We start from the raw sequence: 57671 nt of genomic DNA on the forward strand, positions 1-57671 counted from the left end.
AACAAAAAAGAACCAAAATTAGATTTATTTTAATTAGGTGTACAGAGCCTAATTGCTTTAACCATTTTTGATTTATTTAGTAAGGTTCGATTTAACCAAGACGCTATACAATAACTACGCTTCAACTAAACAATTTTCAGCAAGCCGAGCAAATAAAGTTTCAATCATAATCCACCCTTTTTTTTGCACTGCTAATAAAGAGGAGTCTGTAATATTCATTTTTCTTAGTAAATCTATGCCAATTTGTTCATGCTTGGGATCAAGCTCACAGTGAGTATTAAAATGTTTTTCTGCTTTATTACTATTTGAAAAAACAGGAACTAAATATTCGTAAAATATAGTAGCGCAGGACTCTATTACTAAATGAATCAGTACAGTGCGCCCACTATCACCGAGCGTTAACATTTTCATAATGAACCAGCTTGCTAATGCCTCAAAAATTGGGTCTTCAACTAGTACATAATCTTTGCGGCTATTTAAAAGCTGTAAATTATGACCAAATTCTTCTTCTAAATGATGCCAGGCGAGCTTGGAATAGTTTTGTTCTTCAGAAAAGACTACTCTTGCCAAAACTATTTTTTGAAATTCATTTGACCATATCTGGAAGTAATTAAGAAAAATTTCTTTTTGTACGTTGTTATTTAATTTGTTTTCCTTGACGATTTTGAACAGTTTATTCTGTCTAAAATTATCTTTATATATTTGATTATTTAAAAGTAATTGTTCTAATAAATTCATATAAATTTTAATAGTTGTTAATATTTACTTTACATAATATTAACAATCATTAGAATTTATGTCACCAAAATAATAGCAAGTTTTGATAATTATTTTTTATTATCCATTACCCATTTACTATTTAAATAATCATTATTATATTTATTCAAATATTCATCATATTTACCTTTAAAATCTATTATTGATTTTTGAGAAATGGCAATAACTCTAGTAGCAATATGGCTAGCAAAATCTCGATCATGAGTAACAAGGATTAAAGTGCCTGCATAGTTAACTAAAGCTTCCTTTAAAGTATTACGAGCTTCAATATCTAAGTGGTTGGTTGGTTCATCAAGTACCAGGACGTTACTTTTTTCCAGAATAATTTTAGCTAGTAATAATCTTGCTCCTTCACCACCGCTTAAACTTAAAATATTTTTATTTACTTCCTCCTGACGAAATAATACCTGCCCCAAAGTGCTTCGAATAGTTCGATCAGTCTCTGTTTCGGCCTGAGCCGTTAACCAATTAAGAATGCTGATATTCTCATTCAATAATTCATGATGATCTTGAGCAAAATAAGAAATTTGAGTTTCATACCCCCATTCATAACTGCCATTATCTGCTAATATTTTTTCAAGTAAAATTTTTAAAAGCGTTGATTTCCCAACACCGTTTGGGCCAATAATTATAATCTTCTCGCCTCTGGAAACCGTAAAATTTACCTTACTTAATACTATTTTATCAGTAAAGCTTTTGGAAATATCACTAACTTTTAATACTAATTTCCCTGACGGCCTGTTTTGCTGAAAATTAAAGACGGGGCTAATACGTGAAGATTTTTGTAAATCAGGTAGCTGTATTTTTTCAAGTTGTTTTTCTCTTGATGCACTTTGCCTTGCTCTCGTGCCGGCTCGGAACCTATCAATTCCTGCCTGCATTACAGCAATTTTTTTCTCTAAAAAAGCATGTTCATTAAGTTTTTGTTCGGCTACTAATTGTTTTTCTTTGACAAAATTATCGTAATTGCCTGTATAAGGTTTAATTTCACCGTAATCAATATCAAGAATATGAGTAGCAACATTATTAAGAAAAGTGAGATCGTGAGAAATAAAAACTAAAGTACCTTTAAATGAAGTTTTTAAATAATTCTCCAGCCAGTAAATAGAAACTATATCAAGATGATTGGTTGGCTCATCAAGTAATAATATATCAGGGTTATTAAATAACCCCTGAGCAAGTAACACACGCAGCTTGTAGCCGCCCGATAGTACCGAAAGCGGTTGAGAATGATGTTCTTCTTTTATACCGAGGCCGACTAACAATTCTGCAGCAAAAATTTCTGCCGTATAGCCATCATTATCGTAGATAATTTGTTCCAGTTCGCCGAGTCTGAAGCCTGTCTCTTCATCGCATTCTACTTTTTCAAGTAATTTATTTTTTTCCTGTAAAGCATTCCACAATTCTTCTTTGCCGGCAATTACGGTATCTATAATTAACGTATTTTCGTACCGAAATTGATCTTGTTTTAAACAGCCTATTTTAGAGTTTCTAGAAATATTAATTTCACCGAAAGCTGGTTCTTCCTCTCTTAATAAAACTTTAAAAAAAGTAGTTTTTCCTGCACCGTTAGCTCCGACAAGCCCGTATCTATTACCTTTTTTAATGTGAAGATTTACGTCGGTAAATAATATTTTTGCGCCATAGCTCATAGCTAGGTTATTTATAATGATCATGTGTATGTTTATATTGAGTTTGGTTAAAGATTTTAGGATGAGAGGGGCATACCTAGTTTAAGGAAGAATTATTGCATGGGTCAAATTTTCAATGTTATTCTCGCGCGGTATACCTCAACATCATTGCGAGGAGTTGCGATAGCAACGACGCGGCAATCTAGAAAATAAAATTTCATAGCATTTTTTGCTATTTTTTGTTTAGATTGCCATGTCGATTCTCCGAATCTCCTCGCAATGACAGCTAAAATTCGAGCCATGCGATAATACCGACTTGACTACTGAAGTAATTACTCCTTAATTTTATTACTACCCATTATATTATAACCGCAATCGACATAATGTATTTCACCGGTAACGCCTGAGGATAGATCGCTCAATAAATATACCGCTGCTCCTGCTACATCTTGCCCTGAAGTGTTGCGGCGTAACGGAGAAGTGGTTGCATGCGAGGTAAGCATGGAATTAAAATCGCCGATAACGCTACCTGAAAGCGTTTTAATCGGTCCAGCAGAGACTGCATTTACTCGGATGTTATTAACACCCATGTCGCTTGCTAAATATCTAACGCTAGATTCTAACGCAGCTTTTGCTACTCCCATAACGTTATAATTAGGAATAACTTTTTCAGCTCCGTAATAAGTTAACGTTATAATACTTCCGTCCTTATTCATTAAAGGCTCTGCATGTTTTGCTAACGTTGTTAAGGAGTAACAAGATATATTCATGGAATTCAAAAAATTTGCTAAACTTGTATCTATATAGCGCCCTTTTAACTCATTTCTATCGGAAAAAGCCATGCCGTGTACAAGGAAATCAAAGGTTCCCCATTTCTCTTTAATAGTTTCAAATAATTTGGTAACTGAATTTTCATCCGTAACGTCACACATTGCAACAAAATCACAATCTACTTCTTCTGCTAAAGGCATTATACGTTTTTCAAGGACTTCCGACTGATAAGTAAACCCAAGTCTAGCTCCATGCTTTTTAGCTAGCTGCGCAATGGCCCAGGATATTGACATATTATTTGCTATGCCGGTTATTAACCCTTTTTTTCCTGCTAATAATCCAGGTAAGTTAATTGACATTTATTACCTCTATTTAATAATTAAAAATCTTGCCCGAATGATAGCATGATGTATTATTTTGTAAATAAAATTATATATCGCTCGTCTTTTAAGAATTGTTGTTTCATTTTATCAGGGATTCACGTACTCACCTATTAAGTATAGGCTGCGTGCGTTCACCCTTCAAAATAAAATCCAATTCTTAAAATACTTCACGTATATTTCACTTCTACTTGACCTAAAATTAAATAATATGATCGGTTTAAAAACTATTACTTTACTACTCGGGATGCTTAGCGGGCTTGTATTCGCTCCAACTTTTTTTCTGCCTTTACTTTTTACTCTATCATATTTGTGCTATCAAGTAAAAATAGCCAAGAGCTGGCAGCAGGCAGCAATAGTTAGTTACATATTTGGCTTTGGGCATTTTTTAGTCGGCATGTATTGGATTAGCCTTGGGGTTAGTGTTTATATTGAAGAATTTTGGTGGGCTATTCCGTTTGCGTTGATAGGGTTGCCTCTTATCTTAGCGTGTTTTATTTCTGCTAGTTGTATAGGCAGTTTTTTTGCTCGAGATAATAAATATTATCAATTTATTTTTTGCTTACACTGGATATTATTTGAATGGATGCGGTCATGGATATTTACCGGTCTTCCCTGGAATCTTTTAGGCTATGCTTTTTCATTTTCAGATATATTAATTCAAGTTGTTAGTATAACAGGAATATACGGCCTTAGCTTTATCGTAGTTTATATTTCTACAAGTTTTTATCCTCTTCTTGCTAAACCCAAAAATGAAAAAGATTATAAACAGTTAAAAATATTATTGATCAACTCGGCTATTATGATAACAATAATTGCTGTTTACGGAAAAGTTAGATTAGATAATCATTCTACTCGTTTTTCCGCTATTCAAGTACGATTAATACAACCAAGTATTGCGCAAACTTCTAAATGGGATGCAAGCGAGTTTTGGAAAAATCTAATGCTACATATTAAATTATCCGAGGATTCGCCTGCTGACTTAATTATCTGGTCGGAAGCGGCATTAATAGTTCCTTTTAACCAACCGGAAATAAAATCAGAATTATCAAAAATGTTAAGATATTCGAAAGCAATTTTAATTACTGGTGGCGTAGATAGTAATGAGAAGCAGGGTGATGATTTTGAGCTTTATACTAGTATGTATGCAGTTGCAAAAAGCGGTAATAAATTATTTGAGTATCATAAATCTCATTTAGTGCCGTTTGGCGAATATATGCCTTTAAAAAATATATTGCCTTTCAAAAAATTAACACATGGATTTGTTGACTATACTGAAGGGAGGAGTGAATTAGTTTACCTTAAAAAGCTTAACCTTAAAATAAAACCGCTTATTTGTTATGAGTCAATTTTTCCTGATTTGGTTCGTACAAGCAATAAAATTGCTGATGTGATAATTAATATTACCAATGATGCCTGGTACGGCCAATCGAGTGGACCTTATCAGCATTTTCAGATTAGTCGCAGCAGAGCCGTAGAAAACGGTTTGCCCTTAATCAGGGTAGCAAATAATGGTATTTCTGCTGTAATAGATCCTTTGGGCCGCATAATAAAAAAATTAGATTTAAATGAAGTGGGTTATATAGATGCGCTCATTCCTCAAAAAATAAATGCTCCTACTATATACTCGCGGTATGGAAATATAGGCATTTTAATAATTATTATTTTTATATTATTAACTAATTATTTAATAAATCTTAAATTTCGAGGTTAAATTTCAATCAAAAAATTATTACTCTTTAAACAAGTTGCTTGATTCGAGAAAAAACTATCTTTATAATCACATCTAAAGTTGAAGAAAGTTTTTGATAATTAAATTAATTGTAAAGATGAGCGAATCAAAAAGATATATTGATAAAATAGCTAGTGAGCGTTTAAAGCAACGCCGCATAGCTTTAGGAATTAGTCAAAAAGATTTGGGTAAAGCTATTGATATAAGTGCCCAGCAAGTACAAAAATATGAAGAAGGATTAAGCATTATACCGGTAAGTAGGCTATATGTTTTTTCAAAAATTTTAAATGCTCCCTTAAGGTATTTTACAGAAAACTCAGAAAAGACAAAAGAAGAAACTGAATATTTATTTGAAGAATCAAAAAATAATTTAGTAAATGAGGTCGCTGAGGATAAGGAAGAATACACGGCTCATTTTAATTATAAAAAATTATCACGCTCTATGGAGAGAGAAGTAATAGCTCTTGTTAGAGCTTTTACCGAAATTCAAAGCCCAGATATTAGGAGAATAATAATCGAGCTTGTTAAATCTGTTACCACAGTTTCAAGTCTAGATAATTAAAATTCTGGTATTGTTAATTAAAGATAAATCTTGTTATTGTGAGCAGATACTGTTGCATATAGATAATCAGAAAATCAATAAGAGCTAAAAATTGGCATTGCTAACTAACGAGAGATTAGCTAAGAATTTACCGTCATTGCGAGGAAAATTACGAAGTAATGGACGAAGCAATCTAGTAAAAAAACGCTAAAATTAACACTTTTTTATTATTTTTATGGATTGCCGCAGCCACTTCGTGGCTTCGCAATGACGGTATCTCTCGTTAGTTAGCAATGCCTAAAAATTTCATAACGCCAGTATTTAAGTTAGCCTTTTTAAGGAACAGCAAACTTGATATCAACGGGTACAAGACGATTATAATGCTAAGCTAAATGGTAATATCGCCGAAACTATATCAGGTAATGTTTTTTAATAATAAATAGTTTTCAAAAATATTAAATAGGTTTGAGATTTGTAAAATATTTGTGTGTTGTTAAGCTTTGCAGCATAGATATTATTTATATCTCTTCATTGTAAAGAGCATTTATCGCGTGCATCAATTTTTTGTAAAACATTTAATGTCATCTAATTGCTTGACCACGGTATGACACTATACTTATAATAAATTATATATAGAGTAATCTATCCACGTAATAATATCCACTTACAATAGAGTTTTTAGCAGATGAACAATGTCTTTGCAAAAATAATATGATTTAAATTTAAGCATCACAAATATTTTTAATAACATAAATAAGCAATGAATATAAGTCCTGATTATTTAATTGAAAGAAGACAAAAGAAAAAACAACTGTTAATTTGGAAATTAATTGCGGTTGTATTAATTATAGTTTTGGTCAGTGTTATCGGTAAAAAATTCATTTTACAAGATAAATTGCCGATGAATCAGGAATATATAGCTTCAATATTAATAGAAGGGATAATTCTAGAAGATGCAAAGCGCGATAAAAAACTTAAAGAAATAATTGATGATAAACAAATTAAAGCGTTGATAGTTAATATTAATTCTCCCGGAGGAACAGTAGTAGGATCCGAGAAAATTTATAATATTTTGCGAAAAATATCTGAGAAAAAACCGGTAGCAATAGTCATGGGGACAATGGCAGCAAGCGGCGGTTATTTAATATCGCTTGGGGGAGATTATATAGTTAGCCATAACGGTACGATTACTGGCTCAATCGGAGTAATATTACAAACTGCTGAAGTGACGGATTTAGCTGAAAAATTAGGAATTAAATTTACAAACTTTAAGTCGGGAGAATTGAAAGCCGCTCCAAACCCTACGGAAAAAGTTACGGAAATAGTACGTCTGGCTATAATGGAAAATATTTACGATAATTATGACTATTTTATTGAGCTTGTAGCGTTACGCCGAAAAATTCCGATAGCTGAGGTAAAGAAAATAGCGGACGGTCGAATATATTCGGGGCGCCAAGCTTTAAAACTAAACCTAATAGACAGTATAGGCTCGGAAGATACTGCATTAAAATGGTTATATGAAATTAAAAAAATTAATTCGCGGTTAGTAGTAAAAGAGTTTAAACTAAAACCAAAGCATAATTTATTTGAAATAATCTTTGAGGAATTTGATAGTATTATTCCTAACTTTTTTAAAAGCAATTTTCACGGTGCCAAAGCAATTTTAAATATTGGCAACTTTAAATATTAGCAATTCTCAATGCAAATTATTTTTAATAATGACTAATAAATCTTCTTCTAACTCTTATTTAATTGATAAAATACATAATGAACTGAATTATTTTTCTAAAGAAGATATTGCAGATTCATTAACTTTAGTTTTAAATTATTTAGGGGAATCGCTAAAAGAACAAGAGCGAATTGAAATAAGAGGATTCGGTAATTTTTCTATTAGACAACGTAAGTTTCCAAAAAGCGATTATTTTTATAAAACTATTTATTACAGAATGCCTAAGAATTTATTTAAAGATTGATTAGGCTCGGTGAACAAAGTTGTAATTATTTATATTTTTAGGTATTTTTATACGAAAATTAATAAGATTTTTGCAGAAATAGTTATTTCTATTTTAAAAAATCTTATAATTGGAAGTATAAAAAGAACCAAAATAGATTAATTAAAATTTTGTTCACAGAACCTAGATATATCGTATTTAGATATCATTCTAGGAGGTCTACGAGTTGTTATGGCAGCGTCGAATTCTTAATATCATTCCCGCGTAAGGCATTGCTCGCGTGGAACGATTTCACTTCGTCATTGCGAGAAAGCATTTATGTCCGATGTGGCAATTTAGAGAAAAAATAGCAAAAAATGCCATGAAATTTATCATTTCTAGATTACCGCGCCGCGTACAGCGGTGAGCCATGACGGTTGAGGTCCTAGATCACCACGTTGCTACGCTCCTTGAAATGATAAGTATAAATATTTTTTCTGGATTCTTCACCTAGGTTCTGTGAACAAAATTTAAGTTATTTATATTTTAAGATATTTTTTAGCGAAAATTAATAAGATTTTTGTAGGAATAGTTATTCATATTTCAAAAAAATCTTATAATTTGCAGCAAAAAAGAACTAAAATAGATTAATTTAAATTTTGTTCACAGAACCTAATGTAGAAATAACATTTGAAATTTATTGTTTCCTGAATCAACTATGAAAACTATTTTACCTGATCGCTCTCTTAAAATCCAAGTTAGGCTTAATTATATAGTGAGCCAGGTTTTAGATATTGCTCAAGATAAAATTACCATGATTATCTTGTATGGCTCGTTTGCAAGAGGCGATTGGGTACGTGATCTACCTAATGGCTATCATAGCGATACTGATATTTTAATAATTCTCAAAAAAGGTAAATATAAAGGACACGCTACCTTAAGATTAGAAGATAAAATATATAAAAGGTTAGAGAAGACGGGAATAATAAAAGATCAGATTATCCCATATGATTCAGAGATATCTATAATTCTTGAATCAATAGATGAGGTAAATACTCAGCTTGAAAAAGGACGTTATTTTTATACCGATATTAAAAAAGAGGGCATTCTTTTATATGATAGCGAAGAATTTACACTTAGTGAAGCTAAAGATTTACCTTGGGGTGAAGTAAGAAAAATTGCAAAAGATGATTATGAAGAGTGGTTTAGTAGAGGTGAAGATTTTTTAATAGGAGCTAACGATTTTTTAAAAAGAAATAAAAATGCTTTAACTGCATTTATGTTGCATCAAGCCACTGAAAGTTTTTACAGTAGCATTTTACTAGTTTTTTCTCGCTACAAACCAAAACTACACGACATAAAAAAATTAGGGAGCAGAGCAGCAAATTATAATAGTGAGTTATTGCAAGTTTTTTCCATAGCAGCTCCTGAACAAAAAGAGTGTTTTAAATTACTCCGAGATGCTTATGTTAAAGCGAGATACGATAAAAGTTATAGAATTAGTGAAGAGCAACTACTTTATCTAATTAAGAGAGTAGAAAAATTAAAAGAAATCACTGAAAGAATTTGTCTAAAACGGATTAATGGGTAAGCATTGTTTGCGTGAATACTTCAATCGTCTGAGTTGAACGACTTTCGTTCACGCCGCAATATAGGACTCTTGCGGTCATTACCAGGAGGTATTGCTCGCGTGTATATTAAAGCTGTCATTGCGAGAAGGGACGTAGTCCCGACGTGGTAATCTTATTATTAGATTGCTTCGCTTGCAATGACAAAGTTGTAGTTTTTTTTTAATTGCTGCGCCGCGTACAGCAGTGAGCCATGACGCGTGGGGTACAGCATATTTCAAATAGCCTTGGTACAAGCGAATTTTTCAGGTCTCGCCTGTGCTCACGTACTTTAAGTACGCATAGCAGCTCGCCTTTAAATTCATCTTGTCTGAAATATACTGTATATCCATGCGGGCGACACCTCCACAGGAATGACATAGAGAATAGCCTGAACTAATAGAATATGCTTTAACTTATCTCACGCAACAATATCTTGCGAGGAAAGACGCAGTCTCGACGTGGTATAATCTCCACCCCCCAACGTCATTGCTAGCGAACTGCGTGGCTGTGGCAATCTAAAAATAATACTTTTCTGTCATTACTTCATTTAGTTCAGTATCTTTTTAATAGATGCAGCAAACTTATTATGGGTATTAAGAAACAATAGTGAAATGTATTGAATTAGGTGAGGTTTATAAGAAATATTTTTTTAAGATATAGTGAATACCGCTAATGCTAACCCATTTACGGTATGAAATATATTTTTAAAAAATTAAAAGATGAAATAGAAATTGCACCTAATTCAATACATTTTACTATATATAATAAAGGACTATTATATGAGTCTATGCGGGTAATGCCATATTCCTGAGCTTGCAGAACGCCGGTTCAGCATGACAAAAAAAGCTGGGTTCCCGTTTTCACGGGAATGACAGCAAAAAGCATAAGAATAACAGCGTGTAGATTGGAAAAAAATACTTACGACAAATTTAAAAATGTGTTGAAAATTTTAAATGAAAAGTTTGAGTGTCATCATATTTCTTTTTCTTAATCGGGAATCCCCAATCCATTCTTATCGGAGCAAAACGTGTTACCCAAATAAATCCAAAACCTACCGAAGCTCTTAGTGATTTATCATTATAAAAACCGTTAGGTGATTGAAATTTTTTCTTATTTAAACCTACGCCCCACAAGCTTCCCAAATCCATAAAGACTGCGCCGGTTAAATTAAATTCTTCTGGTAAAGGAGTAGGGAAATTAAGTTCCGTAGAAAATGTATAGTATTTTTCGCCACCTAATCCTTTATTAGTAACCTTTTCACGAGGCCCAACCCCACCGCTAGCGAACCCTCTTAATGTATAATCTCCTAGATTAAAACGATCCGAAATACGAACAGTTTTGCCGGCGACACCTAAAATACTACCGCCAGCTGCCGATAATTTTAAAGTAAGCTTATTATTTATGAAGGATTTAAAATATTTACCATCAAGCTCATGTTTTAAATATTTATTATTTCCACCAACACCGGCAAATTCTTGCGTACCGCTTATTAGGTAACCGTTTTTTGGAATAATTCTACTATCTGTTTGATCATAGGTAATAGTATGCCCTATTGCCGAGGTAATAAATGTGCCCATTTGTTCGGGTAAAAATCCTGAATTTGACGGGCTTAAATCATTTAAAGTATCCTGCTTAATCAAATAATCAATTTTATGACTTAAATCTTCCATAATCTCATAACCGAGCGAAGTTTGAGAACCGATAGAGTGTGTTTTATAACTCTGATCACCTTGTGACATAAGAGTAGAGCCGCGACCGCTATAATTTCTAAATATATTTTCGCTAAGCGATAGATCTCGGTCTAAAAAGTGTGGTTCCGTTATACCGGCATAATAGCTAGCGCTACTTTTACCCATCTGTATGCCGGCATTTAATAATTTACCAGTACCAACTAAGTTACGTTCCGAAAAGGATAAACGCCCAAATATCCCGCCGGAGGTATTATACCCTAAGTCAAAGCCGATAGAGGAAGTAGATTTTTCATCAACGTCAATATTAAGGTCATATTTATCCTTTTCTTTTGTCGGGGTGACGGTAATAGCTACTTTTTCAAAATAATCTAAATTTCGAAGGTTACGCTCGCTTTTTTCTATATAAGTACGATTAAATATATCTCCTTCTTCAACTTTAAACTCTCGTCTTATAACCTTATCTTCAGTTTTTAAATTGTTATTAATATTAATTTTATTTATAAAAACTCTATCTGCTTTATCGATAATAAATTTAATATTAATAGTGTGATCTGAATTTTTATTTTCTATATCCGGATAAACATTTACTGCAGGGTAGCCCATGCTAGCAAAATAACCGGCAATTTTTTCAGCCGCATTATCTAAAGCTTTCATATTAAAAACGTCACCTTGTTTGACGGTAATAAATTTATTAATCTCTGATATATTAACATTCGGTAATTTATTATCGATTGTAATATTACCAAGTTTATATTTATCACCTTCATCAAGAGAATAGGTAAGGGTAAAATATTCTTTAGTAGGGCTTAGTGTTGCTGTTGCCGATATTAATCTAAAATCAGCAAAACCGACTGATTGATAAAACTCTTTTAATAGTTCTTTATCGTATTCTATACGATCAGGATCATAGGTGTCGTTAGTTTCTAGAAAACGAAACCATCTAGATTCTTTAGTTAAAATAACGGTTTTAAGCTCACCGTCACGATAATGCTCATTGCCGCTAAAATAAATATATTTTATACCGGTTTTCGGTCCTTCGGCGATATCAAATATAACCTTAACTCTGTTATTTTCTAAATTCTCAATTTTAGGTGTTACGATAGTTGCAAAACGTCCGGAACGTTTATACATTTCTAATATTTTTTTTACGTCCAATTCAATTTTTGCCTGACTAAGAGACTCACCGGCCATGGTATAAATTTCTTTAGCTAACATTCCGGTTTTTAGTTTAGAATTACCGCTAAATACTACGCTACTAATAAAAGGAGTTTCCGTAACGGTAACCACGAGATTACCCTTGTCTAGCAATTTAATATTTATGCTTTTAAAAAGCGAAGTAGCATATAAATTTTTAATCGCTTCATCTTCTTTTGACCCATTATAAACATCACCGACTTTAAGCTTCAAATAGCTCTCGACGGTTGAGCGTTCTACTCGATGATTTCCTTCAATAGTTACTTTTTGGATAACACCGTTTGCCAGGGAAAAATGATAGTAAAAAACAGTGATTGCTAAAATTGCTAATTTAACGATTGATCGAATTGTCACCTAAAACCTTCTTTATTTTTAGCTAAAATTAATAAAATATTTTTTACTATAGTAAATTATATTAATAAGCGCAAGTTAGATCATACATTAACTTATAATTTGACTATCAAAAAATTTTGATTGTGAGCAGGGGATGTAAAGAGATCGTATTTATTAAAAGTATGTCATATCGTATCCCCTCTTACGGTATCTAGAAAATTTTTGGTATAAAAAGACTAGAAGCCGTGATTAAGTCACGGTATGACAATATCTTAACAAGTTACAACTCATCAACCTAACAATAACCTCTCCTTAAGAAAACAAGCCTTTTATGTCATTTGAGATAGAAACTATTATAAGAAAAATTATTATTCCTGCTCCTAACTGTAGCAAAATATTTTTGATGCGATTATTCGGTAATTTACCGGTAATTGCTTCATAAGTTATAAATATTAAATGTCCACCATCAAGCACTGGTATAGGTAAAAGATTAAGCAAACCTAAATTAATTGACAACATTGCCATAAACCATAAGAAAGCATCTGCTCCTTGTGCAAGCGACTTACCTGATTCCTTAGCAATCTTTACAGGCCCTCCTATCTCATTAAGAGACCGCTGCCCTAGGATCATTTGAGCAAACGCTTTCAATGTTAAAATTGAAAAGTCTATAGTATCACTAGTAGCTTCCACAATACTTGAAAAAATATTTATTTTAATATGAATAGGTTCACCTTTAGCCATAATTCCAAGATAAAATCTTTTTATTTTGCTTGATTGTTTGGATGAGGAAGATATTTCTTCAGGTGTTATGCTAATATTAAGTTCTTCTTCTTTTCGCTGGATTAATAAATTTGCAGGACGATTTTGATTAATTAGTATTTCATTTTGTACATCGCTAAAATCTTTAACGATTTTATTATTAATCTTGATGATTTTATCATTCTCCTGTAAGCCTGCTTTTTCTGCTGGTGACGAAGTTACTATTTCTGCGATTACTGCCGGGATTTCAATTTTTCCTATGCAAAAATAGAAACCGGTAAATATTATAATGGCAAGTAAATAGTTAATCATCGGTCCAGCAGCAACGATTAAAAAGCGTGCCAAACAAGATTTAGCAAAAAAAGCTACCTCGTTATTAATAGCTTTGGTTTTATCAAGTAATGATTGGTCATAACCGTAAATTTTAACATAGCCTCCGAGCGGCAAGAGGCAGATTTTCCATCTTACGCCCCGCTTGTCCGTAATGCCTATTAACTCTTTACCGAATCCTATGGAAAACTCTTCAACTTTTACCCCAAAGAATCTTGCAGCTAAATAATGTCCTAGTTCATGAATAAATACCAGGATACTAATTGTTAGGATAAAGCCGAATATAGATAACATAAATAAATTTTATAAGTTTACTAATAAGATGTTTTGTTATATCCTGTCATTTCCTGCGCCATATAACAACGCTGGCCTGATTCGAAATCCCTGTTTTCTTCATCTATTTTTATATATTATGAGCTCAAACAAAATTAATAAAAAAACGATTGCCCGCATTGCGGCGGTACAGGCTATTTATCAGTATACGTTACAACCGGAGCAAGATATAGAGCAAATAATAGAAAAGATGATAACTTTTTATCAAGATGAAAAAACCAGCGATAATTCTGAAACCAACTCGCATGAGCATTTAAAAATATCATTAAACATAAGCCATTTTAAGACGTTGGTAAAGCGAGTAATTGAAAATTTTGATAAAATAGAGCAGATTATTTCTACGCATCTAACAAATACTAAAGATATTACTCATATGCCTGTTTTACTTTTGGCTTTATTACGTGTGAGTATCTGTGAATTGTTATTTTTTATTGATATACCACCTAAAGTAGTAATTAATGAATTTACTGATATCGCAAATGATATGTTAAATGAGCATGAAATCGGCTTTGTTAATTCAATGTTAGACACCATAGCCAAAGAAACTAGACCTCTTACATCACTCTACTTCTAAAGGTAATTTGTACGTCGCGCCGGTACTCGAATCCTCACGTACTAAGTGTACGCTACGGTTCTGCGTTCCGTGTCTCCTTCAAATTCCTCTTTATAAGCGAATTCTGTAAGGGTCTAGTAAGAATTAAATAAAAAACATTATATGTCAGATAATTTAAAAGGTTATAGAAGTAAGTTCGTCAGAGTTAAAACTTCTAAAAAACGAACTATTTCATCAAATAAATGGTTAAAACGTCAGTTAAACGATCCTTATGTTGCTAAAGCGCGGTTAGACGGCTATAGATCGAGAGCAGCATATAAATTGCTTGAGATTCATGAAAAGTTTAAATTATTTAAGCCGGGAATGAAAATAGTTGATTTGGGTGCTGCTCCCGGGGGCTGGAGCCAAATAGTAGCAACCCTAACCAAATCTACTGATAATAAATCAAACAGTAAAATAGTTTCCGTAGATTTATTAGAAATTGAACCGATAGCCGGGGTAGATTTTTTTCAAAAAGATTTTTTTGATGAAGAGGCAGAAGGGATGATTACGGAAGCTTTGAGCGGTAAAGCAGATATAGTAATGAGCGATATGGCGTCAAATACCACGGGGCATAGGGCTACTGATCATACTCGCACAATGTTTTTATGTGAACAAGCTTTTGATTTTGCCGTAAAAATTCTAAAACCTCAAGGACATTTTATCGCTAAAATCTTTCGTGGTGGCACTGAAACCGAGCTTTTAAATAAGGTAAAACTTCATTTCTCTTTAGTAAAACATTTTAAGCCGTCCTCTAGCAGAGCAGAATCTACAGAAATTTATTTAGTCGCTTTAAATAAGCGGAATAAGTAACTTGATGTCGTGCAGTGACTTGATCCTCTACTATACGAACGTTGAAGATGTCCTTCCCGCGTAGGCGGGAATCCAGAAAATTAAACTAAAAATCTATATAACTTACAATTATATAGAAAAAAGCCTTACAAGATAAGGCTTTTTAGTCTGGATTCCCGCCTTCGCGGGAATGACATTAAACCTATAATCAAGCCTAGCTTGGATTTTAAGAGAAAGAGCTGGTAAAGCGGTTTTCATAAATGCTTTTATTTCAAATTTTTAAAATATTATTTTCTTGATCTTCACTTTAAGTTTCTGGCCTTCAATTTCTATATCGCTTACATAATCGGCGGTGAAATTGTGGCTAAATTCACCTAAAGTTTGCTCCTGGATAAAATCACCATATTGTTTTAATATTTCAGATAGATCTAAATCACCGGTAATTTCGAGCATAATCCGATCGCTTATTGAAAAATCGGCATCTTTCCGGGTTTGTTGAATAGAACGCACTAAATCTCTTGCGATGCCTTCCTGGATTAATGCAGGTGTTAACTCTAAATCAAGTACCAATAAACCGGTATTATCAGCAAAAGCTTTTGCGCCTTTTATAGTTTGATGCGGCTCTAAAATTACACTAAACTCATCAGAATTTAATATTTCATCGCTAATTTTTAACCCTTCTTTTGTTAGTTCCCACTCATTCTTTTTAGACGCTGTTATGATATCTTTCATTTTATGCGGCAAACGTTTTCCGAGTATGGGGAAATTAATTGATAGTTTTTTAGTTGCATAACTTTCTAGATTATCATGATAAATTACTGATTTAACGTTGATTTCGTCTTTGATTAAATCTTCAAAATCTTTAAGTTCATTGTTGTTTTTACTAATAATCGTTATACTTGCCAGCGGCTGGCGTACTCTAATATTTTCAAGGCTTCTAACAAACAAACTATTGCTACAGATATCCAGCACCTTATCCATCGTGCTTACTAATTCATGATTTATTTCAAATTCTGAAAGGATAGGGAAATTGCATAGATGTACGGAAGGAGTACCGCTTATGTCATTCCCGCGTAGGCGGGAATCCAAGAATACAGGTTTTTCTGGATCCCCGCTTTCGCGAGGATGACAAAGACCCAAATAAATAGCTTCAGAAATCATAGGCACAAGCGAAGACATCGCAATAGCCATAGTCTCTAAACATAAATATAGCGTATTATAAGCGTTTTGCTTATCTTCGTCTTTTTCGCTTTTCCAAAACCTGGCGCGGCTACGGCGGATATACCAATTATTTAAAACTTCAAAGAAATCAGATATAGCATGATAAGCGGTTTGCGTATCAAAATTATCTAAACTTTCTGCGATTTTTTGCACAGCTATTTTAAGTTTTGATAATATATAAATATCCAGAACGTTATTGGAATTAAAATTTAATTCACCTTTGATTTGATCGGCATTGGCGTACATCGTAAAGAAATGATAAGCATTCCAAATAGGCTTAATAAATAAACGAAGCGTATCAAATACCATTTTGCCGTCTTTATCAATTAATAATTCCTGCCCCTTAACGACGTTTGAAGAGAGCATCGTAACCCTTAAAGCGTCCGAGCCGTACTTGTCAAATAATTCTAATGGGTCAGCATAGTTGTTGAGGCGTTTCGATAATTTTTGACCGGTAGCGTCTAAAATCACGCCATGACATATACAATTTAAAAATGGTGGACGATCAAATAAAGCGGTAGATAGCACCATTAAAGTATAGAACCAGCCACGAGTTTGAGCTGAATACTCAACTATAAAATCGGCAGGAAAATGATTCTCAAACCATTCCTTGTTTTCAAATGGATAATGAGCTTGCCCATATGGCATTGAGCCACTTTCAAACCAACAATCAAATACGTCTTCTATTCTTCGCATCGTGGATTTGCCTGTTGGATCCGACGGATTGGATCTTGTTAGCTCATCGATAAACGGACGATGTAAATCGGTGACCTTAACCCCAAAATCTTTCTCGAGCTCTTCTATAGAGCCATAAACATCTATGCGTGGATATTTTGGGTCATCTGATTTCCAGACAGGTAATGGCGTGCCCCAAAATCTATTACGGCTTATTGACCAATCACGAGCATTTTCAAGCCATTTACCAAATAAATTATCTTTTACATTGGTAGGTATCCAGTTAATTTGTTGGTTTAGCTCAACCATTCGGTCTCTAAACTGCGTAACTTTAACATACCATGATGGCACAGCTTTATATATAAGAGGCGTATCCGTCCGCCAGCAATGCGGATAATTATGAATATATTGCTCGGTTTTAAACCAATTTCCCTGATTTTTTAGTTTAATAATTATTTTGTCGTTAGCATCAAATACTTGTAACCCTTCAAAATCCGGAATTTCTTTGGTAAATTTCCCGCTATTATCAACCGGACAAACAAGCTCTATTCCTTTAGATTCGCAAAGTATTTGATCATCTTCACCAAATCCTGGAGCCATATGGACAACTCCTGTGCCGTCACCCTCAACAACAAAATTACCTGCAAATATTCTAAAGCTATTTGGATGATTTGCAAAATAATCAAATAATGGCTTGTATGTTAAACCTTCAAGCTCAGCCCCTTTAATTATCTCAAAATTTTCTTCACCGCTTAGTCCGAGCTCTTTAGCATATTTACCTAAAGACGATTTAGCTATAATGTAACAAATATTTTCTTTAGGAACTAGCGCATATTCGATATCGCTACCTACTGCTAACGCTAAATTAGATGGCAGAGTCCATGGCGTTGTTGTCCAGGCAAGGATTCTATATTCTATGTCATCCCCGCGAAGGCGGGGATCCAGTACTTTATAATTAGGGTTAAGTTGAGATTGTTCTATTTTTTCTTGGATTCCCGCTTTCGCGGGAATGACACCGTTGCGATTGTCCGGCCCCTGCAACAAGACCGTCTTTCCGCCAGGATGACACAACACAAAACTAACGGTTACTGCCTTATCAGCTCTTTCTCGATATGAATTATCAAGCCTTGTCTCAAAATTAGATAACGGTGTTTCGCAGGCCCAGGAATAAGGCATGACTCGCATCGATTCGTATAATAAACCTTTATTATATAACTCCTTAAATGCCCACAAAACGGATTCCATAAAATTCTTATCCATCGTTTTATAAGAATTTTTAAAATCCACCCATCTTGCCTGACGTGTTACATATTCTTCCCAATCACTCGCATATTTCATTACTGACGCTTTACAATGACTATTAAATTTCTCTATACCAAAATCAGTAATAGCAAGACGCCCTGAAATACCCAGCTCCTTCTCGGATTGCATTTCAGCCGGTAATCCGTGACAATCCCAACCAAAGCGCCTTTCAACTTTCTTACCTTTCGTAGTCTGGTAACGAGCATATACGTCTTTGATGAAACCAGTGAGCAAATGTCCATAATGCGGCAAGCCGTTTGCAAAAGGCGGACCATCATAAAAGATAAATTCAGATTCGTCACTTCTATTATCAATAGATTTTTGAAATATGTTATTTTCCTGCCAGTAATTTAAAATTTCTTTTTCTATGGCTGCAAAATCAGCATTTGAACTAACTTCAGGGTAATATTTTTTTGTCATTTTTTAAGATATTTAGTTTTTATAAAAAAGTTATTTGGTAATATTGTCATACCGTGGCTTGACCACGGTATCCAGTACTTATTTTTCTGGGCTCCGTGGTCAAGCTACGGAGTGACACAAAATCATACAAACAACCTAATAATCGGTATATTTGAAGGTTCGGCTAATTTACACAAATTCTTAAAATGTGTAAAACCATTTATTATATTTGTTAAAGACTCATCTATAAATTTATCCGTCTCAATGTAATTCTCTGATTCATCCTGGATATAATATAGAATTGCGGGTAGGTAAACAGTAAATAATAATCCTCTTTTAGTATAGTAATTATAGTCAAGGGATTTATCGCCGGCATAACGCCAAATGAGATCACAGCTACGCATAGCCAGGGTTGTAGCAAATAATACATTATTAGGCATTGCAAAATAAGCAGCGTTTTTACTGTGAATAATCGGCGTACAATTTTTAATTCTAGTTTTTAAAGCTAATGATAGCTTATCCCTTATTTTTTTTGGAGCTTCAACTGTGGCTAACTGCATTAGCATTTTATCATCTTGCTGCTTTTCAAAAAAGTCTATCACTTCTTGTAAGCCATTAGGAAAAAGTAGCGTATTATAATCGCTAGCAAACCCACAATGCTCTTCAGCTCCCGCAAGTAGCTTATTATTCCATTCATTAAACGGTAATAATGTTAATAAAGATTGCATAAAGCTTATCTTTTTGATATAATATTCTTGAGTAACATTCATATTAGGATACCTATATTTAGGCTTGACACATAAGTTTAGTATATAGATAATACGAATATTGTTCAAATAGATATATACAATTATTTAAGGAGAGTAATTTTAGTGATATTAGTAAATGTTCACGCCGGCAATTGTGATAACACTCTAAAAACTTTGAAAAAAAAGTCACAAAGAGAGCTTATTTTTCGTAAAATGAAAGAACAGCGTTATTATGAAACCCGCTCAGCAAAGCGTGTGCGCAAAGGTCAAGAAGCTGCAAGAAGAATAAGAAAAGTTGCGCGTAAGCAAATGTTTGATAATATGTAAAGGCTTCGCTGGCGCGAGAAGATTTTATGTCATTCCCGCGGAGGCGGGAATCCAGTTTTTTTGTCATGCTGAACTTGTTTCAGCATCTACTGAAAAAGATCCTGAAATAAATTCAGGGTGACTATAATTTTTCTGGATTCCCGCCTCCGCGGGAATGTGTAATAATCATACCATCCTTCCCCGCTTTGTTTCATTCACCCCCTCTTATATATTTTCTTAACATAAAACATCCCGTAAATAAACGTGCCTATTATAATCACTATCGGTGTAAAAGGAATGTCGAAGTAAAAGGAAGCAATAAATCCACAAAAATTTATAAATATTGAGACTATTATTGAATAGATTAGCATCTGTAAGGGGGTGCGGGAAATAAATCTTGCGGTCATAGCTGGAATTAATAAAATCGCCGTTACCATTAATGCGCCGACTATTTTAATAGTAGAAAATACCGAAAGAGAAAGAAGAAGCAAAAATAGTAATTCAATTGTTTTGACCTGTATTCCTTTTATTACCGCAATATCTCTATTGATAATAATCAGAATAATTTGATTATAAAAATATCCGATAAAACATATAATTAGTACTAATATTATAGATAATAATGTTAAGTCGCCGGGGGATACTAACAAGATATCCCCAAATAATAAGTTAGTAACATTATTTTGACTAGGGCTGAAGTAATTTATAATTAATGCTAGAGATAGCATAAAACTTGATATTAGGCTTATAACGGCATTTTTTCCAGAATAATTTTTTAAAATAAAAACAAAGATTGCAAAAATAACGGCGACTAACATACTGGAATATATTAACGGAAAGTTGGCAATAATACTGATGCTTGCCGCAAGAAAACTGGCATGAGCAAGCCCGTCACCGAAATAAACGTATTTCTTCCATAAAGCAATACAGCCAAGCGGGGCGAAGATCAGGCTAATTAAAATTAACGCTAGTATTATCAGAAGCATTTTAAATTAACATATGACAAAAGATAAAAAATAGCAGATAATAAAGCACTAATAAACCTTTAATCCGTGAATGCTAACAAAAAATATCTATTATGTCTTCAATTGATAAAAAAGAATTAGAGAAATTTGCTAAAATTTCGCATGAATGGTGGAATGAAAAAGGAGAATTTAGTATTTTGCACCAAATAAATCCTATTCGTTTGGATTATATAATAGATAAAATAACATCGCATTATGATATTAAAAAATCCCCTGTACAGCTAAATTCAGAAAGCTTCAGACAAGATGAATTTAAAGATGAGCCTGCGGAGCGTACTAAAGTACGTGAGCACAGGCGAGCTCTAAAAAATTCGCTTGTATCAAGCTTTCTGAATGATGCTGTATCTTTCTCGAAGTTAGACATTCTTGATGTCGGTTGCGGCGGCGGATTGATTAGCGTACCATTAAGTAAATCAGGTTTTAACATTACTGCCATTGATGCGTTAGAAGGTAACATTAAGACGGCAAACGAATATGCTAAAAAGAATAATTTAACAATAAATTACCTGCAATCAACGATAGAAGAATTACCGACTAATAAATTATATGATGTAATAATTTGCTTGGAAGTTATAGAGCATATTGATAATGTTCCGGCTTTTATGCTTAATCTGACAAAATTAGTAAAGCCAGGAGGTATGGCAATAATTTCAACGATTAACCGCACTAAAAAAGCCTATTTTTTGGCTATAATAGCAGCTGAATATATATTAAGCTGGGTGCCAAAAAACACGCATGATTATAGTAAATTCCTAAAACCGTCAGAGATTTATGAAATATTAAATCCTCTGGCTATAAATATAAAAGAACTCAAAGGTTTAGTATTTGACATTGCTCACAATAAATGGCAATTAAGTGATGATATCGATGTAAATTATTTTATGTATCTAATTAAACCCTAATAAAACAAAACCTTCATATTTAGAATTTCCCCCTCTCCAAGACTTTATAAATTTGTATAATTAATTTAAAACGCATTAAATTAAGCATACTTCACATATTGCAATATATTTCTTATCTGCTATAACCCATTCCTTAAAAAATAGTTTATCAATTAAGGAGTAAGTAACAAATATATGAAAAAAGAAACTTTTAGCTCAGATTCTTTTTCTAATAACTATGAAGAAGCAATAGAATTATTCAACGAACAACAAAATGAGGAAGCCCTTGTTTTATTTAAGAAGTCAATAACACAATCCCCTAATAACCCTAAGCAGCTTGCAGAAATATATTTTTATATGGGCCGAGCTTTTCTTAGAATAAAAAATAATGACGAAGCTCTAATACATTTTAAAAAATCTATTCAAGAACAGCCTGATGATATCAGAATAATAAACAAATTAGGAGAAACGTGTTTTAAATTAGGTCAATATGAAAAAGCTGCTAATTATTGTGATCAACTTATAGCATTAAATTATTCTCTACTAAAAAGTTACTATAACAAGGGTAATATATTATTAAACCTTGCTATTGATAATAACTTGAAAGATCAAGAAATAGGTAAACAAGCGATAGAATGTTATAAAAAAGTTTTGGAAATAGAGGGCAGCAATTATAAGAAAGATGCTGAGCAGATATACACAAATAAAGGCAACGAAATACCGGCTTTAAATCAAAAAAAGATTAAAGAATTAGATAAAGAAATTGCTGAAATAATAGCATGGAAAGGTGGGGTTGCTTTAGTGCAATTCAATGATATTGAAAAAGCTCTTGCAGATTATGATAAAGCTCTGGAGATTGATATTAACTGTTTAGGGGCCTTAGAAAATAAAGCAAAAATTTTAGTTGATTTTGAGCAATTTGATGAAGCACTAGAAATATATGAGAGTATTATTAAACTTGTGCCATCCACAGAAGTGTTAATAAATAAAATCATAATATTAATAGAGGCAAGTAGTGCTGGAGAAGGAGAAAAAAGCGAGGAATATTTTAATCAAGCTATTATAACTTTTAATACAATACCAAATGAAAAGAACATGACTTTTGAACAGTTTTATCAAAATGTTTTAGTTGAAGATGAGTATAAAGAAGGAAAAATATCAGAGGTAAATATGAAGATAGCTAATAAAAAATTAAGAGATAGTAATTTTGAGCCAAAATGTTTTGAATTATATAACTATAATGATCAAGATGAAGGGTATGCAAGCGATGAGCTACCGGTAGTAGGTTCCAGTAAGAATAATAGCGATAGTGAGTAGGGTTACTCGCATTGATGTCTTAAACGTCCTCGGTGTCATTCCCTCGAAAGAGGGAATCTACTTAACAATATAACAAAAGTGAGATACCAGCTTTCGCTGGTATGACATCAAAAATTCGTTTCACGCAACAATGCCTAATAAGTAAGGGGTAAAAAATTAGCGTGACAAAGCTAACTAAATTTGTATTAATTAAAAATATATAAATACATTTTTAGTTAGGTTTAAGTCATGTCAAAAGCTTTAAAATACTCACTTATTACGTTTTTAGTTATAATTGCTCTCTTAATTATAATACCTTTTTTTATTCCTTTAAATAGCTATAAAGGTTTAATAACGAGTAAAGTAAAGGAAGTAACGGGACGAGATTTAGAAATTAACGGCGATATAAAGCTTAGTCTTCTGCCAAATCCTGCAATTACTCTACAAGGAGTTAAATTATCCTCCATAGCAGGAGCAAAAGAGCCATCTTTACTTGATATAAAAGAGGCCAGGGCGGCTCTCAGCCTACTGCCACTTATTACAGGAAACATTGAAATAGCTAGTATTGAATTACAAGAGCCAACTATTAACTTAGAGATATTGGATAATGGTCAAAAAAATTGGGACATAGCTAAAGCTGAAAAAAGCAATAATGCTACTGCCAAAGGAAATGAAGTGGCCGTTATAGAGAATCAAACAGCAGAATTGCCTGTTTTTGTTAAGCATATTAAAATAGTAAATGGTAAATTAACCTATACTGCTAATAAAGAACAGAAAATATTTGATAATATAAATCTAGATACTAAAATTAATAGCATCAGGGGGCCGATAGATTTTACTTTGTCAGGGAACGGTTTAGATCAAAAAATTGTTATAGAAGGAAATATAGGAGAGTTTGAGAAAATTATTCCTGTGACTTCTTTAATTAATATTGCCGATGAGAAAATTAAAATTGAAGGAAAATTTGATACTGATAATAATTCCTTTGCAGGTAATGCCTCGATTAAAGGTAATAGCAAAAATTTTGGTGTTCCTGTTCAGTTGCAGGGTGATTATGAGTTAGTAACTTCAATCCTGGCCGATAATAAAGAGATAGTTATTAAAGATACAAAGCTTAATTTTAAAGATATTGAGCTGATAGCGAGCGGCAATTACAATATCGATCAGAATGATATTAAAGCGAATATAGTTTTAAATCCTGGTAATATTATAGTTGACGTAACTTCCAATATTGATAAATCTGCTATTTTTAATGGCAACATTAAACTACAAGCTCAAGCAATCGAGCCTTTACTTGCAGCTTTAAATATGAAACCGGCTAGCCCCCTGCCTATCGCTAATCAAAAATTAACATTTACTACTAATTTAATTTATAATCCTCAAGAAATAACCTTGCAAAATATCAATTTCATTGCTGCAAATACTAGCTTGCAAGGAATGGTTAAACTAAAAAATCTACAAAAAGATATTATTGTTTCTCATAATTTAAAAGTTAATAATGCTGATTCCTTTATGAATTTACTGGGGGTTAATGGTTCTAACTCTATAGGTGCTTTACAAATTAGCGGTGAAGTACAAAAAATCGGTAATGTTTTTCAGGTGAATGATAAAATAGGAATTTTTGGCACTGATATATTAGTTAAAGGCAACGTTAATTTAAGTAGTAACAAGCCGAATTTCACACTAAATTTACAAAGTAATTTAGTTAATTTGGATAAAATCGTTGCTTCCAATTCAGCTAGCCAATCACATGCCAGGGCTAGTGGGCAAAATATGACTAAAAATATTCCCGCCGGCGGTACTCCTTGGTCAAATGATCAAATAGATTTATCTTTTTTAAATTCCGTTGCAGGAAATGTTACTGCTTCTATAAATAAGCTTACACAAGGTTCTTTAGTTCTTGATAGTTTAAGGATAAAATTAAATATAGAAAATGGTAAATTAAGTATTAATTCACTCACTGGAAATATTTACGGTGGCCAGCTTAATGTAGCAGGTTATGTACAGGCAAATAAAGACCAAAACGCTTCTTTTAACATTGATTTAAAACATGCAAATTTAAGAAATATAATACCGCAATCGGGTAAAATCAAAATAACTGAAGGGCTGTTAAGCTTTAAAGCCGACCTTAATACTCATGGAAATAGCAGCTATAAATATGTGAGTAATCTAGGAGGGAAATTCAGTATGAATGCCTTGAAAGGTAAAGTAAGCGGTTTTGACTTAAATAAAATAGTTGATGCGGTAAATAACGTTAAAAATGCTGAAGGAATATTAAGGGTAATTAACTCCTCGTTTGCAGGCGGTGAAACTGCTTTTAATAATCTAGTCATAAATAGCAATATTGAAAGCGGGATTGTTAAATTAACTGAATGCCGTATTGATGCTTCTCCTGCTATTGGAAATGCTACCGGTCAAATTAATTTACCGCCATATATGATGGATGTAAATGCTAGTGTTACTATAGGAAGTTTGCCGCCTTTAGGGGTGAAGTTGTATGGATCCCTAAATAATCCACAGCACAAATTAGACCTTAAGGAACTACAAACGCATTTGGTTAAAAACGTAGTGAATAGTGTCGTAAAAGACTTAAAGAAAGGTAATGTTAAACCTGAAAATATTATTAAGAATGCGCTGGGAATTGGTAAAAAGAAGTCTGCCGAACCTTCAGACGCTCAGCCTACTAATAATCAAGAGAATAACGATAATAAAGCTAGCGATCCGGTTAATAAATTATTACAGAAGGGTTTGAAGAAGTTGTTTTGAGTGATGTTGTCATACCGTGGCCGCATTGTTATGTAGATCACAATTGTCATAAAACCTCGTCATTGCGAGGAGATGCGTAGCATCGACGCGGCAATCTAAAAAATAAAGCTAGATTACTTCGCTTTGCTCGCAATGACGGCGAGAGTCTTAGATTGCCACGTCGATTCTACGCATCTCCTCGCAATGACGTTTATAATACTTTTAAACTGCCGTTTTACAAAAATCTAACGCTAAAAATATAGCAAATAAATAAAATATTGAATAAGCAAAAAGCCTTTTTGCCTGTTTATAGTCAGGAGTGTCCCGAAATAACGAAACAGCATAATATAAAAATATTGAACTTAGTAATGTTGCAATTATTAAATATGTAAAGTTACTTATTTTTATGAAAAAAGGTATCAGGGAGGTAATAAATAATGCAATACTATAAAAAACTACTTGTTTTTTAGTATAATAAGCTCCTTTCACTGCCGGCATCATCGGTACATTACAATTTTTATAATCTTCATTACAGAAAAGAGCTAATGCCCAAGAATGGGGGGGCGTCCAGATAAAAATAATTAAAAATAAAATAAATGACTCGAGCGATATATCATTACTAACGGCAGCCCAGCCGATCATAGGAGGAAGAGCACCGGCAACTCCGCCGATAACAATATTTTGTACTGTAGAGCGTTTTAACCACATTGTGTAAATAAAAATATAGTAGAAAATAGTAAATAATAATAATGCGGCAGCAAGGAAATTAACGCACAAAGCCATAAAAAAGACTGAAAAAAACCCGGTTATTATTCCGAAAGACAAAGCCTCATCAGCTTCCATAACCTTAGTTACTAACGGTCTTTTTTGTGTCCGCTTCATTAGTCTATCTATATCCCTGTCATACCACATATTAATTGTTCCCGCACTCCCGGCACCCAGCGCAATACACAAGACTGCAATAAACCCAATAAAAGGATGAATAGAGGAGGGGGCAAGCCATAATCCTGAAAATCCCGTAAAGATTACCAAAGACATTACTCGTGGTTTCATAAGCGAAATATAGTCTTTAACGGTACTGCCGTTATGATTCTCCTTAGTAATAAGTGTTGTTGCAGGGATTATTGAATTCATGGAAATATTTTTTAAAAATTTGTTTTGAATATAATCAATTGACTATAAAAATCAAGGATTGACTTTAATGTGATAAATGTATATATTTTTTGTAATTAATACTACTCATCTTTCAAAAATTGGTCTTTCATTTTATCAAGGACTCGTGTGCTCACGTATTATAAGTACGCTCCGCTCACTCACCCATCAAAATAAAATCCAATTTTCGAAATACGAGCAGTATATGAACCAAATAATATAAGGGATATAATAGTGACAAAAATCGTTAAGTCTAAGTATAAAGCTAGTAGAAGACTGGGTGTTAGCCTATGGGGAGATAGTAAAGACGCCTTTAATACAAGAAATTATCGTCCCGGTCAACATGGGCAAAATACCATGATTAAAACTTCCGATTATGGTTTACACTTAAAAGCAAAGCAACGACTAAAATGTCATTACGGACGTATTAACGAAAAGCAATTTAGAAATATTTTTGCTCTTGCTCAAAAAATGAAAGGCAATACTGGTGAGAATTTTATCGGTTTATTAGAAAGCAGACTTGATGCAGTCGTATATAGAATGAATATCGTTTCGACAATCTTTGCCGCCAGACAATTAGTTTCACACGGTCACATCAAGATAAACGGCAGAAAAGCCGATATTGCAAGTATGAGATTGAAGGAAGGAGATGTTGTTGAGCTTAAAGATTCTACTAAACAAATGGCAGTTGTTTTGGAATCAGTATCAAAACAAGGTCAGGCTGCGCCTGGTTATTTATCGTTTGATGCTACTTCATTTTCTGGCAAGTTCATACGAGTCCCGGTACTTTCTGATGTGCCGTATCCTTTTGAGCCTGAAGTTAATTTAGTAATCGAGTTATATTCTCGTTAATTTGAGAATTATTGTTATCATGTGATGAGAAGGCTTGTCACCCTGTGGCTTGACCTATAGTACCGAACAATTTTTACTTTAGTCATTCCCGTGCGGCATTGCCTGCGTGGATATCCTAGGTATTTTCGGTGTCATTCCCTCGAAAGAGGGAATCTACTTAACAAAAGCGAGATACCAGCTTTCGCTGGTATGACACCAAAAAAACCGATTTACGCAACAATACCTACTCCTCGCAACGACGTTTTAAGTATCTTAATCCTCTTCAAAAAATTTCGGTTTAAATAATTTAAAGCTTTCCTCAGGTGATTTCGGTAGAGAAATTAAATTATATTGTTCATCAAAAGCATTACCATATATTTTGGTAATGTCATTAATATTTTCAGGAAATTGAAAACCTAATAATATTGACTTCAGAATAGTAAATATTGCTATATACGGGTCGGTAGAGGGAGAAGATAAACGATGCTCCAAACGTTTCGGCATGGAGTCAGGTATGCGCAAAGCAACCGTTCTATTATTTCCGCCGAATGATATGTTAGTCGGAGCCATAAAATTTTTATCCAAACGCAAATAATCCTGTTCATTAGGCATAAATATAAGGAAAGTATCGAGCATATAATGACATAGACTTTTAGCAATCATGTAGTCAAATGATCTCCCCTTGTCTACATCGTTACTCATCGGCTCACCTATTCTTATAGGCTCTACCCTCGACTCATTGTATCCAAATAGGGCTGATTTGACTACAATATCCTCTACATTATCATCAGCAATAAAATTTATATGAAAATGCATACTATTGCCGTAATCATTTAAAAACGGTTTAGGAGAAAAATTTATATCTCCTTTCAACTCGCTGGCGATATTTTCTAAAACAAGCTTAACTTTAGATATTTCATTAATATAATTTATTAAATCTGTTGAAGGTGGCAAGTCTACTTCATATTGATTATTGCCTCTTTCTTTTTTTATTTTTGAAATTTTTTGTTGTGCTAAATATTTACTTGTAAGAGTTTCAAATTTTGATATATCAATATTGGAGCTTAAATAAAATTCTATTTCTACACCTATAACTGGAATTAAGTTATAATCTTTCTGGAATCTTGTTATTATTTTCTCTAGTTGCTTGTTTCTTTGTAAATTATTTGCTAGGTTACTTACAAATTCATTATAGGATATTTGCATGGAAGAACTAATAAATGGTTTAGTTTATTATAAAATTTTTGACAAAAGCTACAAGGATTCCAGTCATGTTTATAGCAAAAAAAATGAATCTATTAATCTAGCAGAAATAGAAAAAAATAAAAAATCTATTATTAATTATTTTTCGGCGGCGGATATTTTAATTCTACGTCAGGTGCATAGCAATAAAATCATCGATGCGGACGTGGAGTCCGAAACTTTCGAGTCAGAAGCAGACGGCAGTGTAACTAGTAAAAAAAATTTAGTGTTGGCTATTCAAACAGCAGACTGTGTACCAGTACTGCTCGCAAGTGATGACGGAACAGTTATCGGTGCAGCGCATTGCGGATGGAAGAGCGCCAAAGCTAATATTATTAGCAATTTAGTTTCTTCTATGAAAGAAAAAGGCGCAAAAAATTTAATAGCGGTAATAGGTCCGGCTATTGCGCAAAGCTCATATGAAGTTGATAATAAATATTATACTGATTTTATTGCTGATTCGCCTAATAATTCAGTATTTTTTGTTGAGTCTAAAAGAGAAGGGCATTATATGTTTGATTTGCCTAAATATGTAGAGGCAAGACTTCAGGAAGCAGGAATAGAAAATATTAAAAATATTTCAGAAGATACCTACACAAACCCTTTAAAATATCCAAGCTACAGGCGTTCCTATCATTCAGGGGAGCCGTATAAGGAAAATATATTATCAACAATTATTATCAAAAATAAATTATAACTATGACTTTATCTTTTTTTCCAATAGTCTACGCACCGAACGATATTTTTAAAACACAAGCTGAAGAAATAGATGTCGTGGACGATAATATTCGTATTATCGTTGATAAGATGCTTAAAACGATGCAGGTAGAGCGAGCCGTTGGGCTTGGCGCTAATATGGTCGGGATATTGAAGCGTATAGCGGTCGTTGATTTGCATGAAAATAATAAATCTTCACCTATTATTTTGATTAATCCTGAAATAATTTATTTTTCTGAAGAGCAGCAAAGTTTTATAGAAAGGTCTTTATCATTTCCTGGGATAGAGGCAAATATTACTCGCTCAAAAACGATAAAAGTAAAATATCTTGATTATCAAGGGAATAAACAGGAGCTAGATGCCGATGGGTTTTTAGCTACAGTAATACAGCATGAAGTGGATTATTTAAACGGCAAAGTTTTTTTAGATTATCTTTCAAAACTAAAACGAGATACTTTGCTAAAGAAAATGGAGAAGCATTTAAAGCTCCATCCGCCACATGTTCACGGCTCAGGATGCCGGCATTAATATAGCTTCAAAGATTTTCCAATAACCGCTCAATAATATTATCAACCGCTATATCCTCTATCTCGCCAGATTTGCGGTTTTTTAATTCTACTATGTCATTTGCTGCTTTTTTAGGTCCAATTATGATTTGATAAGGCGAGCCTATTAGATCGTGCGTTGCGAATTTGCTACCTGCTCGCTCGTTAGTATCATCATATAACACTTCTACATTGTGAGAAGTAAGCTGATTATATAGTTGCTGCGCTATTTCGTGAGATTTGTTATCAAGAATATTTAAATTAATAAGGGAGACTTTAAAAGGTGCAATATTTGCCGGCCATATAATACCCTTTGCATCGTAATTTGCTTCTATTATTGCGGCAACAAGTCGTGATATCCCAATACCATAAGAACTCATTTGCACCGGTGCAAGTTTGCCGTTTTTGTCGTTTATCATTGCATTCATCGTAACAGAATATTTATCGCCGATATAAAAAATATGTCCGACTTCTATACCTTTACTGCTAACTATTTCTTCGTTTGGAGTTATTAATTTATCTGGGTCATGCTTTTCTTCGGCAGCTGCATACCAGGTTTTAAGTTCTTCTATATCGATTTCTGAATTTTCTTTTAATGTTTTAAATCTTTTATCGTAATAAATAGTACTTTCGCCGGTTTCGGCAATAATATGGAATTCATGACTTAAATTGCCACCGATCGGACCGTTATCGGCAATTACCGGTACGACGCTAACGCCGAGATCACGAAATGTATTGAGGTACGCCTTATACATATTATTATAAGTTTTTACGGCATTTTCTTCGTCTATATCAAATGAGTAAGCATCTTTCATTAAAAATTCCCGCCCTCTCATAACACCGAAACGAGGTCTGATTTCATCGCGAAATTTCCATTGAATATGATATAAATTTTTTGGTAAATCTTTATATGATTGGATATTATGTCTAAAAATATCGGTTATCATATCTTCATTAGTCGGACCGAATAATAAAGCATGGTCATGTCGATCCTGAAATTTCAGCATCTCCTTGCCGTAATTTTCAAACCGTCCGGACTCTATCCATAATGAAGCCGGTTGAATGCAGGGCATTAACACCTCAAGCGCCCCGGCTTTGTCCATATTAAGGCGAACGATATTTTCGATATTTTTAAGAACTTTCAGCCCCAAAGGAAGCCAGCTATAAATTCCTGCTGCCTGCTGTCTAATCATTCCGCTTCTAAGCATAAGCTTATGAGATATTATTTGTGCTTCTACAGGCTCTTCTTTTAATACTGGTAGGAAATATTTAGACAAGTGCATAATTTATCTTTCAACTGTTTATTAATTTTTATGAGGAAAAAGTACCGTCATTGCTAACGACCGAAGGAAGTAGGGTAATCTAAAATTCCACTCGTCATTGCGAGCGAAGCGAAGCAATCCAGCTATTTTTATTTAGATTGCCAAGTCGGGACTACGTCCCTTCTCGCAATGACGATAAGGCTGTTCTAAATTGCTGTACTTCCTTCGGTCGTTCGTAATGACGGATTTAGACATTATACTTTTGATTTTGTAACCAGTAAGGACCACAGGCAAAAAAATCTGCGTTAGTAAAATTCTTTTTACCGTAAGTAATTTCCTTACCGCTAGGGTCAAAAATATTACCTCCTCCCGCTTTAATTAAAGCATGACCGGCTGCTATGTCCCATTCCATGGTACGCCCAAATTTAGGATATATGTCAGCCTCTCCTTCTGCAATTAAGCACAATTTTATAGAACTTGCTATACTTTCTATTTTATTTATTAAATATTTCTCTAAAAAATCTGTAGTTGCTTTATTTGGATGACAGAAACTAATTACCGCATTAAAACCACTTTTCTTTAATTCTCTGTTGATCGGTATTTTTACTAAATTTTGCTCAATTTCTAAGTTACCGTTTGGGTCGGTATAATATAGTTTAGCATTTTCAGGCTGGTATATTAAGCCAATAGTCGGAATACCGTTTTTTATAAGCCCTATATTTATAGTGTAAGTATCTTTACCGCTTATATAACTTTTTGTCCCGTCAATCGGATCAACTAACCAAAATGTATCGCTACTTAATATCGGCAAAGGTTGTTCCTCACAAATTATCGTCACGCCCGGAGTTAAAGTTTGTAAATCTCGGTAAATAAGTTCGCTTATTTCTTTATCGGCGTTAGACACGGGAGAGTGATCGAGCTTATTCTCAACTATCAATCCTACTTTTTTGATATCTAAAGCAATTCGCCCCGCTTTAATTACTAAATCTTTTAAAGCGTTGATTAGATTATTATTCATAATATAGTCTTATCCACCCTGTTGTGGTTTTTTTAATAAACTCTCTGCTTCTTCATCTTCTACCCACTTATTAGTATTTAGAAGTATAGTTTGTTGCAATTTTGCTATTGTCTCATCAGGAGAACCTTCTATTTGTGACCAACCTAAATATTCTATACCATAATATTCTACATCAACCATCCTTAAGAAAGAATCTATATTTTTTAATTCTGCCTCGTTATTTTCAAAAATTACAATTTTAAGAGGGATAGAATCTATAATTTTTAAAAATTCAATAAGAGTTTGCACTTTGCTTGCATTACCGGTAAATAATATACCTTCATAAAAAACGGGCGCATTTCCATCATGATCGTCAAACCTAAACATTTCTTTATTGCTAATTTTATTTGTAAAATTAATATTAAATGCTTGTAGTTGACTATATTGCCACCCTTCATAATTATTAATTAAATTGTATACCGGCATTACTTTAGTAAAACCAAACACCTTCGCTCCTTGTGATTTCATTTTATTTATGAGGTTTGGCCAATTTTGTTCTACCAACATCATTTGCCTTTGCGTTATTAACGAAGCAATTGTCACATTAATTGCAGAATTAGACTTTGCTAAACTATTTAAGTTTTCAACAAATGCTATATAAGGATTATTATTATAACGAAATATTTTTGATCTCGGAGTAATAATAGTATTATTTATATTAACTAATACTAACGTATTAGCATCAATTTTCGGCAATAAATTTTTTATTGTTATGGAATCAATAGAATAAGTAGGAATTATTTGCCCGTTACTTATGAAAGGAATACATAGAAGAAATAATAATAAGTATAATTTATTGAGTTTTATCATAAGGATTTTTATTATTTTGCTTATTAGCTTTAGCTAATGGATTATTTCTTTGTACCTTATTTATCTTAATCACTAGGTCATTAAAAAATTTAGTATAAAATGCTAAATCTCTTTCATTGCGACTTTCTTTAGAAGTGCCGATATAATGATAACCTATATAATTGATATTAGAGCTGTAACTATTAAGCTGAGCCTCCACAGAACCTAGCAAGTCTTTATCACTACTAATTAGCATAAGAGTTTTTGGTATAAAATTTACTTCAATTAAAAAGCTGAGTATTAACGAACTTTGAGAGGTGTTATTACTACTTAATATACCTTTATAAAATACCGGATAAGTATTCTCAAAACTTTGTAAATTATTAAAGATGATATAGTTATTTTTAGAAAAACTACGGGAAAAATCAATATCAAAGTCTTTTTTTAAATAATCGGCTAACCATATTTCTAGTTTAGGAATATTATTGAAATTACCGGTAAAGCTATTATTGATGGCTATTATAGGTGTGCCGTTGTTATTAATTGTTTTTATAAAATTCGGTAAATCATGATCAAGTAACTCTTGCTTATAATCAACAAGAAGTAATTGATCCATATAAATTTCTTTTGACCGCGGTTTAATTTTTTGAAAAATGGGCAATATTTTAGAATAGTTATCCTGAGCAAATTCAGGCCTAGAGGGCAATAACGGGTTAAATATCAATTTTTCAAGTCCTATAACTACTAATATATCTTGCGGTAAATAGTCTTTATTATAAATTTCTATGAAATCCTGGTTTATTTTTTCCAGGCTCTCAACTTGAATAATTTCAGCTTGCGAAAAATGAGCACTTAGGAATATCAAAGCGATAAAACATTTTTTAATAGATAATTTTAATTTATATATTAACATAAATAATTACTTTTTAATGTCATTTCGTAAGGCATTTTAATGTTATAATATATGCGAGGCATGTTATACTATAAATTATAACAACGCAGAATACGATAATTATGATTTATAAAAATTCAGCTATTCTATCATTCAGTATATTTGCTAATTACCGAAAAAGCAACGCAAATAGGATAATCATGAGATATAGAAAGATGTATATTTACGGAAGTAAAACTCTTTAAGCAACGAGAAGCAATTTTAACAATAGGCTTACCGGAGCTATTGTTTAATAATATTATATCTTTAAAATTTATTCCTCTACCAATCCCGGTACCGAAAGCTTTACTAACAGCTTCCTTTGCAGCAAAATGTTTAGCTAAAAAACTGGGTTGTGCTTCCTCATCTAATGAAAAGAATTTTTGTAACTCAGTCGGTGCTAAAATTCGGTTAGCAAAAATCTCTTTATATAAAGAGAATATTTTTTCAATTCTAGGAATTTGCACTATATCTGTTCCAACTCCAACAATCATATACTACTCATAGTTTAAAATATGTTCTATGTCATTCCCGTGAAAACGGAAATTCAGAGAAAAATAGTCATCCTGAATTTATTTCAGGATCTTTTTCAATAGATGCTGAAACAAGTTCAGCATGACAAAAAAAGTCTGGATTCCCGTCTTCACGGGAATGACAGAGTTCTATCTGAGTATACTACTTCTTTTCATCTTCAAAACTATCTTCTTCAGTAAAGGTTTGATCATCCAAATCAGAATAATCTTCTCCTATATAAATATCCGATCCACCCGGAATATAGTCAAAATTTTCGTTCGTTTCTTCTATCTCACTATCACCATTATCGTAATTAATAGGTTCAACCCTACTTTTAGTACGTAAACGATTTATTAATTCTTCCTCTAAATGCGGTACCGATACCTGACCGGCAGCAATTTGACGTAATATACTTACGGTTGCTTTATCACGTTTGCCATCACTAGGGGTGGCTTCTCCTCGAGAATTTATATATTTAGCTCCCTGCGCAGCTAAGGCTACCAGCTTAAATTTATCCTTAACTTTTGGTGCACAATCTTCAACAGTAATCCTTGCCATACCTTAACTCCATTTATTAAATATTTATTATACTCTTATAATGTCTGCACCGCAATTATTTAGTTTTGCTTCAAGTGTTTGAAATCCACGATCTAAATGATAAATTCTATGAATTATTGTCTCTTCTGTAGTAGTAAGCCCTGCTAAAATCAGTGAAACTGATGCTCTAAGATCGCTTGCCATAACTTCTGCTCCCTTTAAAGCAGGCACTCCCCGCACTATTGCTTTATTACCGTGTACAGTAATATCTGCTCCCATTCTGCATAACTCAGGAATATGCATAAAACGATTTTCAAAAATATTTTCGGTAATTACGGAAACGCCATTACCAAGAGACATAAGGCTCATAAACTGAGCCTGCAAATCGGTTGAAAAACCTGGATACGGGTTAGTTTCAACATCTACCGAATTTAATTTATCCGTGTAAGTTACTTGTAACCCATTACTAACCGGCGTAACTTTTATTCCTGCTTCAATAAGTTTTAGAGCAATATTTTCAATAATATGGTAATCAATTCCGAGGATTTTTAAATCACCTTTAGTAATTGCCGCCGCAAACATATAAGTACCGGCCTCGATACGATCCGGCATTACTTTATAATTTGCTTTATTTAAAGAAACTTTACCATTAATAATTATTTCGCCAGTACCGATACCAGAAATATCGGCGCCCATTTTATTGAGACAATGACATAAATCAATAATTTCGGGTTCTTTTGCGCAATTAAAAAGTATAGTTTCTCCGTCGGCTAAAGTTGCAGCCATTATTGCATTAATCGTTGCTCCGACAGAAATTTTGTTAAAAGCAAAATGGGTAGCTTTTAAACGACCTTGGTTTGTTGCTTTTATATAGCCGTTCTCAATTTTAATTTTAGCCCCCATAGATTTTAAAACAGCAACATGTAAATCTACCTGCCGCGCGCCTATAGCACAACCGCCTGGTAAAGATACTTCTGCTTTTCCGTAGCGACTGAGTAACGGTCCAAGAACCCAAATAGAGGCTCGCATTTTACGAACTATATCATAGGAAGCCTTAAAATTATTGATGTTATTACAATTAATTGTTAATTCAAATTGATCAGGGTGCTCTACTATATCAATAATACTACCATGACTTTTCAATAACTCCTGCATAGTATATACATCAGTCAATTTGGGAACATTAGTGATATGTAGCTTATCGGTAAGTAAAGAAGCCGCCATAATAGGTAACACGGCATTTTTAGCACCGCTAATATTAATACTACCTTTAAGAGCTTTTCCTCCTCTAATTATTAATTTTTGCATAATATTGATTTTTAAGATTGTACATTTTTGCTGTAAAGCATTATTATGTGGATAGTTAAAATTAGCAGTATGTTATTCCTGCTGCTCTTTATGTCATTCCCGCGCAGGCGGGAATCCAGGCTTTTTATCATGCTGAACTTGTTTCAGTATCTATTAAAAAGATCCTGAAATAAATGAAGTAATGACTATTATTTTTCTGGATTCCCGCCTGCGCGGGAATGACATACCTCTAAGACCTAATAAGTTCTTTATAGTGTTTCGCCAAAACCTTTACCCCATACATCCAAACAATACACACAATAACAAAAACCACCATAAGCATTCCTGCTAGGTCGTTATGTACTGCATTTGGGAAAATACTAAAAGAAATAATTTGAATAATTGCTCCTATTGATTTACCTATTTTGGCTCCCATAACATCAACAGCAGCCTTACCTTTAGTTTTCATTTCGTTATCAAGAGGGATATAAGCCATCTCTTTTGTAGAGTCAAAAAGCGAGTATTTTACTCCTTTAGCTAGTACATGCCATAATCCGCCGATAAAAACCGTTACGATTAACGGCGAAACATAACCGAGCCCTAAAACAATATCTCCTAGATGATTCTCAAGCACTGTAAAAGAGAAAAACATAACTCCGGATATGAACATCATAACAGGCGTCGCGATAGCTCCCCAAAACCAACCAAATATCCTAATTAAACTACTGCCTAAAAAGGCGCTAATCAAAGTTAATATCCCTGTCCAAAATATTACTTCTCCTTGATAAGACATAAAGCTTTGCGCTGTCGGGTAAAGCTGTTTCGTTTTAGACATCCATAAGCCTTCAATCAAATTAATACTCATAGAATATGAGATCATTAATATACAAATAAGTCCTAAATATTTAGAAGTTAAAACTATTTTTGTACTATCTACTAGTCCCAATTTTAATATGTCGGTTCTTTTATTTTTAGATTTAATATTTTTATCCGACTCTACTATTTTAGAATCAATAAGTTTATGAAGCGCTAAACAGATTAATCCCGATAACAAAATAACTGTAGTGAAGGATTTTAAAAGAATTTCAGTTTTATCGCTTAAATGAGCAAATAACGGTAAAAAGAAATGATCGCCCTTAGCAAAATAGACTATTATTGTACCGGAAATTAACAAATTAGTTTGACCGAATAAAGTAAAAAAAGAATAAAATCGTGGCGCCTCTTCAACTTTGGTAATTTTATTTGCCAACTGCCAGTATAAAAGAGTAAAGACGATTACTGGCCATAATTCACCCATTATATAAAATAATACTAAACTCCATTGTCCCCAGATTACTATAAACCATTTTAAATGAGGCAATAACGTTATATAATGTTTAATTAATTCAGGATCGGGGTGAAAATATTCCCGGTAAGGAAATAAGATAAAAGCAAAAACGGCAAAAAAACCAAGAAAAACGCAAATTATTATTCTAAAAACCTGCTCCGTAGTCATGATATTACAGAGCTTGGAGTAAAGAATAACAAATAAAACTCCCATTGGCATCTCGCCCCAAAGTTTTATAAAGCTAATTACTTCAGAGCTAATTAGAGTAATAACCAAAGTATCTTTAATGCTACGTACTAAATTTTGATTAAGTAGAATAAAGAACATTAACAACGCCATTGGCGCGAATTTAGTTAATTCATACGATCTAATTGGCCATACAATATACCTAAATTTACTGTTTCTAACCTTATTCCAGAGTGTGAAATTAGAATTCACGGCATCCATTAATTACCTTTGAGCTTATTTTAAAGCAACCTAAATTATAAGAGAAATCCTGTCAAGATTTTTTAATATTTTTAAATCTTTGGATTAAAATTTAAATCGATTAACTACATTTTGCTATATTCTATTGATGCTCTAATAAAGTCAATAAATAAAGGATGAGGTTCAAATGGCTTAGATTTAAATTCTGGATGAAACTGAACTCCTACAAACCACATATGTGAAGGTATTTCAATTACTTCTACTAGTTTTTTATCTAAAGAAAAACCACTAAACTTAATTCCTATTTTTTTAAAACTATTTTTAAAATTATTATTAAATTTATAGCGATGACGATGTCTTTCATTAATTTTAAGAGTCTGATAGGCTTTAGCTACTAATGTATTTGCACATAGAATACAAGGAGTAGAACCAAGTTGCATAGTATTTTTTATATTGTCTTGTATAGGGGCGCTTTCATTTTCAAGTTTGTTTATTGCCTTTATAATTTTTGTGCCATTATTTGAAAATTCTTCTGAATTAGCATCTTTGATACCTAAAATATTGCGTGCTATTTCAATAAGAGCAAGCTGCATACCAAGACAAATACCTAAAAATGGTATATTATTAGTACGGGCATATTTGATTGCTAATATTTTTCCTTCTGTAGCTCGTGCTCCAAATCCGCCAGGCACTATAATTCCTACAGCTCCAAATAATTTTTTATGAATATTTTCCTCTTTTATATTATCGGAATTTATCCATATTAATCGGATTTTATGTTTATGATATATACCAGCATGATCAAGAGCTTCAATTACAGATTTATAAGCATCTTTTAATTTATGGTATTTAACAACCACAGCAATCGAAATTTGAGCGGTAGAATTTTTAAGGCACTCGATAATATTATACCATCTATCTAAATTAGGCAAAGAAGCATTAATACCAAAAAGTTTAAGAACTTTGTCATCTAGCCCCATATTGTGGTAAGCAATCGGTACTGCATAAATATTTTTTTGATCTATTGCCGGAATAACATATTCAACATCCAGATTACAAAATAAAGCTATTTTCTCCCTTTCTTTTTTATGAATATTTCGTTCTGCTCGACATAATAATATATCTGGAGAAATGCCTATAGAGCGAAGTTCTTTTACAGAATGCTGTGTTGGCTTTGTTTTGAGCTCACGAGCAGTAGCAACATAAGGTAGTAAGGTTAAATGAATAAAAAGCGTTTGTTTACTTTTTAACTCATTGCCTACTTGCCTTATAGCTTCAAAAAAAGGTAACCCTTCTATATCTCCGACGGTTCCTCCTATTTCACATAAAACAAAATCATAATTCTCAGTGCCAAGAGATATAAACTTTTTTATTATATTAGTAACATGAGGAATAACTTGAACCGTATGACCTAAATAACTACCTTCACGCTCTTTTTTGAGTAAGGAAGAATATATTGCGCCAGTAGTAATATTGTCCAATTTACAAGCAGAGATTCCGGTAAAACGCTCATAATGACCAAGATCTAAGTCTGTTTCTGCCCCGTCATTCGTAACATATACTTCTCCATGTTGATGGGGATTCATTGTACCAGGATCAATATTAAGATATGGATCCAATTTACGCAAACAAACTTTAAATCCTCTAGCTTGTAGTAACATAGCAAGTGAAGCAGAAGTTAAACCTTTCCCCAACGAAGAAACTACACCCCCTGTAATAAAAATAAAACGTACCATTAAATTATAACACTACTTTTCTTTGTTTCATAAAATTGTATAGCTTTTTTTAAATCTTCTTCCGTATCCACCGAAATAGGAATGTTATCAACTAGACATGTCCCAATACTCATGCCGTTTTCAAGCGCTCTTAGCTGCTCTAAACGTTCTGTTTTTTCCAATGATGTAGGCTCAAGTTTTACAAATCTTTCTAAAGAACTTTTTCGGAAAACATACAATCCTACATGGTATAAAAAATCCTTCGCACCGTTTGGAATTATACTGCGTGAGAAATATAACGCTTTACCTTTAAAATCCACTACTACATTTACATTACTGTGATCTTTTACAATATCAATACCGACTTTAACTACCGGTGTCATGATATCATAATCGCTTTTTTTTAGCTCTTCAATTGCTTTTATAATTGAACCAGGTTCAATAAAAGGCATATCTCCCTGAACATTAACAATGTAATTGATATTTGTGTTATCGGGAATTTGCTTAAAAGCTTTATATACTCGGTCAGTACCTGTAGGAATATCACTATCGGTAAATATTATTTTTCCTCCTAGCCTGGTAACTTTGTCAGCAATTTCCTGCGAATCAGTTGCAACATAAATATGCTCAAGATTTGTTTGCGCTACATTCGTAAATACACGCTCGATAATTGATAATGAACCGATAAGTCTTAAAGCTTTTTCAACTAGCCTAGTCGAGCCAAGCCTTGAAGGAATAATTATTGCGACGTCGGAATGCTGCATAAAAACACTATATTATTTGATTATTAAGGAAAATAATTGTTGACATACTAGCCTTTTTCCACGATAAAGTAAAACATAATTTGAATGTAGTTTTAGGTATTTTTACTTAAATTTTATATTCGAGCTCGTAGCTCAGTTGGTAGAGCACTTGACTTTTAATCAGGTTGTCCCGGGTTCGAGCCCCGGCGAGCTCACCATATTTTTAGTTGTCATATTTTAGTTATTTTATAAAATTAATCACCGAGTATACGTAAAGTATTTCAAGAATTGAATTTTATTTTGATGGGTGCCACTAAAATGAATAAATAGGCGCAGCTTATACTTAATAAGTGAGCATGTGAACCCCTGATAAAATGTAAAGAGCAATTATTGAAAGACAAGCAGTATACGGGTTTGTAGCTCAGTTGGTTAGAGCACACGCCTGATAAGCGTGAGGTCGGAAGTTCAAGTCTTCTCAAACCCACCATTTTGACTATCTGCTTTAGTCAATAATTTTTCCTCTTTCTTTCCTCTATTCCTGTTTATCATTTGTTATTTTATGATTTCTAAAAACATCATTGAGGAGTTACAAAATAATAAATTAACTCGTGACTGGCTTAAACTTGGCATAATATCTTTAGGGCTTGCCGGTTTATACTCGGTGATTTTAGTAATTCTTCGCACCCCTCAGCTATCTTGCTTCTTTCCAAATCCTGAAATTTTTAAATCTGCCTTAATTATCCATGTTAATTTATCGGTATTAGTTTGGCTATTATCTATCACGGCAAGTATTTGGAGTTATAGTATGTCATTCCCGCAAAAGCGGGAATCCAGGAAACTAGCAAAAAGTCATCCTGAATTTATTTCAGGATCTATTAATGAGATGCTGAAACAAGTTCAGCATGACGTTAGACTAGATTCCCGCTTTTGCGAGAATGACGTTGCTGTACTATCCCTAAACATCCACCCCAAACTTGCTTTCTTAGGCACCATGCTTATAGCTATTTCTCCGATAGCCGGACAAAATCCGGTAATGAATAATTATGTCCCGATGCTAGAGAATATTATATTTGTTTTAGGACTCGCTTTATTCGGCGTTGCAACATTATTATTTGCTCTAAACATCTTATATCTTTTTGATTGGAAAAATTGGACGAATTTAATGCGCTTTACCGTTTTATCCACGGCAATAATATTTATTTTAACTTGGCTATGCTTTACCTGCTCTTACTTCCAATTACAAAATGTTATCGAGGTCATTCCAATTGAAATAGAATTTTATTATGAACTGCTTTTTTGGAGTGGTGGGCATTTACTACAATTTATATATACGCAAATAGCAATATTTATTTGGGTTAGTTTGCTGCAAAAATTAGTGGGTCATGAATTAAAATTCCAAAAATTCTATTTTTTCTTACTTTGTTTAAATTTTATTTTTAGCGTGCTTATTGTCGCCGGACATTTTTTTTACGACATTATCGACGGTGAGTTTAAGGAATATTATACGAGTCATATGAAGTATTTTGGGGGAATTGCTCCTGTTGGCTGTTTAGTAGGGATGGTTTTAGAATTGTTTTTTCTGGATTCCCGCCTACGCGGGAATGACATAGAAACCGGGAATGACACAGAAGACAGGAGTGATAGCACTATCGCAAAAACAACTCTACTTTGCTCCGCTACTTTATTTTTGTTTGGGGGGTTAATTGCCATAAATATCTCCGGTATAAACGTGGTGATCCCCGCGCACTATCATGGTTCAATCGTTGGGATAAGCATAGCTTGTATGGGATATTGTTATTTGAGTATTGGGGTATGTCATAATGTACAATATGTCATTCCGTTGATCGCAGGAATCCAGGAAAAAACAAAGCAAGGCTGGATCCCGTGGGCAAGCCACGGGATGACATTTGCAATCTACCTCCTAACATTTGGACAAATTTTACATATTACAGGTCTGGCACTCGCCGGCGGTTACGGAGTTCTTCGCAAAGACCTAAATATGGAAATGGCTTTATCCGTCAAGCTATTAATGGGAATGATGGGAGGCGGTGGGCTTATTGCCATAGTAGGCGGCTTGATGTTTGTTTATATTTGTGGTAAAACTATCTTTTTTAGAAATAAATAGAATTATGACATTTGAAAAGCCGTCCGAAGAAGAAGCGCAAGAAGCAGTAAGAACATTATTAAAATTTATTGGTGAAGATCCAAACAGAGAAGGGTTACTTAAAACACCAAGCAGAGTAATTAATAGCTACAAGGAGATATTTTCCGGTTATGAAAAAGATATAGCTAAAATATTAAATACCAAATTTTACGATACTTGTAATTTTCAGGATTTTATCTCATTAGAAGGCATAAAATTTACCTCTTTTTGTGAACATCATATGTTACCTTTTAACGGTATGGTACATATAGCTTATATTCCTGATAATTGTATTGTCGGCATAAGTAAGTTAGCACGAATAGTAAATATTTTTGCTAGAAGGCTACAAATTCAAGAAAAAATGACAGTACAAATTGCTGAAAGCGTGCAAGATAATTTAAAACCACTCGGTGTTGCAGTTAAGATTTCGGCCTTACATAGCTGTATGTCAATGCGAGGAGTAATGCAAGATAATAGCATTATGAACACAATGCATTATACAGGGATATTTGCCGAGCAACAGAAATATCGCCATGAATTCCTTAACCTTACTTCAAAAAAGTAAAGTAAGGTTGTTTTACGTCATTGCGCGGAGATAGGGTTGCGTGGAGCCAAAGCGTTGCAAAAACACCGTCATTGTGAGAAGTTGCGATAGCAATGATGCGGCAATCTTATGATTAGATTACTTCGCTCCGCTCGCAATGACGAAGTTGTAGTTTTTTAGATTGCCACGCTCTTTTTAGTCGCTCGCAGTGATATTACCTTAAACTGTATATATTTCTTGCTTAATTCTACTAAAATTTTTAAAATCATCTTTTTATTTAGGAAAAACCATGACTGCACAGAATAATAAAATATCTTATGACGAAGTTCCATATTCACCGTTTTCTTTTGGTTATACTACACCTAACCATTTAAGAACTATCGGATTGTTGTTCGGATTAAATCCACCAAAGGTAGAAAAAGCGAGAATATTGGAAATGGGTTGCGGTGTTGGTAGCAATATGTTTAATTTTGCTGAAATGTACCCTAATTCTTATTCACTTGGGATTGACTTATCAAAAAAACAGATAGAGCAAGGTATTAAAGTAATTGAGAATTTAAAACTTAAAAATGTAGATTTAAAACATTTATCTATAATGGATTTAGATGAGTCTTACGGTAAATTTGACTATATAATTTGTCACGGCGTATTTTCTTGGGTACCAGACGAGGTAAAAGAAAAAATCCTTGAGGTTACTAACAAATTATTAAATCCAAATGGCATTGCATTTGTTAGTTACAATACTCTACCCGGCTGGAATATGCAAAAAACTATTAGGGAAATGATGATGTTCCACTCGGAAATTTTCCAGAATAATAATGATAAGTTACAACAAGCAAAATTACTATTAAGCTTTATTAACGAGTCATTAGGTAGCTCCTCTTCTTCCTATGCTAAATTTTTACAGGACGAAGCAAAAATTTTAGCTTTATATGATGATTCATATCTTTTACATGAATATTTAGGCGAAGAAAATACCGGGTTTTATTTTTATCAATTTATAGAAAAAGCACAAAAACATAAGCTTGCTTATCTTGGGGATACTTCTCCTGCTTCAATGTTTATCGGTAATTTACCGCCTAAAGCCGCGGAAAAATTACAAGGTGTTAATGATATCGTCCGCACCGAACAGTATATGGACTTTATCACTAATCGTAAATTCCGCTCTACTTTGCTATGTCATAATAACGTTCCTATAAATAGAAATATTGAATTTAATAAGTTAAAAAATTTCTATACCACTTTTAATATTAGACCGGTGACTAATCAACAAGATATTGATCTAACTAATGAACAAGAAAATATTGGCTTCTATTACGAAAATTCACGGGAACCTTTTATTTCTACTACTTCTCCAGTTATGAAAGCTATTTTATACGTATATAGTGAAAATATCGCAAATCCAATAAGTTTAGAGGAAGTTGCTAAAGCAGCATTTAAAAAGCTTGGAAAATTCCAATTACAGGATTTTTTAACAGCATTAGAAGCAAATTTTGTTAAATTTATATTTCAAGGTTTCATAAAAATATATGCTGAAAAGCCAAATGCTATAGCAAATATTGCCGCAAAACCGAAAGTTAGCGAATTTCTAAGATATCAGGTAAAATATGCACATATTAATTCAGCGAATAAACTCATAAGCGTGACAAATCGACTTAACGATATGATTGGTTTACAGATACAAGAAAAATATATTTTAGAGTTGCTAGACGGTACTAATACTATTGCGGATATTGAGCAAGCAATCCTGAAAAGATTTATCTCTAAAGAATTAACGGCTAACGATGAAAATGCAAAACCGGTAACGGATGAGAAATTACTTAAAGAATTTGTTAAGCACGTTGTTACGCTAACATTAGAAAAATTTAGAATTAATTATTTTTTGATTGGCTAGAGTTTGTATTTCAGAATTCTCATTGAAGAAAGGCATTGCTGCGTGGATACTCCAAGCGTCATTGCGAGCGACTAAAAGGAGCGCGGCAATCTTATGGAATTAGTTGGATTGCTTCGCTTCGCTCGCAATGACAGATGAGTATTGTAGATTGTCGGTGCTACGCATCTCCTCGCAATGATGGGGTAAGGCTGTGCTCCCGCTGGTCGATCGCAATGATGGAATAAAATCATTCTACCTAACAAAACCTTTCTAACGTGTTAATAAACTCTTTTTGCTGGGGGTACTGCCTTTACTTCATCTGTTAAAGTAGTAAGGGTTACCGGCTTATAGTCAAGAGTTATTTTGCCTGATTCGTCAATCCACGCCAGCGTATGTTTCATCCACTCTACGTCATTACGATCAGGGTAATCCTCTCTTGCATGTGCGCCGCGGCTTTCTTTTCTATTGGCAGCGGAGTGTACAGTAACTGCTGCCTGATCAAGTAAATTGTCTAGTTCAAGAGCCTCGACTAGATCACTATTCCAAATCAGGGATTTATCACTAACTGTAATATCTGTATATTGTGCTTTTGTCTGATCAATTAGCTGCACTCCTTCATCCAGGACCTCCTGAGTTCTGAATACCGATGCGTGGCTTTGCATGGCCCTTTGCATTTTAAGCCTTAAGTCAGCAACGGGGATAGGACCTTCACTATGCCGAATTTTATCAAATCTGCTTATTATTTTGTCTAATATTTCATCTGCAAGCGGTTTATGAGAAGCAGCTGGCTTGATAAGCTCCGCTGCCTTTAAAGCGGCGGCTCTTCCAAATACTACCAAGTCAAGTAAAGAATTTGACCCCAAGCGGTTTGCACCATGTACCGATACGCAAGCTGCTTCGCCGATAGCCATAAGTCCGTTAACAATTTTATTATGGTTTTCGCCGTCCTTAATTATTACTTGACCGTGATAGTTAGTCGGTATACCGCCCATATTATAATGCACTGTCGGTAAGACTGGAATCGGATCACGATTTACATCGACGCCGGCAAAAATTTTAGCAGTTTCTGAAATACCAGGAAGACGACTATGTAAAATTTCAGGAGATAAATGATTTAAATGTAAAAATACATGATCTTTATGTTCGCCGACTCCTCGCCCTTCCCGAATCTCTATCGTCATCGCTCTTGATACTACATCTCTTGAAGCAAGGTCTTTTGCGGATGGTGCGTATCGTTCCATAAATCTTTCGCCGTTAGCGTTTACTAAATATCCGCCTTCGCCTCTGGCACCTTCAGTAATTAAACAACCGGCCGAATAAATACCTGTCGGATGGAACTGTACAAATTCCATATCCTGCAACGGCAGGCCACTTCTGATTGCCATACCGCCGCCATCACCGGTGCAGGTATGAGCAGAGGTTGCTGAAAAATAAGCGCGCCCATACCCGCCGGTAGCTAATACTACGGTATGAGCATGGAAACAGTGTAAACTGCCATCATCAAGATTCCAGGCAACTAATCCCTTGCATTCGCCATTTTCCATTAGCAAATCAATAGCAAAATACTCAACAAAAAATTGTACTTTATGTTTTAGAGATTGCTGATATAAAGTATGAAGTATGGCATGACCCGTGCGATCCGCTGCTGCGCAAGTTCTTTGTGCTGCCTTACCTTTGCCATATTCCGTGGTCATGCCGCCGAAAGGACGCTGATAAATTTTACCTTCACCAGTTCTTGAAAACGGTACTCCATAATGTTCTAACTCTAAAATCGCATCGGCAGCATTTTTGCACATATATTCAATAGCATCCTGATCACCCAACCAATCAGAGCCTTTAATTGTATCATACATATGCCAACGCCAATCATCCTCTCCCATATTGCCAAGGGCAGCACTAATCCCGCCTTGCGCTGCTACTGTATGGCTACGAGTCGGGAATACTTTAGTAACGCAAGCGGTGTTTAAGCCTTCCTTTGCCATGCCGAACGCCGCTCTAAGACCTGCTCCGCCAGCCCCGACTACTACTACGTCGAATTTATGATGAGTTATATTATACGATTTTGTCATTAAGTTAATTTTTTAAGAATTGATATATTTGTCTTATTCTATGTCATCCCCGCAAAAGCGGGAATCCAGAAAAATACTTTTAAGTCATCCTGAACTTTATTTTAGAATATTTTTCAATAGATGTAACCAAACTTGTTCAGGTAGGACAAAGAAAAGTCTGGATTCCCGCCTGCGCGGGAATGGCATTAAATATCTTATATTTATTAACTATTTTTGTAAAATAATGCAACAATGAAAGCTACAATTGTTAAAATGCTAAATAGTTGTAACAATACGATTAAGCTAATACGCAATTTAATGCAGTTTATATAATCTTCAATAACTACCCGCATGCCTAGCATCGCATGATAGAAAGATGCAATTACTATAATCAATAAGGGAGTCACATTAAAAGATTTTTTTAGTTCTTCAATAATAATGTTTAAATCGTTATTTTTATTGATTAATATAAAATACATCAACCACAAAGAGCATAAGGCTAATATCATACCGGTAATTCTCTGCATTAACCAATGATGTGAACCGGTTTTTGCAGAGCCTAGCCCTTTAGCTTTGGCAATATCTGTTTTTAAATCATTAGACATTTTATACCCACAACAATATTGTCATTACTAGTGAAGCTATAACTACGCACCAGCCGGTAATATTAATTGCTTTTATGGAAAAGCCGTAACCGCTATCCCAAAATAAATGACGAATACCGTTACATAAATGATAGAACCAGGCAAAACTGACTAACATTAAACAGATTCTGATAATACTACTATTGGCAAGCTGCAAATAACTATTATCAAATGTACTAAGAATTAACCACCATACCAATATTGCTAGGGCAAAAAACAAACCTATTCCTGTCATGCGGTGCATAATTGATAAACTCGAGCTTATTTGCGGTTTATATATCGTTAAATGAGGAGAGGTTGGTCTGTTATTATAAATTTCCTGCTTTGTTTTTGTCATATTATACTCTTTGTAGTCCTGTTGCATGGCTCAAATTTTCTATGTCATTCCCGCGAAAGCGGGAATCCAGAAAAAACATAGTCATCCTGAATTTATTTCAGGATCTACTATAAAAGATGCTGAAACAAGTTCAGCATGACAAAATAAAGTCTGGATTCCCGCTTTCGCGGGAATGACATAGAATACCCCTAACTTATCCACGCAGCAACGCCTCTCTTTCTAACCAATGTCCTTCTGCAGGAGAAAGATCGTTTGCTACCGCTCTTCTATCATCGAAAACAAAACATTCTCCTTGCCATAAATTATTTTTATTCTGAGTGTCCTCTAAATATTGCAGTATCCCGCCTTTTAAATGATATACTTCAGTGAACCCTAAATTTTTTAGTAAGCTAGTGGATTTTTCGCATCTAATTCCACCGGTGCAGTACATAGCAATTTTTTTGCCGGCTAGAATCTCTTTATTTTGCTCTACCCATACAGGAAATTGTTTAAATGTTTCTGTATGCGGGTTAATAGCAGATTTAAAGCTGCCTACTTCTACTTCATAGCTATTGCGTGTATCAATTACTATAACATTTTCCTTGGTAATAAAATCATCCCAATTTTCAGGCTCAATATATTCACCTTTTAATTCTTCTATATTTAAATTACCGGATGCCATAGCAACAATTTCTTTCTTAAGCTTTACTTTTAACTTTTGGAAGGGATGAATTTCGCTATAATTTATTTTAATATTAACATCTTTAGCTTTGGTCAATTTTGTAATTTCTTCAAGAATAATTTGAACATTTTCATGTAAGCCAGAAATTGAGCCGTTAAAACCTTCGTGCGATACAAGAATAGTACCTTTCAAATATTTTCTTTTACCGATAAGTAAAAGTTTAGGTATTAAAAACTCCGGCTCTTCTATATTGACAAAACTATAAAAACTTAAAATTGCTATCATAATTAATTAACATTAAATTTCAAATTTAGAATTTGGTATTATACGTGAAGTATTTCGAGAATTGAATTTTATTTTGAGGGGTGAGCAAGCGCAGCTTATACTTAATAAGTGAGCATGTGAATCCCCGATAAAATGAAAGAACAATTTTCGAAAGACAAGCGTATTAATTTACTAACAAAGGTATAAACATACTAGTACTAGCCCTTTCAACTAAAAGTAAAATACTTGACTTTTTAGCATTTTTGGCATCTTCATATAATTTTTTTAATTCATTAATATCAATGATATTTTGCTGATTAACAGATAATATTAAATCACCGACTTTTAAATCTATTTCTTGTTGTTCTTCATTAATATCAGTAATAATAACTCCTGATTTATCTTTAGGAATAGCAAATTTCTCCTTTAACTTATCAGTTAAATTACTAAAAGTGACATTATTTCTGATAATAGAGGAGTTATTTTCTACTTCTTTTTCAATAGCTTTTTCATCATTTGTTACTTTTTTCTCTTTTTTAATTTCTTCAATATCAATGGTAACCTTACCCGTTAGCTCTAGTATTTTACCGCCACGTATTACTTTAATTTTCACTTCCTGATCAATTGGCGTTTCAGCTACTATTACTCGTAATTTCCTGGTATTTTTAATCGCTTGACCGGCGAATTCTATTATTACGTCCCCGGGTTTTATCCCTGCTTTATCACCTGGACCATCTTCTTGTACTTTTGCGACTATTACGCCGTTAGTATCTGTTAATTCAAGACCTGCAGCTATTTCATCCGTTAAATCTTGAATTACTACCCCAAGACGCCCACGATTGATTTTCCCGTCTTTTTTTAATCGCTCTATAATAGGTTTTGCCGTGTTGGAAGGGATAGCAAAGCCGATGCCGATATTAGTACCGAGCGGGGAAAAAATAGCAGTATTCACCCCTATTACTTCTTGCTCAAGGTTAAACATCGGACCGCCAGAATTACCGTTATTAATTGCTGCATCGGTTTGAATAAAATTATCTACTATATTGTCGGTATCTATATCAATATCTCGACCCTTTGACGATATAATCCCGGTAGTTACGGTGCCCCCTAAATTACCGAAAGGATTACCTATTGCAAGAATCCAATCACCCACTCTGGCTTTATTTGAATCTCCAAATTTAACAAAAGGTAAGGGGTCAGGAAATTCTACTTTTAACAGCGCTAAATCGGTTTTAGTATCGCTACCTATTAATTTAGCAGATAATTCAGTATTATCGGCTAGTTTAACAGTAATTTTATTTACATTAGTAATCACATGATAATTAGTTACGATAAGGCCGCTAGGATCAATAATAAAACCTGAGCCTAAAGGAACAGATTTAGGAGTAGAATCAATTTCTTCTAAATTAAGAGGAATATTTAAGCGCTCCAAAAACCCATTAATCCAATCTAGCGGATTTTTATCACGTAAATTTTCTTTATCAAGACTTTCAGATTTCTTATCTATATATTCAATAGTTGAGATATTAACAACTGCCGGTATTAGCGGCTCAACTATATCGGCAAAGCTATAACGTGCCGATTCATTAATTTTTAATGGTACGGAATTTATTTCAGCAAATTCACTTTCTCCAGATGTTGCAGGGTTAGAATTTTTCTCTGCTAAAATTTGATTGTTTAAAATGAAACTTATAAAGAAAATAACATATTTAAGCTGTCGAATTTTTAAAAAACATCTCATAGTATTTATTTCGATAAGTTCAAATATTTCAATAGCTCCGCATCAGGTGAAACTACAAATACAGTGTCTTCTTTCTTTAAAGAATTTTTATATACTATAAGTGATTTATAAAATTTGTAAAATTCTGAATCAATGGAATAAGCGGCATTATATATTTTTGCGGCTTCCTCATCCCCTTTACCTTTAATAATCTGTGAATCTCTATAAGCGGTAGCAAGTAATATTTTACTTTCTTTATCAGCTTTTGAGCGAATACGCACGCCTTCTTCTTGTCCTTCCGCTCTAATTTGCGTAGCCTCTTTTTCTCTAGCTGTCTGCATACGGCGATAAATGGCGGCGCTATTTTCTTTCGGTAAATCTGCTCTTAAAATTCTAACATCTATTACATCAATACCGAAATTTCTTGCTTCTTCGTTTACCTGATTTAAAATATTAAACATCACGTTAGTACGTTCCGTAGTAAGTAGGTTACTTAACGATACTTTACCTATTACTTTACGCATTGACGACTCTAAATTTCTAGTAAGCCGTATTTTAACGCCTTGATAGTTATGTACTGTTTTATAAAACATTACCGGATTATTAATACGAAATTTCGCATAAGCATCAACAATAACTCTTTTCCCATCGGCAGCGGTTAATTCTTTTGCTTCTACTTCAACGTCCAAAATACGTTTATCAAAAAATTCTACATTTTGAATAAACGGAATCTTAACATGTAGTCCCGGTTTTTCTATAGTTCTCATTGCTTCACCGAACTGAAAAACTACGGCTAATTGACGTTGATCTACAGAAAATAAGGAACTAAAAATTAATATTAGCCCACAGATAATTGCAAAAATTATATAATAAATTTTTTCCATCTAGTATTCCTTTAGTATTTTTTATGTCTAAAATCGTCATTATGAGGAGGCACGAAGTGCTAACGTGGGAATGACATTCCTACAATTTAATTTGGGATATTGATATTACTAGCAGTGACCCATCGAATTTTACTTTGGCTGCTTTCTCTCGAACCTGACCACCTGAATAAAAACAATGCCCACCGCTAGCATAAATAACATAACTTGTTTGATTTAAAGAAACAAGTACTAACTAACAACGTTAATATATTTTTTTTCTATCGAAGGTTTGTCTAGTCGTTCTGGCGGGCCAAATATGTCAGGGCTTCTTAGCTTAAATAAATCATCATCAAATTTTTGTACTTTAACGACTTTATTAAAGGTAATAGTAATAATATTATCATCTTCAAATATTTTCATCATTTGAATTTGTTTAGTAGATTTGTTAAAAGTAATTTCGCTATGCCGCTCCGTTAAACTATGATAAATAGTAATTTTAAAAATATTACCCTGATCTATCGCTGATTCAAAAACAAAATGTTTGTCAAAATTTTCTTTATCTTCCAGTAAAAAATTAAATATATTTTCGGCTGTTTTAATACGGCTTACTTGCTGCATATCATAATCATATATCGATACATAGTTTTTATTGCCGATAATAACCAGAGGGAAAGGTGGATAATAGTTACAACGAAATTTATAAGGCTTGTTTATTAATAATTTTCCTTCGACTTTATTATTGTGTGAATCTTCTTGCGTAAAATCTACCGCTATTGACGTTATTTCACGTAAATATGTTTTGAATTGTGAAATAGCCTCTTGATTTGCCAGGCTTGCCATAGAGGTATTGGCTAAGAAACAAAGAAGAATTAAAAAAAATAGTTTTTTCATTTTGATATTTGAGTGTTTTATTTTACAATACATACTATAGGCAGTGTTAACAAACTTAATTTTAAAGATAATTGAATTCTTTTTTACTGCAAATTATAAGATTTTTTTGAAATATGAATAACTATTCCTGCAAAAATCTTATTAATTTTCGCTAAAAAATCTATTTAATTATCAATTAAAAAAGTTTATTAACACTGCCTAGCTACATAATTAAAACTTAAATATTTTATGAAAATTGCAGCATTGAAGGAAAGAGCCGAAAATGAAGCGCGCTGCGCTATTACCCCTGAAGTAGCAGGGCTTTTAGTTAAAAAAGGCTTTGCGGTTATAGTGGAAAAAGATATTGGCTTACCTGCCGGCTTTTTAAATCAGGATTATACGAATCAGGGAGCAAAAATTTCAGCTGTTCCTCTTGAGATTATTTCAGATGCCGACATTATACTAAAAGTGCAGCCTTCGCCTTTGAGCGATAAATATAGTGAATTAATATTTGCTAAAGCTGGTGCAATTATTATCGGATTATTATCGCCATATTTTAATCATGAGTATATTGAGCGATTAGCCAAGAAAAATCTAAGCGCTATTGCTATGGAATTAGTGCCACGAATTACTAAAGCTCAAAATATGGATGCTTTATCTTCTCAGAGTAATTTAGCCGGCTACAGAGCCGTAATTGAGGCAAGTTATCATTTTAATAGGGGGTTCCCAATGATGATGACGGCAGCCGGCACGATCACACCATGTAAAACGCTTGTTCTTGGCATCGGTGTTGCAGGACTTCAGGCTATCGCTACCGCGAAAAGACTCGGTAGTGCCGTTGCCGGTTACGATGTTCGAACTGCTACAAAAGAGCAGGTAGAAAGTTTAGGAGCAAAATTTGTTTCGCCGGAGCTGCAGGGTGATTTGCAAGATAAATCAGGTTATGCCTCTGAAGTATCAAATGACGATAAAGTTAAGCAGGAAGAATTTTTAGCTAAGATAATTAAAAATTATGATATAGTTATTACCACTGCTCAAATTCCAGGAAAAAAAGCGCCTATATTAGTCACAAAAGAAATGGTTGAATCCATGAAATATGGTTCAGTAATTGTTGATATTGCGACTTCTACCGGCGGGAATGTTGAAGGTTCAAAAGTTGATCAGGTTATTACTAAAAATGGTGTTACGATAATCGGCTGGTCAAATTTAGCAGGTAAAATTGCAACCGACAGTTCTAAATTATACTCCAAGAATTTATATAATTTTTTAAATTACGCATTTCAGGATGGTAAATTTAACATCGATGACGAACTAGTTAGGCAAATGTTAATTACTAAAGATGGTAAAATAGTACATGAAAAATTTCGCTCACATTGAATTTAAATTTAGGTGAAAATATGCATCAATTACCGATAGCGGCAAAACAAGCTGCCGAGCTAGCCGAAAAAACAAATGATTTATCAAATAAATTAAAAGATTTAGTAGTAGAAGGAAGTTGGCAGGCAAGCAGCGGAGCCATCGACCCATTAATTTTTGCCATAACAATTTTTGTGCTAGCTTCTTTTGTAGGATATTATGTAGTGTGGAAAGTAACGCCTGCCTTGCATACTCCTTTAATGTCAATTACCAATGCTATTTCAGGTATTATAGTTATTAGTTCAATGATGGCAGCAAGTAGTGCGGCTTTTAGCTTTTCTAGCTTGCTTGGCTATTTTGCAACCTTCCTGGCATCTATAAATATTTTTGGCGGTTTTATAGTTACCGAAAGAATGTTAGAAATGTTTAAAAAGAGATAAAATTTTAGCTACCTACTATGTCATTCCTGCGGAAGCAGGAATCTAGGCTAAAAAGCCTTACAAGCTAAGGCTTTTCTATATAATTGTAAGTTATCATTACTCTTTAGTTTAATTTTTCTGGATTCCCGCTTTTGCGGGAATGACATAGAGTACGCTTTAACTTATTTACTCAGCAATAACATAGTAAGCAGCAAGATAATTATGACTATAGGAAGTGAGCTAATAAAATCCTACCTTAATGATGCTCCTGTAAACGCAGGAGTTTATCGCATGTTTGATATTAACAAACAAATTATTTATGTCGGTAAAGCTAAAAATTTAAAAAAACGTCTTACTAATTATATTAAATCTGATTTAGATACTAAAACTTTACGGATGGTAGCAGCTACCCATTCTTTAGAATATAGTGTGACAAATTCCGAAGTAGAGGCTCTGCTTCTTGAAGCACAACTAATTAAAAAATTCCAACCAAAATATAATATATTACTAAAAGACGATAAGTCATTTCCGTTTATTAAGTTACGATTAGATCATGATTTTCCTCAATTGCTTAAATTTAGAGGAAGAAATTTAACGGATGGTAAATTTTTTGGTCCTTTCGCTTCTCCTTCGCATGTAACTACTACCCTAAAAGAATTACAAAAAATTTTTAAGTTACGTTCCTGTACCGATAATTATTTTAATACTCGCAAACGTCCTTGTTTACAATATGAAATTAAACGTTGTTACGCTCCTTGCGTTGGAAAGATTAATAAAGCAGATTATGATGAGTTAGTAACTCAAGTTAAAGATTTTCTACAAGGTCGAACTAAAGAGCTTCAGGAAAAATTAGCTAGCAAAATGGAAGAATTAAGCCAGCAAATGCGCTTTGAAGAAGCAGCAGAAATTAGAGACCGTATTAAAGCTTTAAGCTATGTACAACTGAAAGCTGGTATATTTAACGCTGTTAAAGATGCCGACGTTATTGTAATATTAGAGAAGAACGGTCATTATTGTGTGGAAGTATTTCTTTACCGCATCGGTCAAGCATGCGGTAATATTCCCTATTTTCCAATTCATACGGAGAATAGCAATAAAGAAGAAGTTTTAGAATATTTCCTAACACAATTTTATCAAAAACAGCAAGTTCCGCCTGAAATAATAGTTAATTGCTCGCTAAGTAATAAAGAAAATATCATAGAAGCCATAAAGAAATTTAATAATATAACCAAGCTTGGTATTACCGTGCCTGTTAGCGGCGGTAAAGCTAAATTAGTAGAAAACGCTGAAGCAAATGCAGCATTGTCTTTAGATCAGTATTTAAAAAGATTTGCTAAAAACCAAACAGTGATGGCGGAAATTAAAGACTTGTTTGATTTACCTGAACCACCTGAACGTATCGAGGTTTATGATAATAGTCATATTATGGGTAAATTTGCGGTTGGGGCAATGATTGTGGCCGGTAAATCAGGCTTTGATAAAAAAGAATATAGAATTTTTAACGTTTCAGTTGTTGAAAAAGACGACACTAAAGGTGATGCTAAGGGAGACGATTTTGAAATGTTAAGGCAGGTGTTAACAAGAAGGCTTACAAGATTAAAGCAAGAACCGCATAAAACCCCAAACCTAATGATTATTGATGGCGGTAAAGGGCATTTAAGCGTCGTGAAAGAAGTAATGAACAAATTAGGGATGAATATACCTTTTGTATGTATGTCAAAAGGCCCTGATCGAGATGCCGGTCTTGAGCAATTTCATATGATTAGTAGAAAAGTTTTTACCATAGATAAAAATCAGCCGCTTATGAAATACTTACAAATTTTGCGAGACGAAGCACATAATTTCGCTATAAAAAACCATAGGCTCGGTAGATCAAGAGCTATAAAAGTTTCCAGCCTTGATCAAATAGAGGGTATTGGAAAAACCCGTAAAAAAGCATTATTGCATTATTTTGGTTCTTACAAAGCCATCTGTGAAGCTAGTATTGCTGAGCTGTCAAAAGTAAAAGGTATTAGTGCCTCCCTGGCGCAAATAATTTTCCAAACGTTGAATGAGAATAAGTAAGTTATTTGAATTTTGGGCATTTACATAAATACTTTTCAATCTAAAGTGCTTTAGGTTCAGTGAACAAAATTTAAATTAATCTATTTTAGTTCTTTTTTGCTGCAAATTATAAGATTTTTTTGAAATATGAATAACTATTCCTACAAAAATCTTATTAATTTTCGCTAAAAAATATCTTAAAATATAAATAACTTAAATTTTGTTCACAGAACCTAGTAACAATTTTCTTAAAAACTTCAAAAAATATTTACATTTATAAAAAACTCTTCTTGACTTATAATAGAAAAAGCTTATTTTCTTTGCAATTTAAATTAAAATGTTAAGAAGATGTTAGGTTACGAGAAAGAACAAAGAAGCTTAAACAAAGAGCAGAAACAAGCTTTAGGGTTGTTATCAGTCGGTACTTTTCTGGAGTATTTTGACTTAATGCTATATGTTCATTTAGCAGTATTGCTTAATGGATTATTTTTTCCCGATAGCGATCCTTATACTACTTCTCTTTTAACGGCATTTTCTTTTTGCTCTACTTTTATTTTTAGACCGATCGGTGCTCTAGCATTTGGCTGGATAGGTGATAATATTGGCCGAAAAACTACTGTTATTATAACAACTTTTTTAATGGCAACTTCTTGTCTTATGATGTCTGTTTTGCCAACTTATGCCGATTTTGGTCTGACGGCTGCTGTTTTATTTACCATATGTCGTATTATACAAGGTATGGCATCTATGGGGGAAAGAGTAGGGGCAGAGCTTTACTTAACTGAAATTACTTCTCCTCCGATACAATACCCTGTT

48 protein-coding genes, 2 tRNA genes, 1 other RNA gene and 2 pseudogenes (1 of these 53 running past the window's edge) are annotated in these 57671 nt (G+C 33.5%); 23 read left to right on the forward strand and 30 right to left on the reverse strand.

Going from position 1 to position 57671, the window contains the following annotated elements; translation table 11 throughout:
• Nucleotides 1-114 precede the first annotated feature (114 nt).
• The 3 genes from OTR29_RS05140 to fabI form a co-directional block, all read right to left on the reverse strand.
• Nucleotides 115-738 (reverse strand): hypothetical protein, encoded by a 624-nt coding sequence (locus OTR29_RS05140; protein WP_422229689.1) that lies wholly within the window; start codon nt 736-738, stop codon nt 115-117.
• A gap of 89 nt (nt 739-827) precedes the next feature.
• Nucleotides 828-2453, reverse strand: a complete 1626-nt coding sequence (locus OTR29_RS05145) for an ABC-F family ATP-binding cassette domain-containing protein (RefSeq protein ID WP_422229691.1) — start codon at nt 2451-2453, stop codon at nt 828-830.
• A gap of 287 nt (nt 2454-2740) precedes the next feature.
• Nucleotides 2741-3538, reverse strand: coding sequence for an enoyl-ACP reductase FabI (gene fabI, locus OTR29_RS05150; protein ID WP_422229693.1), 798 nt, complete (start codon nt 3536-3538; stop codon nt 2741-2743).
• A gap of 232 nt (nt 3539-3770) precedes the next feature.
• Between fabI and lnt the strand changes: the two genes are divergently transcribed.
• The 5 genes from lnt to OTR29_RS05175 all read left to right on the forward strand — a co-directional run bounded on the left by lnt (nt 3771) and on the right by OTR29_RS05175 (nt 9354).
• Nucleotides 3771-5273, forward strand: a complete 1503-nt coding sequence (gene lnt, locus OTR29_RS05155; RefSeq protein ID WP_422229695.1) for an apolipoprotein N-acyltransferase — start codon at nt 3771-3773, stop codon at nt 5271-5273.
• Nucleotides 5274-5388: 115 nt separating this feature from the next.
• Nucleotides 5389-5853 (forward strand): helix-turn-helix domain-containing protein, encoded by a 465-nt coding sequence (locus tag OTR29_RS05160; protein ID WP_422229696.1) that lies wholly within the window; start codon nt 5389-5391, stop codon nt 5851-5853.
• A 739-nt stretch (nt 5854-6592) separates the two neighbouring features.
• Nucleotides 6593-7522, forward strand: a complete 930-nt coding sequence (gene sppA, locus OTR29_RS05165; protein WP_422229698.1) for a signal peptide peptidase SppA — start codon at nt 6593-6595, stop codon at nt 7520-7522.
• Between the two features lie 28 nt (nt 7523-7550).
• Complete coding sequence (locus OTR29_RS05170; RefSeq protein WP_422229700.1) at nt 7551-7805, forward strand: HU family DNA-binding protein; 255 nt, start codon at nt 7551-7553, stop codon at nt 7803-7805.
• Between the two features lie 676 nt (nt 7806-8481).
• Nucleotides 8482-9354: a HEPN domain-containing protein gene (locus OTR29_RS05175; protein ID WP_422229702.1), complete on the forward strand. Its 873-nt coding sequence runs from the start codon at nt 8482-8484 to the stop codon at nt 9352-9354.
• 240 nt (nt 9355-9594) lie between these two features.
• On the opposite strand, the pseudogene OTR29_RS05180 reads toward OTR29_RS05175, so the two are convergent.
• The 3 genes and pseudogenes from OTR29_RS05180 to rseP form a co-directional block, all read right to left on the reverse strand.
• A pseudogene (locus OTR29_RS05180) lies at nt 9595-9751 on the reverse strand (palindromic element RPE3 domain-containing protein); the annotation flags it as partial.
• Between the two features lie 551 nt (nt 9752-10302).
• Nucleotides 10303-12612 carry an outer membrane protein assembly factor BamA gene (gene bamA, locus OTR29_RS05185; RefSeq protein ID WP_422229704.1) on the reverse strand — a complete coding sequence of 770 codons (2310 nt, stop codon included), beginning with the start codon at nt 12610-12612 and terminating at the stop codon, nt 10303-10305.
• A 291-nt stretch (nt 12613-12903) separates the two neighbouring features.
• Nucleotides 12904-13974: an RIP metalloprotease RseP gene (gene rseP / locus OTR29_RS05190; protein ID WP_422229706.1), complete on the reverse strand. Its 1071-nt coding sequence runs from the start codon at nt 13972-13974 to the stop codon at nt 12904-12906.
• A gap of 118 nt (nt 13975-14092) precedes the next feature.
• Between rseP and nusB the strand changes: the two genes are divergently transcribed.
• Nucleotides 14093-14587, forward strand: coding sequence for a transcription antitermination factor NusB (nusB, locus tag OTR29_RS05195; RefSeq protein ID WP_422229707.1), 495 nt, complete (start codon nt 14093-14095; stop codon nt 14585-14587).
• On the opposite strand, the pseudogene OTR29_RS05200 reads toward nusB, so the two are convergent.
• Nucleotides 14576-14697: pseudogene (locus OTR29_RS05200) on the reverse strand (palindromic element RPE1 domain-containing protein); the annotation flags it as partial. The gene nusB and the pseudogene OTR29_RS05200 overlap by 12 nt on opposite strands.
• A 31-nt stretch (nt 14698-14728) precedes the next feature.
• On the opposite strand from OTR29_RS05200, the gene OTR29_RS05205 reads away from it, so the two are divergent.
• The gene (locus OTR29_RS05205) at nt 14729-15418 is read left to right on the forward strand and encodes an RlmE family RNA methyltransferase (protein ID WP_422229709.1); all 690 of its coding nucleotides are present in this window, start codon (nt 14729-14731) and stop codon (nt 15416-15418) included.
• Nucleotides 15419-15676: 258 nt separating this feature from the next.
• On the opposite strand, the gene ileS is transcribed toward OTR29_RS05205, so the two are convergent.
• Together ileS and OTR29_RS05215 are read right to left on the reverse strand one after the other, a co-directional pair.
• Nucleotides 15677-19015 carry an isoleucine--tRNA ligase gene (gene ileS, locus OTR29_RS05210; protein WP_422229711.1) on the reverse strand — a complete coding sequence of 1113 codons (3339 nt, stop codon included), beginning with the start codon at nt 19013-19015 and terminating at the stop codon, nt 15677-15679.
• 122 nt (nt 19016-19137) lie between these two features.
• The gene (locus tag OTR29_RS05215; protein ID WP_422229713.1) at nt 19138-19764 is read right to left on the reverse strand and encodes a COQ9 family protein; all 627 of its coding nucleotides are present in this window, start codon (nt 19762-19764) and stop codon (nt 19138-19140) included.
• 102 nt (nt 19765-19866) lie between these two features.
• Here OTR29_RS05215 and rpsU point away from each other — a divergent pair, with 102 nt between their 5' ends.
• Complete coding sequence (gene rpsU, locus OTR29_RS05220) at nt 19867-20070, forward strand: 30S ribosomal protein S21 (protein ID WP_422229715.1); 204 nt, start codon at nt 19867-19869, stop codon at nt 20068-20070.
• Between the two features lie 194 nt (nt 20071-20264).
• Here the strand turns inward: rpsU and OTR29_RS05225 are convergent, their stop codons facing one another.
• The gene (locus OTR29_RS05225; RefSeq protein ID WP_422229717.1) at nt 20265-21035 is read right to left on the reverse strand and encodes a metal ABC transporter permease; all 771 of its coding nucleotides are present in this window, start codon (nt 21033-21035) and stop codon (nt 20265-20267) included.
• 92 nt (nt 21036-21127) lie between these two features.
• On the opposite strand from OTR29_RS05225, the gene ubiG reads away from it, so the two are divergent.
• From ubiG to OTR29_RS05240, 3 genes are all read left to right on the forward strand, one after another.
• The gene (gene ubiG / locus OTR29_RS05230) at nt 21128-21976 is read left to right on the forward strand and encodes a bifunctional 2-polyprenyl-6-hydroxyphenol methylase/3-demethylubiquinol 3-O-methyltransferase UbiG (protein ID WP_422229719.1); all 849 of its coding nucleotides are present in this window, start codon (nt 21128-21130) and stop codon (nt 21974-21976) included.
• Nucleotides 21977-22150: 174 nt separating this feature from the next.
• Complete coding sequence (locus OTR29_RS05235) at nt 22151-23272, forward strand: tetratricopeptide repeat protein (protein ID WP_422229721.1); 1122 nt, start codon at nt 22151-22153, stop codon at nt 23270-23272.
• Nucleotides 23273-23500: 228 nt separating this feature from the next.
• Nucleotides 23501-26017 carry an AsmA family protein gene (locus tag OTR29_RS05240; protein WP_422229722.1) on the forward strand — a complete coding sequence of 839 codons (2517 nt, stop codon included), beginning with the start codon at nt 23501-23503 and terminating at the stop codon, nt 26015-26017.
• Nucleotides 26018-26218: 201 nt separating this feature from the next.
• Here OTR29_RS05240 and cyoE read toward each other — a convergent pair whose 3' ends face one another.
• A complete protein-coding gene (cyoE, locus tag OTR29_RS05245) occupies nt 26219-27130 on the reverse strand; it encodes a heme o synthase (protein WP_422229724.1) in 912 nt (303 codons plus the stop codon).
• Between the two features lie 252 nt (nt 27131-27382).
• Between cyoE and rpsD the strand changes: the two genes are divergently transcribed.
• Nucleotides 27383-28000, forward strand: a complete 618-nt coding sequence (gene rpsD, locus OTR29_RS05250; RefSeq protein ID WP_422229726.1) for a 30S ribosomal protein S4 — start codon at nt 27383-27385, stop codon at nt 27998-28000.
• Nucleotides 28001-28252: 252 nt separating this feature from the next.
• On the opposite strand, the gene OTR29_RS05255 is transcribed toward rpsD, so the two are convergent.
• Nucleotides 28253-29185, reverse strand: coding sequence for a type I glutamate--ammonia ligase (locus OTR29_RS05255; RefSeq protein WP_422229728.1), 933 nt, complete (start codon nt 29183-29185; stop codon nt 28253-28255).
• Here OTR29_RS05255 and pgeF point away from each other — a divergent pair.
• Both pgeF and def read left to right on the forward strand, forming a co-directional pair.
• Nucleotides 29184-29918 (forward strand): peptidoglycan editing factor PgeF, encoded by a 735-nt coding sequence (gene pgeF, locus OTR29_RS05260; protein WP_422229730.1) that lies wholly within the window; start codon nt 29184-29186, stop codon nt 29916-29918. The genes OTR29_RS05255 and pgeF overlap by 2 nt on opposite strands.
• Nucleotides 29919-29920: 2 nt before the next feature.
• Complete coding sequence (gene def, locus OTR29_RS05265) at nt 29921-30466, forward strand: peptide deformylase (RefSeq protein WP_422229732.1); 546 nt, start codon at nt 29921-29923, stop codon at nt 30464-30466.
• A gap of 7 nt (nt 30467-30473) precedes the next feature.
• Here the strand turns inward: def and proS are convergent, their stop codons facing one another.
• The 10 genes from proS to OTR29_RS05315 all read right to left on the reverse strand — a co-directional run bounded on the left by proS (nt 30474) and on the right by OTR29_RS05315 (nt 41091).
• Nucleotides 30474-31766, reverse strand: coding sequence for a proline--tRNA ligase (gene proS / locus OTR29_RS05270; RefSeq protein ID WP_422229734.1), 1293 nt, complete (start codon nt 31764-31766; stop codon nt 30474-30476).
• Between the two features lie 226 nt (nt 31767-31992).
• Nucleotides 31993-32763, reverse strand: a complete 771-nt coding sequence (locus OTR29_RS05275; RefSeq protein WP_422229735.1) for a 3'(2'),5'-bisphosphate nucleotidase CysQ family protein — start codon at nt 32761-32763, stop codon at nt 31993-31995.
• 9 nt (nt 32764-32772) lie between these two features.
• Complete coding sequence (locus OTR29_RS05280) at nt 32773-33612, reverse strand: DUF2608 domain-containing protein (RefSeq protein ID WP_422229737.1); 840 nt, start codon at nt 33610-33612, stop codon at nt 32773-32775.
• Complete coding sequence (locus OTR29_RS05285) at nt 33596-34504, reverse strand: DUF2608 domain-containing protein (RefSeq protein ID WP_422229739.1); 909 nt, start codon at nt 34502-34504, stop codon at nt 33596-33598. The genes OTR29_RS05280 and OTR29_RS05285 overlap by 17 nt, the downstream gene beginning before the upstream one ends.
• Nucleotides 34505-34632: 128 nt before the next feature.
• A complete protein-coding gene (gene acpS, locus OTR29_RS05290) occupies nt 34633-35016 on the reverse strand; it encodes a holo-ACP synthase (RefSeq protein WP_422229741.1) in 384 nt (127 codons plus the stop codon).
• A gap of 181 nt (nt 35017-35197) precedes the next feature.
• Nucleotides 35198-35593: a DNA-directed RNA polymerase subunit omega gene (gene rpoZ, locus OTR29_RS05295; RefSeq protein WP_422229743.1), complete on the reverse strand. Its 396-nt coding sequence runs from the start codon at nt 35591-35593 to the stop codon at nt 35198-35200.
• A gap of 27 nt (nt 35594-35620) precedes the next feature.
• Nucleotides 35621-36880 carry a UDP-N-acetylglucosamine 1-carboxyvinyltransferase gene (gene murA / locus OTR29_RS05300; RefSeq protein WP_422229745.1) on the reverse strand — a complete coding sequence of 420 codons (1260 nt, stop codon included), beginning with the start codon at nt 36878-36880 and terminating at the stop codon, nt 35621-35623.
• Between the two features lie 229 nt (nt 36881-37109).
• Complete coding sequence (gene tlc2 / locus OTR29_RS05305) at nt 37110-38633, reverse strand: nucleotide exchange transporter Tlc2 (RefSeq protein WP_422229747.1); 1524 nt, start codon at nt 38631-38633, stop codon at nt 37110-37112.
• A 104-nt stretch (nt 38634-38737) separates the two neighbouring features.
• Complete coding sequence (locus OTR29_RS05310) at nt 38738-40348, reverse strand: CTP synthase (protein WP_422229749.1); 1611 nt, start codon at nt 40346-40348, stop codon at nt 38738-38740.
• Nucleotides 40348-41091 (reverse strand): 3-deoxy-manno-octulosonate cytidylyltransferase, encoded by a 744-nt coding sequence (locus tag OTR29_RS05315; RefSeq protein WP_422229750.1) that lies wholly within the window; start codon nt 41089-41091, stop codon nt 40348-40350. Before OTR29_RS05315 ends, OTR29_RS05310 begins: the two co-directional genes overlap by 1 nt.
• 121 nt (nt 41092-41212) lie before the next feature.
• Between OTR29_RS05315 and OTR29_RS05320 the strand changes: the two genes are divergently transcribed.
• From OTR29_RS05320 to OTR29_RS05340, 5 genes are all read left to right on the forward strand, one after another.
• Nucleotides 41213-41288, forward strand: a tRNA-Lys gene (locus OTR29_RS05320).
• Between the two features lie 192 nt (nt 41289-41480).
• A tRNA-Ile gene (locus tag OTR29_RS05325) sits at nt 41481-41557 on the forward strand.
• Nucleotides 41558-41629: 72 nt separating this feature from the next.
• The gene (locus tag OTR29_RS05330; protein WP_422229752.1) at nt 41630-43195 is read left to right on the forward strand and encodes a hypothetical protein; all 1566 of its coding nucleotides are present in this window, start codon (nt 41630-41632) and stop codon (nt 43193-43195) included.
• Between the two features lie 4 nt (nt 43196-43199).
• Nucleotides 43200-43778: a GTP cyclohydrolase I FolE gene (gene folE, locus OTR29_RS05335; protein WP_422229754.1), complete on the forward strand. Its 579-nt coding sequence runs from the start codon at nt 43200-43202 to the stop codon at nt 43776-43778.
• 268 nt (nt 43779-44046) lie between these two features.
• Nucleotides 44047-45651: a class I SAM-dependent methyltransferase gene (locus OTR29_RS05340; RefSeq protein ID WP_422229756.1), complete on the forward strand. Its 1605-nt coding sequence runs from the start codon at nt 44047-44049 to the stop codon at nt 45649-45651.
• A 257-nt stretch (nt 45652-45908) separates the two neighbouring features.
• Here the strand turns inward: OTR29_RS05340 and sdhA are convergent, their stop codons facing one another.
• The 8 genes from sdhA to OTR29_RS05380 form a co-directional block, all read right to left on the reverse strand.
• The gene (gene sdhA / locus OTR29_RS05345; protein ID WP_422229758.1) at nt 45909-47699 is read right to left on the reverse strand and encodes a succinate dehydrogenase flavoprotein subunit; all 1791 of its coding nucleotides are present in this window, start codon (nt 47697-47699) and stop codon (nt 45909-45911) included.
• A gap of 203 nt (nt 47700-47902) precedes the next feature.
• Nucleotides 47903-48283, reverse strand: a complete 381-nt coding sequence (gene sdhD / locus OTR29_RS05350; protein WP_422229760.1) for a succinate dehydrogenase, hydrophobic membrane anchor protein — start codon at nt 48281-48283, stop codon at nt 47903-47905.
• Nucleotide 48284: 1 nt separating this feature from the next.
• Entirely contained in the window at nt 48285-48659 is a 375-nt protein-coding gene (sdhC, locus tag OTR29_RS05355) for a succinate dehydrogenase, cytochrome b556 subunit (protein ID WP_422229762.1), read from the reverse strand.
• 193 nt (nt 48660-48852) lie between these two features.
• The gene (gene trhO, locus OTR29_RS05360; RefSeq protein ID WP_422229764.1) at nt 48853-49605 is read right to left on the reverse strand and encodes an oxygen-dependent tRNA uridine(34) hydroxylase TrhO; all 753 of its coding nucleotides are present in this window, start codon (nt 49603-49605) and stop codon (nt 48853-48855) included.
• Nucleotides 49606-49768: 163 nt separating this feature from the next.
• Nucleotides 49769-51325, reverse strand: coding sequence for a Do family serine endopeptidase (locus tag OTR29_RS05365; protein WP_422229766.1), 1557 nt, complete (start codon nt 51323-51325; stop codon nt 49769-49771).
• Nucleotides 51326-51330: 5 nt separating this feature from the next.
• Nucleotides 51331-52188 carry a protease modulator HflC gene (gene hflC, locus OTR29_RS05370; protein WP_422229768.1) on the reverse strand — a complete coding sequence of 286 codons (858 nt, stop codon included), beginning with the start codon at nt 52186-52188 and terminating at the stop codon, nt 51331-51333.
• A 100-nt stretch (nt 52189-52288) separates the two neighbouring features.
• An RNA gene (ffs, locus tag OTR29_RS05375) (signal recognition particle sRNA small type) lies at nt 52289-52382 on the reverse strand.
• Between the two features lie 34 nt (nt 52383-52416).
• On the reverse strand, nt 52417-53058 hold the full coding sequence (locus OTR29_RS05380; RefSeq protein ID WP_422229770.1) for an outer-membrane lipoprotein carrier protein LolA: 642 nt from the start codon (nt 53056-53058) through the stop codon (nt 52417-52419).
• Between the two features lie 228 nt (nt 53059-53286).
• On the opposite strand from OTR29_RS05380, the gene OTR29_RS05385 reads away from it, so the two are divergent.
• The 4 genes from OTR29_RS05385 to OTR29_RS05400 form a co-directional block, all read left to right on the forward strand.
• Nucleotides 53287-54414: a Re/Si-specific NAD(P)(+) transhydrogenase subunit alpha gene (locus OTR29_RS05385; protein ID WP_422229772.1), complete on the forward strand. Its 1128-nt coding sequence runs from the start codon at nt 53287-53289 to the stop codon at nt 54412-54414.
• A gap of 20 nt (nt 54415-54434) precedes the next feature.
• Entirely contained in the window at nt 54435-54833 is a 399-nt protein-coding gene (locus OTR29_RS05390) for an NAD(P) transhydrogenase subunit alpha part 2 (protein WP_422229773.1), read from the forward strand.
• Nucleotides 54834-55034: 201 nt separating this feature from the next.
• Nucleotides 55035-56876 (forward strand): excinuclease ABC subunit UvrC, encoded by a 1842-nt coding sequence (uvrC, locus tag OTR29_RS05395; RefSeq protein ID WP_422229775.1) that lies wholly within the window; start codon nt 55035-55037, stop codon nt 56874-56876.
• A gap of 327 nt (nt 56877-57203) precedes the next feature.
• Nucleotides 57204-57671, forward strand: the 5' end (the start) of a protein-coding gene (locus tag OTR29_RS05400; protein WP_422229777.1) for an MFS transporter. Its footprint extends 858 nt past the window's final position; only the first 468 of its 1326 coding nucleotides appear in the window; the start codon lies at nt 57204-57206; its stop codon lies off the right edge, out of view.

Origin of the sequence: Rickettsia endosymbiont of Halotydeus destructor (genome assembly GCF_049278075.1) — a bacterium.
In the GTDB taxonomy this organism is placed as follows: domain Bacteria; phylum Pseudomonadota; class Alphaproteobacteria; order Rickettsiales; family Rickettsiaceae; genus Rickettsia.

What these genes read in the sequence shown, in the direction of transcription:
- trhO (WP_422229764.1), bottom strand. Translation starts at nt 49,605, where the DNA reads ATGATAGCAATTTTAAGTTTTTATAGTTTTGTCAATATAGAAGAGCCG.
- OTR29_RS05315 (WP_422229750.1), bottom strand. Translation starts at nt 41,091, where the DNA reads ATGCAGCATTCCGACGTCGCAATAATTATTCCTTCAAGGCTTGGCTCG.
- sppA (WP_422229698.1), top strand. Translation starts at nt 6,593, where the DNA reads ATGAATATAAGTCCTGATTATTTAATTGAAAGAAGACAAAAGAAAAAA.
- cyoE (WP_422229724.1), bottom strand. Translation starts at nt 27,130, where the DNA reads ATGAATTCAATAATCCCTGCAACAACACTTATTACTAAGGAGAATCAT.
- OTR29_RS05390 (WP_422229773.1), top strand. Translation starts at nt 54,435, where the DNA reads ATGCATCAATTACCGATAGCGGCAAAACAAGCTGCCGAGCTAGCCGAA.
- sdhA (WP_422229758.1), bottom strand. Translation starts at nt 47,699, where the DNA reads ATGACAAAATCGTATAATATAACTCATCATAAATTCGACGTAGTAGTA.
- OTR29_RS05255 (WP_422229728.1), bottom strand. Translation starts at nt 29,185, where the DNA reads ATGCAAATATCCTATAATGAATTTGTAAGTAACCTAGCAAATAATTTA.
- rseP (WP_422229706.1), bottom strand. Translation starts at nt 13,974, where the DNA reads ATGTTATCTATATTCGGCTTTATCCTAACAATTAGTATCCTGGTATTT.
- folE (WP_422229754.1), top strand. Translation starts at nt 43,200, where the DNA reads ATGACATTTGAAAAGCCGTCCGAAGAAGAAGCGCAAGAAGCAGTAAGA.
- OTR29_RS05365 (WP_422229766.1), bottom strand. Translation starts at nt 51,325, where the DNA reads ATGAGATGTTTTTTAAAAATTCGACAGCTTAAATATGTTATTTTCTTT.
- lnt (WP_422229695.1), top strand. Translation starts at nt 3,771, where the DNA reads ATGATCGGTTTAAAAACTATTACTTTACTACTCGGGATGCTTAGCGGG.
- ubiG (WP_422229719.1), top strand. Translation starts at nt 21,128, where the DNA reads ATGTCTTCAATTGATAAAAAAGAATTAGAGAAATTTGCTAAAATTTCG.
- OTR29_RS05240 (WP_422229722.1), top strand. Translation starts at nt 23,501, where the DNA reads ATGTCAAAAGCTTTAAAATACTCACTTATTACGTTTTTAGTTATAATT.
- rpoZ (WP_422229743.1), bottom strand. Translation starts at nt 35,593, where the DNA reads ATGGCAAGGATTACTGTTGAAGATTGTGCACCAAAAGTTAAGGATAAA.
- OTR29_RS05285 (WP_422229739.1), bottom strand. Translation starts at nt 34,504, where the DNA reads ATGTTAATATATAAATTAAAATTATCTATTAAAAAATGTTTTATCGCT.
- acpS (WP_422229741.1), bottom strand. Translation starts at nt 35,016, where the DNA reads ATGATTGTTGGAGTTGGAACAGATATAGTGCAAATTCCTAGAATTGAA.
- proS (WP_422229734.1), bottom strand. Translation starts at nt 31,766, where the DNA reads ATGCACTTGTCTAAATATTTCCTACCAGTATTAAAAGAAGAGCCTGTA.
- OTR29_RS05175 (WP_422229702.1), top strand. Translation starts at nt 8,482, where the DNA reads ATGAAAACTATTTTACCTGATCGCTCTCTTAAAATCCAAGTTAGGCTT.
- def (WP_422229732.1), top strand. Translation starts at nt 29,921, where the DNA reads ATGACTTTATCTTTTTTTCCAATAGTCTACGCACCGAACGATATTTTT.
- hflC (WP_422229768.1), bottom strand. Translation starts at nt 52,188, where the DNA reads ATGGAAAAAATTTATTATATAATTTTTGCAATTATCTGTGGGCTAATA.
- OTR29_RS05275 (WP_422229735.1), bottom strand. Translation starts at nt 32,763, where the DNA reads ATGAATAATAATCTAATCAACGCTTTAAAAGATTTAGTAATTAAAGCG.
- OTR29_RS05140 (WP_422229689.1), bottom strand. Translation starts at nt 738, where the DNA reads ATGAATTTATTAGAACAATTACTTTTAAATAATCAAATATATAAAGAT.
- OTR29_RS05160 (WP_422229696.1), top strand. Translation starts at nt 5,389, where the DNA reads ATGAGCGAATCAAAAAGATATATTGATAAAATAGCTAGTGAGCGTTTA.
- fabI (WP_422229693.1), bottom strand. Translation starts at nt 3,538, where the DNA reads ATGTCAATTAACTTACCTGGATTATTAGCAGGAAAAAAAGGGTTAATA.
- sdhD (WP_422229760.1), bottom strand. Translation starts at nt 48,283, where the DNA reads ATGTCTAATGATTTAAAAACAGATATTGCCAAAGCTAAAGGGCTAGGC.
- OTR29_RS05145 (WP_422229691.1), bottom strand. Translation starts at nt 2,453, where the DNA reads ATGATCATTATAAATAACCTAGCTATGAGCTATGGCGCAAAAATATTA.
- OTR29_RS05225 (WP_422229717.1), bottom strand. Translation starts at nt 21,035, where the DNA reads ATGCTTCTGATAATACTAGCGTTAATTTTAATTAGCCTGATCTTCGCC.
- OTR29_RS05205 (WP_422229709.1), top strand. Translation starts at nt 14,729, where the DNA reads ATGTCAGATAATTTAAAAGGTTATAGAAGTAAGTTCGTCAGAGTTAAA.
- OTR29_RS05235 (WP_422229721.1), top strand. Translation starts at nt 22,151, where the DNA reads ATGAAAAAAGAAACTTTTAGCTCAGATTCTTTTTCTAATAACTATGAA.
- OTR29_RS05310 (WP_422229749.1), bottom strand. Translation starts at nt 40,348, where the DNA reads ATGGTACGTTTTATTTTTATTACAGGGGGTGTAGTTTCTTCGTTGGGG.
- OTR29_RS05340 (WP_422229756.1), top strand. Translation starts at nt 44,047, where the DNA reads ATGACTGCACAGAATAATAAAATATCTTATGACGAAGTTCCATATTCA.
- OTR29_RS05330 (WP_422229752.1), top strand. Translation starts at nt 41,630, where the DNA reads ATGATTTCTAAAAACATCATTGAGGAGTTACAAAATAATAAATTAACT.
- OTR29_RS05215 (WP_422229713.1), bottom strand. Translation starts at nt 19,764, where the DNA reads ATGAATGTTACTCAAGAATATTATATCAAAAAGATAAGCTTTATGCAA.
- tlc2 (WP_422229747.1), bottom strand. Translation starts at nt 38,633, where the DNA reads ATGGATGCCGTGAATTCTAATTTCACACTCTGGAATAAGGTTAGAAAC.
- OTR29_RS05170 (WP_422229700.1), top strand. Translation starts at nt 7,551, where the DNA reads ATGACTAATAAATCTTCTTCTAACTCTTATTTAATTGATAAAATACAT.
- nusB (WP_422229707.1), top strand. Translation starts at nt 14,093, where the DNA reads ATGAGCTCAAACAAAATTAATAAAAAAACGATTGCCCGCATTGCGGCG.
- sdhC (WP_422229762.1), bottom strand. Translation starts at nt 48,659, where the DNA reads ATGACAAAAACAAAGCAGGAAATTTATAATAACAGACCAACCTCTCCT.
- murA (WP_422229745.1), bottom strand. Translation starts at nt 36,880, where the DNA reads ATGCAAAAATTAATAATTAGAGGAGGAAAAGCTCTTAAAGGTAGTATT.
- OTR29_RS05380 (WP_422229770.1), bottom strand. Translation starts at nt 53,058, where the DNA reads ATGAAAAAACTATTTTTTTTAATTCTTCTTTGTTTCTTAGCCAATACC.
- OTR29_RS05280 (WP_422229737.1), bottom strand. Translation starts at nt 33,612, where the DNA reads ATGATAAAACTCAATAAATTATACTTATTATTATTTCTTCTATGTATT.
- ileS (WP_422229711.1), bottom strand. Translation starts at nt 19,015, where the DNA reads ATGACAAAAAAATATTACCCTGAAGTTAGTTCAAATGCTGATTTTGCA.
- OTR29_RS05385 (WP_422229772.1), top strand. Translation starts at nt 53,287, where the DNA reads ATGAAAATTGCAGCATTGAAGGAAAGAGCCGAAAATGAAGCGCGCTGC.
- uvrC (WP_422229775.1), top strand. Translation starts at nt 55,035, where the DNA reads ATGACTATAGGAAGTGAGCTAATAAAATCCTACCTTAATGATGCTCCT.
- pgeF (WP_422229730.1), top strand. Translation starts at nt 29,184, where the DNA reads ATGGAAGAACTAATAAATGGTTTAGTTTATTATAAAATTTTTGACAAA.